The sequence below is a fragment of the Pseudomonas pseudonitroreducens genome (assembly GCF_021603645.1).
Lineage (GTDB): Bacteria > Pseudomonadota > Gammaproteobacteria > Pseudomonadales > Pseudomonadaceae > Pseudomonas > Pseudomonas pseudonitroreducens.
This window is the reverse complement of sequence record NZ_BQHJ01000011.1, coordinates 109541-164964: the sequence shown is the minus strand read 5'-3', so window position 1 is coordinate 164964 and position 55424 is coordinate 109541. Positions and strand designations below refer to the sequence as shown.

At 62.4% G+C, this 55424-nt stretch carries 54 protein-coding genes, 3 pseudogenes and 1 riboswitch (2 of these 58 running past the window's edge); of the genes and pseudogenes, 22 read left to right on the top strand and 35 right to left on the bottom strand.

From position 1 onward, the window contains the following. On the bottom strand, positions 1–1061 hold the 5' portion of the coding sequence (locus tag L6D89_RS24755) for a cobyrinic acid a,c-diamide synthase CobB (protein WP_236201499.1). 235 nt of this gene lie to the left of the window's left edge; 1061 of the gene's 1296 nt are visible here — the first part of the coding sequence; it begins with the start codon at positions 1059–1061; its stop codon lies beyond the left edge, outside the window. 225 nt (positions 1062–1286) lie between these two features. Next, on the bottom strand, positions 1287–1898 hold the full coding sequence (cobO, locus tag L6D89_RS24750; protein WP_236201498.1) for a cob(I)yrinic acid a,c-diamide adenosyltransferase: 612 nt from the start codon (positions 1896–1898) through the stop codon (positions 1287–1289). 275 nt (positions 1899–2173) lie between these two features. Continuing rightward, positions 2174–2400, bottom strand: a riboswitch (cobalamin riboswitch). Between the two features lie 129 nt (positions 2401–2529). On the opposite strand from cobO, the gene L6D89_RS24745 reads away from it, so the two are divergent. The 4 genes from L6D89_RS24745 to L6D89_RS24730 are packed head-to-tail and all read left to right on the top strand — an operon-like array spanning position 2530 to position 6025. Then, positions 2530–3675, top strand: a complete 1146-nt coding sequence (locus tag L6D89_RS24745; protein WP_236201497.1) for an ABC transporter permease — start codon at positions 2530–2532, stop codon at positions 3673–3675. Next, positions 3672–4457, top strand: a complete 786-nt coding sequence (locus tag L6D89_RS24740) for an ABC transporter ATP-binding protein (protein WP_236171656.1) — start codon at positions 3672–3674, stop codon at positions 4455–4457. The genes L6D89_RS24745 and L6D89_RS24740 overlap by 4 nt, the downstream gene beginning before the upstream one ends. Continuing rightward, the gene (locus L6D89_RS24735; RefSeq protein WP_236171657.1) at positions 4458–5396 is read left to right on the top strand and encodes an MlaD family protein; all 939 of its coding nucleotides are present in this window, start codon (positions 4458–4460) and stop codon (positions 5394–5396) included. After that, positions 5393–6025: an ABC-type transport auxiliary lipoprotein family protein gene (locus L6D89_RS24730; protein WP_236171658.1), complete on the top strand. Its 633-nt coding sequence runs from the start codon at positions 5393–5395 to the stop codon at positions 6023–6025. The genes L6D89_RS24735 and L6D89_RS24730 overlap by 4 nt, the downstream gene beginning before the upstream one ends. Here the strand turns inward: L6D89_RS24730 and L6D89_RS24725 are convergent. After that, positions 6018–7094 carry a Fic family protein gene (locus L6D89_RS24725; protein ID WP_236201496.1) on the bottom strand — a complete coding sequence of 359 codons (1077 nt, stop codon included), beginning with the start codon at positions 7092–7094 and terminating at the stop codon, positions 6018–6020. The two genes, L6D89_RS24730 and L6D89_RS24725, sit on opposite strands and share 8 nt — an antisense overlap. 189 nt (positions 7095–7283) lie before the next feature. Here L6D89_RS24725 and L6D89_RS32875 point away from each other — a divergent pair. After that, positions 7284–7400, top strand: a pseudogene (locus tag L6D89_RS32875) (hypothetical protein); the annotation flags it as partial. A gap of 86 nt (positions 7401–7486) precedes the next feature. Here L6D89_RS32875 and L6D89_RS24720 read toward each other — a convergent pair. The 3 genes from L6D89_RS24720 to L6D89_RS24710 form a co-directional block, all read right to left on the bottom strand. After that, positions 7487–7738 carry a hypothetical protein gene (locus L6D89_RS24720; protein WP_236171661.1) on the bottom strand — a complete coding sequence of 84 codons (252 nt, stop codon included), beginning with the start codon at positions 7736–7738 and terminating at the stop codon, positions 7487–7489. A gap of 198 nt (positions 7739–7936) precedes the next feature. Further along, entirely contained in the window at positions 7937–8143 is a 207-nt protein-coding gene (locus L6D89_RS24715; RefSeq protein ID WP_236171664.1) for a hypothetical protein, read from the bottom strand. A gap of 88 nt (positions 8144–8231) precedes the next feature. After that, a complete protein-coding gene (locus tag L6D89_RS24710) occupies positions 8232–8666 on the bottom strand; it encodes a hypothetical protein (RefSeq protein ID WP_236201495.1) in 435 nt (144 codons plus the stop codon). 253 nt (positions 8667–8919) lie between these two features. Between L6D89_RS24710 and L6D89_RS24705 the strand changes: the two genes are divergently transcribed. The 5 genes from L6D89_RS24705 to L6D89_RS24685 all read left to right on the top strand — a co-directional run bounded on the left by L6D89_RS24705 (position 8920) and on the right by L6D89_RS24685 (position 13100). Continuing rightward, complete coding sequence (locus L6D89_RS24705; RefSeq protein WP_236201494.1) at positions 8920–9921, top strand: D-cysteine desulfhydrase; 1002 nt, start codon at positions 8920–8922, stop codon at positions 9919–9921. Positions 9922–10039: 118 nt separating this feature from the next. Beyond that, positions 10040–10840, top strand: a complete 801-nt coding sequence (tcyJ, locus tag L6D89_RS24700) for a cystine ABC transporter substrate-binding protein (RefSeq protein ID WP_236201493.1) — start codon at positions 10040–10042, stop codon at positions 10838–10840. After that, positions 10840–11511 carry a cystine ABC transporter permease gene (gene tcyL / locus L6D89_RS24695; RefSeq protein ID WP_236171990.1) on the top strand — a complete coding sequence of 224 codons (672 nt, stop codon included), beginning with the start codon at positions 10840–10842 and terminating at the stop codon, positions 11509–11511. Before tcyJ ends, tcyL begins: the two co-directional genes overlap by 1 nt. Next, positions 11508–12275, top strand: a complete 768-nt coding sequence (gene tcyN, locus L6D89_RS24690; RefSeq protein WP_236201492.1) for an L-cystine ABC transporter ATP-binding protein TcyN — start codon at positions 11508–11510, stop codon at positions 12273–12275. Before tcyL ends, tcyN begins: the two co-directional genes overlap by 4 nt. A 126-nt stretch (positions 12276–12401) precedes the next feature. Beyond that, entirely contained in the window at positions 12402–13100 is a 699-nt protein-coding gene (locus L6D89_RS24685) for a pirin family protein (RefSeq protein ID WP_236201491.1), read from the top strand. A gap of 63 nt (positions 13101–13163) precedes the next feature. Here L6D89_RS24685 and L6D89_RS24680 read toward each other — a convergent pair whose 3' ends face one another. From L6D89_RS24680 to ttcA, 13 genes are all read right to left on the bottom strand, one after another. Continuing rightward, positions 13164–15080, bottom strand: a complete 1917-nt coding sequence (locus L6D89_RS24680) for a hypothetical protein (protein ID WP_236201490.1) — start codon at positions 15078–15080, stop codon at positions 13164–13166. A gap of 20 nt (positions 15081–15100) precedes the next feature. After that, positions 15101–16405, bottom strand: a complete 1305-nt coding sequence (locus tag L6D89_RS24675; protein ID WP_236201489.1) for an NAD(P)/FAD-dependent oxidoreductase — start codon at positions 16403–16405, stop codon at positions 15101–15103. Positions 16406–16426: 21 nt separating this feature from the next. Continuing rightward, positions 16427–17488 carry a lysylphosphatidylglycerol synthase transmembrane domain-containing protein gene (locus L6D89_RS24670; protein WP_236201488.1) on the bottom strand — a complete coding sequence of 354 codons (1062 nt, stop codon included), beginning with the start codon at positions 17486–17488 and terminating at the stop codon, positions 16427–16429. Then, positions 17433–18206 (bottom strand): glucose-1-phosphate cytidylyltransferase, encoded by a 774-nt coding sequence (gene rfbF / locus L6D89_RS24665; protein ID WP_236201487.1) that lies wholly within the window; start codon positions 18204–18206, stop codon positions 17433–17435. Before rfbF ends, L6D89_RS24670 begins: the two co-directional genes overlap by 56 nt. Before the next feature lie 8 nt (positions 18207–18214). Then, positions 18215–19174, bottom strand: coding sequence for a glycosyltransferase family 2 protein (locus L6D89_RS24660; RefSeq protein ID WP_236201486.1), 960 nt, complete (start codon positions 19172–19174; stop codon positions 18215–18217). An 11-nt stretch (positions 19175–19185) separates the two neighbouring features. Beyond that, positions 19186–20007, bottom strand: a complete 822-nt coding sequence (locus L6D89_RS24655) for an NAD-dependent epimerase/dehydratase family protein (protein WP_236201485.1) — start codon at positions 20005–20007, stop codon at positions 19186–19188. Then, positions 20004–21086 (bottom strand): CDP-glucose 4,6-dehydratase, encoded by a 1083-nt coding sequence (gene rfbG, locus L6D89_RS24650; RefSeq protein WP_236201484.1) that lies wholly within the window; start codon positions 21084–21086, stop codon positions 20004–20006. The genes L6D89_RS24655 and rfbG overlap by 4 nt, the downstream gene beginning before the upstream one ends. Before the next feature lie 155 nt (positions 21087–21241). After that, the gene (locus L6D89_RS24645) at positions 21242–21904 is read right to left on the bottom strand and encodes a class I SAM-dependent methyltransferase (RefSeq protein ID WP_236201483.1); all 663 of its coding nucleotides are present in this window, start codon (positions 21902–21904) and stop codon (positions 21242–21244) included. 15 nt (positions 21905–21919) lie between these two features. Continuing rightward, positions 21920–22450, bottom strand: a complete 531-nt coding sequence (locus tag L6D89_RS24640) for a C40 family peptidase (protein ID WP_236171683.1) — start codon at positions 22448–22450, stop codon at positions 21920–21922. A gap of 80 nt (positions 22451–22530) precedes the next feature. Next, positions 22531–23121 carry a C40 family peptidase gene (locus L6D89_RS24635; protein WP_373873559.1) on the bottom strand — a complete coding sequence of 197 codons (591 nt, stop codon included), beginning with the start codon at positions 23119–23121 and terminating at the stop codon, positions 22531–22533. Positions 23122–23226: 105 nt separating this feature from the next. Beyond that, entirely contained in the window at positions 23227–23991 is a 765-nt protein-coding gene (locus tag L6D89_RS24630; RefSeq protein ID WP_236201482.1) for an NAD-dependent deacylase, read from the bottom strand. A gap of 28 nt (positions 23992–24019) precedes the next feature. Beyond that, positions 24020–24691: a DNA-3-methyladenine glycosylase I gene (locus L6D89_RS24625; RefSeq protein ID WP_236171686.1), complete on the bottom strand. Its 672-nt coding sequence runs from the start codon at positions 24689–24691 to the stop codon at positions 24020–24022. 34 nt (positions 24692–24725) lie between these two features. Then, a complete protein-coding gene (gene ttcA, locus L6D89_RS24620; protein WP_017522174.1) occupies positions 24726–25553 on the bottom strand; it encodes a tRNA 2-thiocytidine(32) synthetase TtcA in 828 nt (275 codons plus the stop codon). Positions 25554–25654: 101 nt separating this feature from the next. Between ttcA and L6D89_RS24615 the strand changes: the two genes are divergently transcribed. From L6D89_RS24615 to L6D89_RS24605, 3 genes are all read left to right on the top strand, one after another. Beyond that, on the top strand, positions 25655–26251 hold the full coding sequence (locus L6D89_RS24615; RefSeq protein ID WP_236201481.1) for a DNA-J related domain-containing protein: 597 nt from the start codon (positions 25655–25657) through the stop codon (positions 26249–26251). A gap of 160 nt (positions 26252–26411) precedes the next feature. Beyond that, entirely contained in the window at positions 26412–27008 is a 597-nt protein-coding gene (locus L6D89_RS24610; protein ID WP_024764594.1) for a Yip1 family protein, read from the top strand. A 242-nt stretch (positions 27009–27250) separates the two neighbouring features. After that, positions 27251–27748 (top strand): SprT family zinc-dependent metalloprotease, encoded by a 498-nt coding sequence (locus L6D89_RS24605; RefSeq protein ID WP_236171690.1) that lies wholly within the window; start codon positions 27251–27253, stop codon positions 27746–27748. Between the two features lie 6 nt (positions 27749–27754). On the opposite strand, the gene L6D89_RS24600 is transcribed toward L6D89_RS24605, so the two are convergent. Together L6D89_RS24600 and L6D89_RS24595 are read right to left on the bottom strand one after the other, a co-directional pair. Continuing rightward, entirely contained in the window at positions 27755–28936 is a 1182-nt protein-coding gene (locus L6D89_RS24600; RefSeq protein WP_236171691.1) for a CaiB/BaiF CoA transferase family protein, read from the bottom strand. Between the two features lie 42 nt (positions 28937–28978). Then, positions 28979–30118, bottom strand: a complete 1140-nt coding sequence (locus L6D89_RS24595) for an acyl-CoA dehydrogenase family protein (protein ID WP_236201480.1) — start codon at positions 30116–30118, stop codon at positions 28979–28981. Between the two features lie 145 nt (positions 30119–30263). Here L6D89_RS24595 and L6D89_RS24590 point away from each other — a divergent pair, with 145 nt between their 5' ends. Then, positions 30264–30728, top strand: coding sequence for a GNAT family N-acetyltransferase (locus L6D89_RS24590; RefSeq protein ID WP_236171696.1), 465 nt, complete (start codon positions 30264–30266; stop codon positions 30726–30728). Between the two features lie 171 nt (positions 30729–30899). Here the strand turns inward: L6D89_RS24590 and L6D89_RS24585 are convergent, their stop codons facing one another. Beyond that, positions 30900–32216, bottom strand: coding sequence for an OprO/OprP family phosphate-selective porin (locus L6D89_RS24585; RefSeq protein WP_236201479.1), 1317 nt, complete (start codon positions 32214–32216; stop codon positions 30900–30902). Between the two features lie 301 nt (positions 32217–32517). Between L6D89_RS24585 and L6D89_RS24580 the strand changes: the two genes are divergently transcribed. Next, positions 32518–33438, top strand: a complete 921-nt coding sequence (locus L6D89_RS24580) for a DedA family protein/thiosulfate sulfurtransferase GlpE (protein WP_236201478.1) — start codon at positions 32518–32520, stop codon at positions 33436–33438. Positions 33439–33730: 292 nt separating this feature from the next. Here the strand turns inward: L6D89_RS24580 and L6D89_RS24575 are convergent, their stop codons facing one another. Genes L6D89_RS24575 through L6D89_RS24565 form a run of 3 tightly spaced genes read right to left on the bottom strand, consistent with a single transcriptional unit; the run spans position 33731 to position 35696 of the window. Then, complete coding sequence (locus tag L6D89_RS24575) at positions 33731–33970, bottom strand: anti-sigma factor family protein (RefSeq protein ID WP_236171707.1); 240 nt, start codon at positions 33968–33970, stop codon at positions 33731–33733. After that, positions 33964–34572, bottom strand: a complete 609-nt coding sequence (locus L6D89_RS24570; RefSeq protein WP_373874988.1) for an RNA polymerase sigma factor — start codon at positions 34570–34572, stop codon at positions 33964–33966. Before L6D89_RS24570 ends, L6D89_RS24575 begins: the two co-directional genes overlap by 7 nt. Positions 34573–34574: 2 nt before the next feature. Further along, positions 34575–35696, bottom strand: a complete 1122-nt coding sequence (locus L6D89_RS24565; RefSeq protein WP_236171711.1) for a beta-ketoacyl-ACP synthase III — start codon at positions 35694–35696, stop codon at positions 34575–34577. A 426-nt stretch (positions 35697–36122) separates the two neighbouring features. Between L6D89_RS24565 and L6D89_RS24560 the strand changes: the two genes are divergently transcribed. After that, the gene (locus L6D89_RS24560; protein WP_236201477.1) at positions 36123–36635 is read left to right on the top strand and encodes an ankyrin repeat domain-containing protein; all 513 of its coding nucleotides are present in this window, start codon (positions 36123–36125) and stop codon (positions 36633–36635) included. 1 nt (position 36636) lies between these two features. On the opposite strand, the gene L6D89_RS24555 is transcribed toward L6D89_RS24560, so the two are convergent. Next, the gene (locus L6D89_RS24555; protein WP_236171716.1) at positions 36637–37539 is read right to left on the bottom strand and encodes a LysR family transcriptional regulator; all 903 of its coding nucleotides are present in this window, start codon (positions 37537–37539) and stop codon (positions 36637–36639) included. A 115-nt stretch (positions 37540–37654) separates the two neighbouring features. Here L6D89_RS24555 and L6D89_RS24550 point away from each other — a divergent pair, with 115 nt between their 5' ends. Both L6D89_RS24550 and L6D89_RS24545 read left to right on the top strand, forming a co-directional pair. Next, the gene (locus L6D89_RS24550) at positions 37655–38839 is read left to right on the top strand and encodes an MFS transporter (RefSeq protein ID WP_236201476.1); all 1185 of its coding nucleotides are present in this window, start codon (positions 37655–37657) and stop codon (positions 38837–38839) included. Between the two features lie 88 nt (positions 38840–38927). Next, positions 38928–39971, top strand: a complete 1044-nt coding sequence (locus L6D89_RS24545; protein WP_236171718.1) for an acyltransferase family protein — start codon at positions 38928–38930, stop codon at positions 39969–39971. Here L6D89_RS24545 and L6D89_RS24540 read toward each other — a convergent pair. Next, a complete protein-coding gene (locus L6D89_RS24540) occupies positions 39953–41017 on the bottom strand; it encodes a GGDEF domain-containing protein (RefSeq protein WP_236171720.1) in 1065 nt (354 codons plus the stop codon). The genes L6D89_RS24545 and L6D89_RS24540 overlap by 19 nt on opposite strands. Before the next feature lie 175 nt (positions 41018–41192). Here L6D89_RS24540 and L6D89_RS24535 point away from each other — a divergent pair, with 175 nt between their 5' ends. After that, the gene (locus tag L6D89_RS24535; RefSeq protein ID WP_236171722.1) at positions 41193–41612 is read left to right on the top strand and encodes a 3-isopropylmalate dehydratase; all 420 of its coding nucleotides are present in this window, start codon (positions 41193–41195) and stop codon (positions 41610–41612) included. Positions 41613–41634: 22 nt separating this feature from the next. Here the strand turns inward: L6D89_RS24535 and L6D89_RS24530 are convergent, their stop codons facing one another. Next, positions 41635–42072, bottom strand: coding sequence for an HIT family protein (locus tag L6D89_RS24530; protein ID WP_236201475.1), 438 nt, complete (start codon positions 42070–42072; stop codon positions 41635–41637). A 132-nt stretch (positions 42073–42204) separates the two neighbouring features. Between L6D89_RS24530 and L6D89_RS24525 the strand changes: the two genes are divergently transcribed. Beyond that, positions 42205–42909: a glutathione binding-like protein gene (locus L6D89_RS24525; RefSeq protein ID WP_236171726.1), complete on the top strand. Its 705-nt coding sequence runs from the start codon at positions 42205–42207 to the stop codon at positions 42907–42909. Between the two features lie 104 nt (positions 42910–43013). On the opposite strand, the gene hrpA is transcribed toward L6D89_RS24525, so the two are convergent. The 6 genes and pseudogenes from hrpA to fadD1 all read right to left on the bottom strand — a co-directional run bounded on the left by hrpA (position 43014) and on the right by fadD1 (position 51748). Further along, positions 43014–47084, bottom strand: a complete 4071-nt coding sequence (gene hrpA / locus L6D89_RS24520; RefSeq protein WP_236201474.1) for an ATP-dependent RNA helicase HrpA — start codon at positions 47082–47084, stop codon at positions 43014–43016. Positions 47085–47251: 167 nt separating this feature from the next. Then, the gene (locus L6D89_RS24515) at positions 47252–47737 is read right to left on the bottom strand and encodes a hypothetical protein (protein ID WP_236171730.1); all 486 of its coding nucleotides are present in this window, start codon (positions 47735–47737) and stop codon (positions 47252–47254) included. Between the two features lie 11 nt (positions 47738–47748). Continuing rightward, entirely contained in the window at positions 47749–48000 is a 252-nt protein-coding gene (locus L6D89_RS24510) for a GlsB/YeaQ/YmgE family stress response membrane protein (RefSeq protein WP_236201473.1), read from the bottom strand. A 290-nt stretch (positions 48001–48290) separates the two neighbouring features. Then, positions 48291–48890 (bottom strand): annotated as a pseudogene (locus tag L6D89_RS32870) (methyl-accepting chemotaxis protein); the annotation flags it as partial. A 258-nt stretch (positions 48891–49148) separates the two neighbouring features. Then, positions 49149–49976: pseudogene (locus L6D89_RS32865) on the bottom strand (cache domain-containing protein); the annotation flags it as partial. Positions 49977–50062: 86 nt separating this feature from the next. Beyond that, a complete protein-coding gene (gene fadD1, locus L6D89_RS24500; protein ID WP_236201471.1) occupies positions 50063–51748 on the bottom strand; it encodes a long-chain-fatty-acid--CoA ligase FadD1 in 1686 nt (561 codons plus the stop codon). A gap of 536 nt (positions 51749–52284) precedes the next feature. Here fadD1 and L6D89_RS24495 point away from each other — a divergent pair. After that, the gene (locus L6D89_RS24495) at positions 52285–52521 is read left to right on the top strand and encodes an HP1242/YdcH family protein (RefSeq protein ID WP_236171737.1); all 237 of its coding nucleotides are present in this window, start codon (positions 52285–52287) and stop codon (positions 52519–52521) included. 79 nt (positions 52522–52600) lie between these two features. Here L6D89_RS24495 and fadD2 read toward each other — a convergent pair whose 3' ends face one another. Continuing rightward, positions 52601–54289: a long-chain-fatty-acid--CoA ligase FadD2 gene (fadD2, locus tag L6D89_RS24490; protein WP_236201470.1), complete on the bottom strand. Its 1689-nt coding sequence runs from the start codon at positions 54287–54289 to the stop codon at positions 52601–52603. A gap of 307 nt (positions 54290–54596) precedes the next feature. Here fadD2 and L6D89_RS24485 point away from each other — a divergent pair, with 307 nt between their 5' ends. Continuing rightward, a protein-coding gene (locus tag L6D89_RS24485) for an alpha/beta hydrolase (protein WP_236201469.1) crosses the window boundary here: on the top strand, positions 54597–55424 show its 5' portion. The gene runs 126 nt beyond the window's last position; the window shows 828 of its 954 coding nt (coding positions 1–828); it begins with the start codon at positions 54597–54599; its stop codon lies off the right edge, out of view.

The following is a 55424-nucleotide window of genomic DNA, read 5'->3' as shown; positions in this document are numbered from 1 at the left end:
TTCTGCAGGCGCGCCTCACCCGGCAGCAGGCCAAGCAGCTCGGCACGTTCGCCGGCGACGTCGGTCAGGGCATCGAGCAGATAGAGCATGCCGCCGCACTCGGCGAGAATCGGCTTGCCCATCTCGTGGTGGGCGTGAATCGCCTGGGCCATGCCGCGGTTCTCCGCCAGGGCGCGCAGGTGCAGCTCCGGGTAGCCGCCCGGCAGGTAGAGGCTGTCCACTTCCGGCAGCGATTCGTCGCGTAGCGGCGAGAAGAACACCAGCTCGGCGCCCAGCTCGCGCAGCAGGTCGAGGTTGGCTTGATAGAGGAAGGCGAAGGCATTGTCCCGCGCCACACCAATGCGCACGCCATCGAGGCGGCAAGACTCGCGGCGCGGTTCGGGCACGGCAAAGCTCACCGGCGCCGGCAACTCGGTGCTGGCACTGGCCGCCAGGGCATCGGCGGCGGCGTCCAGACGGGCATCGAGGTCGGCCAGCTCATCGGCCTGCACCAGGCCGAGGTGACGGCTGGGCAATTCCACTTCGGTATCGCGCGGCAGCGCGCCATACCAGCGAATCCATTCCGGCAGGCTGTCACGCACCAGGTCACGGTGGCGCTGGCTGCCGATACGGTTGGCGAGCACGCCGGAGAATGGCAGGTCGCGCTGGTAGGTGGCCATGCCGACGGCCATCGCGCCGAAGGTCTGGGCCATGGACTGGCCATTGATCACCGCCATCACCGGCACGTTGAAGCGCCGCGCCAGGTCGGCGGCGGATGGCGAACCGTCGAACAGGCCCATCACCCCTTCGATAAGAATCAGGTCGGCCTCGCCGGCGGCTTCCCAGAGCAGGCGACGGCTTTCCTCCTCGCCGACCATCCACAGGTCCAACTGATAGACCGGCGCGCCACTGGCGCGGGCGAGGATCATCGGGTCGAGGAAATCCGGCCCGCACTTGAACACCCGCACCTTGCGCCCGAGGCGCGTGTGCAGACGCGCCAGGGCGGCGGTCACGGTGGTCTTGCCCTGGCCGGAGGCGGGGGCGGCGATCAACAGGGCGGGGCATTGGCGCGCATCACGCATCAGGCGCGCTCCCCGGCACGGGCAGAGAGCCCCTCACCCCAACCCTCTCCCAAGGGGAGAGGGGGCGGTTGGGTGCCGCCTGGAGAGTTGGACTCTGCCGCGCAGCACCTGCACTGCCATCAGCCCAAGCAAAAGCAGCGGCCGGCGAGTGCCGAAGTCTCGCTACGCGCCGAACGGCCCCCTCTCCCCCTGAGAGAGGGCTGGGGTGAGGGCAGGCCACGAACATCAGAACTCCACCCCTTTCTGCGCCTTGATCCCAGCCTTGAAGGCATGTTTCACCAGGCCCATCTCGCTCACGGTATCGGCGGCCTCGACCATGGCCGGCTGCACACCGCGGCCGGTGGCGACCACATGCTGCATCGGCGGGCGCGTGGCAATGTCGGCAAGCACGGTGTCCAGCTCCAGGTAACCGTGCTTGAGGGCAATGTTCACCTCGTCCAGCACCACCAGGCCGATCTGCGGATCGGCCAGCAGCTGGCGCGCCACGTCCCAGGCGGCCTGCGCCTTGGCGATATCGCGCTGGCGGTCCTGGGTTTCCCAGGTGAAGCCCTCGCCCATCACGTGGAAGCTGACTTCCTCGGGGAAGCGGCGGAAGAACGCCTCCTCGCCGGTGGTCGCGGCGCCCTTGATGAACTGCACCACGCCGACCCGCATGCCATGGCCCAGCGCGCGGGCGACCATGCCGAAGGCCGAGCTGCTCTTGCCCTTGCCGTTGCCGCTGTTGACCAGGAAGACACCGCGCTCCCCCTGGGCCTGGGCGATCTTCTCGTCGACCACTGCTTTCTTGCGTTGCATGCGCGAGCGATGGCGCTCGTCCTTCTCGGGGGATTCAGTCATGGGGTTTGCCTCTGCAAAGGGAGCGCGCAGGCGCCAGCTCGCCGGCCGGGCGGCAGCGAACGGAAAATGGAGGGGACAGCAACGAACCGCCGGCGCATCAACAACGCCATGCGGCAAAGGCCGCTCGGCGCGAAAGCCGTCGGCTTGGGGAAAAGGGAGCTCACCTGAAGGATTCTCCGCCGCTCTCACCCGCGCGGCACTGACCAGTCGGGGCAGGCGGAGGACGGCAACGCGCGGCGCACAATGAATGCCGGCGTCGGCAGCGCCTCCCGCGATGCCATGCGATGCAGCAGGCCGGTCTCCGGGCTTGCGAGTGGAAACGCCTGGCGTTTCCCGAGGAACCGCGCCTTCCCATGCCAGTGGCACAGTGGCTCAGTGCGGTTCGAAGCTCGCTTACCGTTGCGGGGGCAGCGCCGGAATGGTCGATGCAAGGATCGAATTCACCGGCTTCCCTGTTTCACCCTCGGCTTGCACCAAGGGCACCTGAAGCAGGCGCGCAGCTTAGTGGCTGGCGGGCTGGGGCGTCAATTGAACAGACTGTCGCTGCCACTCGCGCCCAGCGCCGCTGAGCCCTACAAAGGGTCACACAAGTCAAGTAGTCAGGCAGCGTAACTTCGCTAGAATGCGATTCATGACGACGACTGCCCAGCCCGGCCAGCTCCAGCTCGATTCCGCCGCGAACCCGCCCTTGCTGCACATCAGCGGCGACTGGACGCTCGCGCACTTCGCCGCGCTGAAAGCCCAGGTGGCCGCCCAGCGCCAGAGCGAATCCCCTGCCCAACTGGACTTCGCCGGCCTCGGAGCACTGGATACCGCTGGCGCCGCGCTGCTCGCCGAGATCATCGGCGGCGCACGCATGAGCCAGCTCGGGCAGATCGCCCGCAACCTCCCGGCCGAGCGCCAGGCACTGCTGCGCACCGTCGGCAGCGCGATCACCCAATGCCGGCTGGACGAGAAAGGCCCGGCGCCGGGCAACGCGCTGGTCGATGTGCTGGAGCGCATCGGCATTGCCTCGGTCACCTTCAAGGACCACCTGGTCGGCGTGCTCGGCTTCATCGGCCTGACGCTGCAGACATTACTGCGCAACCTCCTGCGCCCACGGCGCTGGCGCCTGACCTCGCTGGCCGCGCACATGGAGGAAACCGGCCTGGATGCCGTGCCCATCGTCGCCCTGCTTACCTTCATGGTCGGCGCGGTGGTGGCCTTCCTCGGCGCCACGGTACTGCAGAAATTCGGTGCACAGATCTACACCGTCGACCTGGTGGGCTTCTCCTTCCTGCGTGAATTCGGCGTGCTGCTCACCGCGATCCTGCTCGCCGGCCGCACCGCCAGCGCCTTCACCGCGCAGATCGGCTCGATGAAGGCCAACCAGGAGATCGACGCCATCCAGGCCCTGGGCCTCGACCCGGTGGAACTGCTGGTGCTGCCACGGGTGCTGGCGCTGTTGCTGACGCTGCCGATGCTGACCTTCCTGGCGATGATTTCCGGCATCGTCGGCGGCGGCGTGGTCTGCGCGCTGAGCCTGGATATCTCGCCCCGCATGTTCCTCTACATGCTGCAGAACGACATCGCCGTGCAGCACTTCCTGGTCGGCATCGTCAAAGCCCCGGTATTCGCCTTCATCATCGCCGTGATCGGCTGCCTGGAAGGCTTCCGCGTCAGCGGCAGCGCGCAATCGGTGGGCGAGCACACGACCTCCAGCGTGGTCCAGTCGATCTTCGTGGTGATCCTGCTGGATGCGATGTTCGCGCTGTTCTTCATGGAGATGGGCTGGTGAGCGAACCGATCATCGTCGTCCGCGACCTGGCCAACCGCTTCGGCACCCACGCCGTCCACGAGCACCTCGACCTCGACGTGATGAAGGGCGAAATCCTCGGCGTGGTCGGCGGCTCGGGCACCGGCAAGTCGGTGCTGCTGCGCAGCATCATCGGCCTGCGCCAGCCCAGCGAAGGCAGCGTCCACGTGTTCGGGCAGAACTTGCCGGCACTGCCGGCGCTGGAACGCTCGAAGCTGGAACGGCGCTTTGGCGTGCTGTTCCAGAACGGCGCGCTGTTCTCCTCGCTGACCGTGAGCGAGAACATCTGTCTGCCGCTGATCGAGCATGCCGGCCTGTCGCGCAGCGACGCCGAGTTCATGGCCAAGGTGAAGATATCCCTGGCCGGCCTGCCGCCGGACGCCGGCGCCAAGTACCCGGCCGAACTCTCCGGCGGCATGGTCAAGCGCGCCGCCCTGGCCCGCGCCCTGGCCCTGGACCCGGATATCCTGTTCCTCGACGAACCCACCGCCGGCCTCGACCCGATAGGTGCCGCGGCCTTCGACCAACTCATCCTGACCCTGCGCGACGCCTTCGGCCTTACGGTTTTCCTGGTCACCCACGACCTGGACACCCTCTACACCATCTGCGACCGCGTCGCCGTGCTCTCGCAGAAGCGCGTGCTGGTGGTCGGGCCGCTGGACCAGGTCGCCCAGACCGACGACGCCTGGGTGCAGGACTACTTCCACGGCCCGCGTGGCCGTGCCGCGCTGCAGGCCACCGAACACCTGCGGGAGGAAAGCTGAATGGAAACCCGTGCCCATCACGTGCTGATCGGCCTGTTCACCCTCGTCGTGTCGATCGGCGCGCTGCTCTTCGCCCTGTGGCTGGCGCAGTCGAGCAACGACCAGAAGTACAAGGTCTACGACGTGATCTTCAACGAGGCGGTGACCGGCCTGTCCGAAGGCGGCACCGTGCAGTACAGCGGTATCCGCGTCGGCGACGTGGTCTCGCTGCGCCTGGACCCGAACGACCCACGCAAGGTCCGCGCGCGCATCCGTGTCTACGACAGCACGCCAATCCGCGAGGACACGCGCGCCAAGCTGGCGCTCACCGGCGTTACCGGCCAGGCGATCATCCAGCTCTCCAGCGCCGCCCAGGACAGCCCACCGCTGGCGAGCAAGGACGGCGAGGTGCCGGTGATCAAGACCATCCCCTCGCCCTTCGCCAAGCTGCTGGCCAACGGCGAGGACATCGCCACCAACATCAACAACCTGATCAACAACGTGAACCGCATGTTCTCCCAGGAGAACGTCGACCGTATCAGCCGCACCCTTGACCACATCGACCAGGCCACCGGTGTGGTCGCCGAACAGCGCGACGATATCCGCCGGACCTTCAAGGAGCTGGCCGCTGCCAGCGAACAGGCACGCCTCACCCTGGCCAATGCCAGCCAGTTGCTCGACCGCGCCAACCAGACCCTGGGCGGCAAGGGCCAGACCATTCTCGACGATACCCAGAAGACCCTTGCGTCCCTGCGCACCAGCAGCGAGCGGGTGGAGCAACTGCTGAACAGCAACTACGACTCGGTGAACGGTGGCCTCAATGGCCTGGGCGAAATCGGCCCGGCGATCCGCGAACTGCGCTCCACCCTGGAAGACCTGCGCGGCGTCACCCGCCGCCTGCAGGAAAACCCCACCGGCTACCTGCTCGGCCGCGAGCGCAACAAGGAGTTCCAGCCATGACCGCCCTTCCCCGCCTGCTCGGCGCCGCCGCCCTGGTCAGTCTGCTGGGCGCCTGCTCGATCCTCCCGCAAGCGGAAAGCCCGGACTTCTACCTGCTGCCGGCCACGCAACAGCCCGCACGCAGCAACACAGCGGTGAGCTGGTCGCTACGGGTCAGCGCCCCCACCGCCAGCCTGGCGCTGGACAGCAACCGCATCGCCGTAGTGCCGCAGGGCAACCAACTGAGCAGCTACCAGGGAGCGCGCTGGAGCAACCGTGCGCCGGGCCTGCTGCGGGACCGCCTGCTCGACGCCTTCACCGCCAACGGCAGCATCCGCGCCCTGAGCAGCGACGAAGCCAGCCTGCAGGCCGACCTCGACCTGACCGGCGAGCTGCGAGCCTTCCAGAGCGAGTACCAGAACGGCAAACCGGTGATCCACCTCCGCTACGACGCGCGCCTGGTGCGCACCCTCGGCCAGCGCATCGTCGCCTCGCGCAGCTTCGAGGTCAGCCAGCCGGTAGACGGCAAGCAGGTGCCCGAAGTGGTCAGCGCCTTCGGCAAGGCGGCCGATCAGCTATCCGCGCAGGTAGTGCAGTGGACGTTGCAGCAGGGGCAACAGCAGAAGCTCGCCAGCAACCCGCTCAATTGAGCGGTAGCCACGCCGGCTGAGATTGCTGCAGCCGTTCGCCCCGGGCGGTCAGGCGATAGCCCTGGGTCGGGCTGCGCGGGGAATCCGGCTGGGTCATTTCCAGGCAACCGGCCAGCAGCGCAGGGTTGAGATAACGGTTGCGGAAGCTGGTGCGATGCGCGAGCGACAAGCGCTCCATCAGGTCCCCAGCCCTGAGCACCTCTCCACGATGAAACACCGCCAGCAGCCGGCGGACCGAAGGGTCGACAGTCGCGGTTACTTGGTCACTCACATAGTCACTCACTTGGTCACTCACCTGACCACCTGCTACGCCGTCGACTTCATCCACAGCCACCAGCAAGGCCTGCAGCATGAACAGCACGAAAGGCGCGGAGTCCGTCTGCCGATCGGACTCTGCCAGCGCCGCATAGTAGGCCGCCTGTCGGCTATGAATAACCGTCTCCACCGGTAAATAGGCCAGCAGTGGATTCCAGCGACTGAGCAGAAGCGTCTGCCAGAGCCGCCCCATGCGACCGTTACCATCGCTGAAGGGATGAATGAACTCGAATTCGTAGTGGAAGGCACAGCTGGCGATCAGCGGGTGCCAATCCGTTCGACCTACCCATCTGAGCAACTGCTCGACAAGCAACGGTACGCGGTTGGCGGGAGGAGGCATGTGTAGCAGCGTCTGCTCCCGATAGATGCCTACGCCACCCTGACGAAAACGGCCCGCCTCATCAAGCAGGCCCTCCATCAGGCTGCCGTGGGCAGCCAGCAAATCCCGCACGGAGTCTACTCGCCAGCCTGGCAACTGCTCGTACACGCGAAAGGCGTTGCGCACTTCCTGGATTTCCCGCGGCAGCCCCAGTACTCGCTTGCCTTCCAGCACGGCCGTGACCTGCTCGACACTCAGCGTGTTGTTCTCGATGGCCAGCGATGCCTGAATTGTCCGAATGCGGTTTCCCCGCCGCAACTGCGGCGTCAGCGCGCTCGCCTGCCCTGCCGACAGACGCCCGACACGCTCGGCAAGCTCCGCCACCAGCGAAAGCATCGTCGGCGTCAAGGTCACTGGTGGCTGGTAAGCGGGCATACGAGTCCTTGAAACCAGACGTAGAAAAATGCTCGTGAGTCGAGGTGATCATCAGTCTAATCAATTCACCGACTGCGGTACGACATCACCGGCAACAATCCTGAGTACTGACGCTCACAGGAAAGGTGCCGGCATTTTCCGGCCCCTTCCGTATCAGGATGAAAAACTTGCTCGCCCAGGCAGGGAACACTCTGGAGCAACTTCGCCAAAGGCCGCACGGTGCAAAAGGACATGCTCGACCGCATGGCCTACGAAATCGGCTTCCTCACGCACCTGCAACGACAACTCGAACAACTGCCGCAATAGCGAAACGGCGGCTTGGGGATACCCCGAGCCGCCGTCTGCAGAGTGGCATCTCCCGCTGTAGGAGCGAGCTTGCTCGCGAACAAGCCTCAGCGGCAGTGATAGGGACTTTCGCCCTCCAGTTCCTGGTTGGTCTCCACGTCCCGGATGGTGATGATGGCCTTGGGATAGACCGAGCACAGTGAGTTGCGCACGGTATAGATGCCGCTGCCGCTGGCGAGGAACTTGCCATTGCTCAGGGCCTTGCCGGACTCGTCCTGGGCGCTGACTTCGTAGTTGCCGGTCATGGTGATGCAGCCGGCGAGCGCCAGCAGAGCGAAGAGGGGAACGAGGACTTTCATGGATTCTCCTTGGACGCGAGGCACGCCTTTGCCCATTGGTCGGGCGGCGCGGGTGTCTATCCGTGACGGGTTCGCGAGAGCGGGAATGGCCAGCCAGCATGGCAAGGCCGATGCGGATACGACCGATGCCGGTCGCCGCAGTTCAGCCAGCGCCCCCGCAAGAGCGCTGGCTGACGGTGTTTCGGACGAGAGGTGGTCTCAGCGCTTGCCCATGGAGCGACGCGAGCCGCGTGGGTGCGGCGGACGGTACTCGGCCTTGTCGTGCTGCTTGCGGTGCTGGTAGGCACTATTGGCCTGCTGTTGCGCGGCAAGGGCGGCCTTGGCCAGCTCGGCCAGGGAGAGTTTGGGTTGTTCCTGCGCGTTGTCGGCGCTGTCGTCGCGGGGCGGCTGCTGAGAGGACGTCATGGGTAGACCGGTTCTGAAAGGTTTGAAACGGCGCCCATGATAGCCGAAGTCGCGCGCTTACGGCTGCCCGCCCGCACGAGCGGCGCTGTCAGCTCGGCGGGAACTTGGTGTCCGGACGGGACACATACTCGGTCGCTTCCGCTTCCGTCATCACCCAGATCTGGCTGATGCGGCTGTCGAGCCCGACCTTGATCCCGACGAACTTGCCGGTGATCTGCGGCAGCAGTCCGTACACCATGAAGCGATTCTGCTGGTCGCGGATGCGTACCGAAACCGACAGCGGATAGCTCACGGTCTTGTTGTAGAGGCCAAGCGTGACGACCCGGCGCAACAGACTGGGCTTGGGACGCTTCAGGGTAATGACCGGATATACCGCGCTGTCGACGAAGCCCACCATCATCCCCGAGGGAATCACCCGGTCGGCCAGCGCCGGAGTGCTCAGCCCGAGCATCAGGGCCAGTGCGCCAAGCAGTTGAAGCGTTCGGCGTTGCAGCGAAGCGCGTGAAAGTACTGCTGATGTCATCGGATTTCCCGCCCTGGTTTTCCTGTTTTCGTTATCGCCCGGTTATGGATTCCGGATCTGAGCGTGGAGCGTAGCGGTTCGCCGCGCCGCTGTCCGCACATTGATTCACAGCCTCTGGAGTTTCCCACGGCGAGCAGGTGGATCGTCGCGCGACATTCCCTTGCAAGTCGGCGCCACGCGCCGTCCGGCCGCATTGCAGCGGGCCTTGGCGCGCTCTATCGTGACGCATCCGCCGGCAAACCGAGAATCCTCCATGAGCGCCCTGCGTGAAGCCCTCGCCCGCTTTCCCCGCCTCGACCTGGCCGGCGGCCCGACACCGCTGGACAAGCTGGAGCGTTTATCCGCCCACCTGGGGCGCGAGCTGTATGTGAAGCGCGATGACACCACGCCCTTCGCCCTGGGCGGCAACAAGGTGCGCAAGCTGGAATTCCTCGCCGCCGATGCCCTGAAGGCCGGTGCCGATACACTGGTCACTGCCGGTGCGATCCAGTCCAACCACGTACGCCAGACCGCCGCCGTTGCGGCGAAGCTCGGTCTGCATTGCGTAGCGCTGCTGGAAAACCCCATCGGCACGGACGACCGCAACTACCTGAGCAACGGCAACCGCCTGCTGCTGGACCTGTTCGGCACCGATGTCGAGCTCGTGCCCAACCTCGATACCGCCGACGAGCTGCTGGCCCGCACCGGCGAGCGCCTGCGCCGCGAAGGCCGCAAGCCCTACATCGTGCCTATCGGCGGCTCCAACGCACTGGGTGCTCTGGGCTATGTGCGCGCCGGGCTGGAACTGGCAGAGCAGCTGCGTACCAGCGGCCAGGAGCTCTCCGCCGTGGTGCTAGCCTCGGGTAGCGCAGGCACCCACGCGGGCCTGGCGATCGCACTGGCCGACGCCTTGCCGGAGCTGGATGTCATCGGCGTGACCGTCTCGCGCACCGATGCCGCGCAGCGGCCGAAAGTCGAAGGGCTGGTCGAGTGCACGCTGGAGCTGCTCGGCCACGACTCGATGACCCGGCCGACCATTCAACTGTGGGACGAGTATTTCGCCCCGCGCTATGGCGAGCCGAACGCTGGCACGCTGGCAGCGGTGCGTCTGCTGGCCAGCCACGAAGGCCTGCTGCTGGATCCGGTGTATACCGGCAAGGCCATGGCGGGACTGCTCGATGGCATCCGCCGTGACCGCTTCCTGAAACCCGGGCCGATCCTGTTCCTGCATACCGGCGGCGCGCCGGCACTGTTTGCCTATCATCCGGCGACCTGACAAAAGAACCAAAAGAACAAGGCATGTAATTTTTTATTATTTTATTGCATAACGATTCTGCCCATATAGTCGCCACGCGTTGACTAACCTGCTTAAAACACCAAAAACGGGGACCACCATGACCTTCTCCGCACTGCGACGTCATTTCCTCCTTGCCAGCCTGACCCTCACCCTCGGCGCCGGCCTCTTCGGCCAGGCCCAGGCCGCCGACGACCTGCTCGCCCAGATCAAGGAAAAAGGCCAGGTCCGCGTTGGCCTGGAAGGCACCTACCCACCCTTCAGCTTCCAGGACGAAAACGGCAAGCTGGCCGGTTTCGAGGTGGACTTCTCCGAACTGATCGCCAAGGAGCTGGGCGCTACCGCCAAGCTGCAGCCAACCAAGTGGGACGGCATTCTTGCCGCGCTGGAGTCCAAGCGCCTGGACCTGGTGATCAACCAAGTGACCATCTCCGAGGAGCGCAAGAAGAAGTACGACTTCTCCGAGCCGTACACGGTATCCGGCATCCAGGCGCTGGTGCGCAAGGGTGAGGAAAGCAAGTACGACACCCCGGAAAAGCTGGCGGGCGTGAAAGTCGGCGTGGGCCTGGGCACCAACTACGAACAATGGCTGCGCGAGCATGTGCCGCAAGCCGACGTGCGCACCTACGAAGACGACCCGACCAAATTCCAGGACCTGCGCAGCGGCCGCATCGACGTGATTCTGGTCGACCGCCTGGCCGCCTTCGACATGGTCAACAAGACCAAGGGCGCCATGGCCCTGACCGGTGCGCCCTTCGCTCGCCAGGAAGCCGGCATCGCCCTGCGCAAGGGCAACCCCGAATTGATCGCAGCGCTGAACAAGGCCATCGAGAAATTCCGTGCCGACGGCACGCTGAAGAAACTCTCGGAGAAATGGTTCCAGGCTGACGTCACCCAATGATCGAAGAAAGCCTGCAGCTTGCGCTGGATTCCGCGCCCTTCCTGTTGAAGGGCGCGATCTTCACGGTAGTCCTCAGCGTGGGCGGCATGTTCTTCGGACTACTGCTCGGATTCGTACTGGCGCTGATGCGCCTCTACGGATTCACTCCGGTGCGATGGCTGGCGCGTATCTACGTGTCGTTTTTCCGTGGCACGCCGCTGCTGGTCCAGCTCTTCATGATCTATTACGGCCTGCCCCAGGCTGGCATCGAACTTGACCCGCTGCCGGCGGCGCTGATCGGTTTCTCGCTGAACATGGCCGCCTACGTCTGCGAAATTCTCCGCGCCGCCATCGGCTCCATCGACAAGGGCCAGTGGGAAGCCGCCGCCAGCATCGGCATGACCCGCGCCGAAACCTTGCGCCGGGTGATCCTGCCGCAAGCCGCACGCACCGCCCTGCCGCCGCTGGGCAACAGCTTCATTTCGCTGGTCAAGGACACCGCCCTGGCCGCTACCATCCAGGTCCCGGAGCTGTTCCGCCAGGCCCAGTTGATCACCGCGCGCACCTTCGAGGTCTTCACCATGTACCTCGCCGCCGCACTGATCTACTGGATCCTCGCGAGCATCCTGTCGCACCTGCAGAACCGCCTGGAAGACCGGGTCAACCGCCACGACCGGGAGCAAGACGCATGATCGAAGTCCGCCAGCTGACCAAGCAGTTTCGCGGTCAGGAAGTGCTCAAGGGCATCGACCTGACCGTCCAGCCCGGCGAAGTGGTCGCGATCATCGGCCCCAGCGGTTCCGGCAAGACCACCCTGCTGCGTTGCCTCAACCTGCTGGAAGTACCCAACGGCGGAACCATCCAGGTCGGCGACATCCTCATCGACGCCTCGCGGCCGCTCAGCGGCCAGCAAGGCCTGATCCGCAAGTTGCGCCAGCACGTGGGCTTCGTCTTCCAGAACTTCAACCTGTTCCCCCACCGCACCGCGCTGGAGAACGTGGTGGAAGGCCCGATCATCGTGAAGAAGGAACCGCGCGCCCAGGCCATCGAGCGCGCTCGCCAGTTGCTGGCGAAGGTCGGTCTGGCCGGCAAGGAAGACGCCTACCCGAAGCGCCTTTCCGGGGGCCAACAACAGCGCGTCGCCATTGCCCGCGCCCTGGCCATGCAGCCGGACGTGATCCTCTTCGATGAACCCACCTCGGCGCTGGACCCGGAGCTGGTCGGCGAGGTCCTGGCGACCATCCGCGGCCTGGCCCAGGAAAAGCGCACCATGGTCATCGTCACCCATGAGATGAGCTTCGCCCGCGATGTCGCCAACCGGGCGATCTTCATCGACAAGGGCGTGATCGTCGAACAGGGCGATGCCAAGGCGCTGTTTGCCCACCCGAAGGAAGAACGCACCCGCCAGTTCCTCAGCAAGTTCCTCGATCAGGGCGACAAGCGCGTCGCAGAATAGAATCGAAATAATCGATCAATATCTGCCGATATTTGCGCTTTTTTATCGATCATCTGCGAGAGAAGATAGTCCCATGAACCGCGCGGACTGGCCCACCTGCCAGCCGCGCCCCACGAGGACTAAGTCATGATCGAACGCAGACCCTTCCAGCAACTCGGCGGCGCCAACCACGGCTGGCTCAACGCCAAGCACCACTTCTCCTTCGCCGAGTACTACGACGCCGAGCGCATGGACTGGGGCAACCTCCGCGTCTGGAACGATGACGAAATCGCTGCCGGCACCGGCTTCCCGCCCCATCCGCATCGCGAGATGGAAATCATCACCTACGTCCGCCAGGGCGCGATCACCCACCAGGACAGCCTGGGCAACAAGGGCCGCACCGAAGCGGGTGATGTACAGGTAATGAGCGCAGGGTCGGGCATCGTGCACTCCGAGTACAACCTGGAGAAGGACGTCACCAAGATCTTCCAGATCTGGATCATCCCCTCGGTACGCGGCGGCACGCCGTCCTGGGGCGCCAAACCCTTCCCGAAGGGCGACCGCGCCGGGCGCTTCGTGACCCTGGCCAGCGGCTATGAGAACGACACCGACGCCCTGCGCATCCGCGCCGAAGGCCGCCTGGTCGCCGCCACCCTGAAAGCCGGACAGACTGCCGAGTACGAACTGGGCAACGGCCGCCGCGCCTACCTGGTGCCAGCAACTGGCAAGGTCGAGGTCAACGGCGTCGAGCTGCTCGCCCGTGACGGTGCTGCCATTGCCGACGAGGCGGTGGTGAGAGTCACCGCGCTGGAAGACAGCGAAGTGATCCTGGTAGATGTCGCCTGATCCAAGCGGCAGTAACGAAAAAGGCACGCCGATTGGCGTGCCTTTTTCCAATCAGGCTACAGCCTAATCGAACTGAATAGTGTTGAAGAACAAACCTAGAACTCGAGAATCTTCGCTCACACCAAGCTTCTCTGGAGAAACGGCATCAGGCATCTCAAAGCCGATATGGAGCTTGCCAGAACTAGCTACGCTGGGGAGACGAACATCGATTTCTCGAGTTTGTCCGCCACTCAGTTCATAAAGACCCACTGCACTACCATTCACACTGATGCTGACTCGCTGCTTAAGATGCGTTCCATATACAAACGGCGACAAAGTCAGCTTCATCGAACGAGGAGAATCTCCCGAAAGATTGCACTCGAAAAGAGCGCTCTTTCCGTTTGTCCATCTTCCTGCTGCCTCTCTTACTCCGAAGCCAGAGGTTAGCACGTGCTCGCTCTGCACACCGGAAAGATCATGTTTCCCCATGCATTTTGCAGCCAAAGCCTCAGCCTTTTGTAGGCAAGAAGCACTCAGTACCGCTATCGTGCCTGTGGTCAGTGAGGGACAGCCGTAACCTGCATAACGCCCCGTAGAAGCTGATTCAATTATGTACTCGTATTTACTCAAGTCGGAGATTGGTCCTCGCAGGACGTCTTTCACCGCCTGAAGCAAAGGTGTACTCCCCATGGCAACCGAAAACATGTAGTCCAGAGTTGCAGGGACAGCGGCAATATCGACAACCGCATTTGACTTACCAACTGGAAGTTCAGGCAGAATATTTTCACGCAAATGAACCATCTGTCTTTCCAGGCGGACGAAATCGGAAACATCAAACCCCTTATAATTCGGCACTGCGGCAACAACAAATATGGCAAATAACACCACATGAACAACTGCGAGCGGAAAACCAATAATTTTAGGCTCAGCACGCTCCCAAAAACTCACGGGAAGGAAGCGATGAGCGAGCCAGGACAATGAAATCGCGACCAAAATAAAGGCTTGCGTTGCAAGACCAAATCCATATTTTTTGATGGCGTAATCCGAGCCATAGCCAAACTGAAGGGCCACATACTGAAGAATACAGAGAGTCGACACGACAACCCCAAGTGCCCCTAAGTATTTAATCGCCTGATGGGCAGGCCCTATGCGCTTTCCGATAATCCACACACAGCAAAATGCCGAACCCAGGAAGACTGCCAGACATAGCGTCATGATGCCTAGTGGATAGCTCAGCAACCGCAGGTCTAGGGCACCATTGTTTTCGGCGATCTTGCGCATAGCAGAAAAGCTAGGGTGAAAATACATACTAAGCACCGCCAGCACAGCAATACCTAGATAAGCCAGAAGTGCCTTACGCCGCGTCTCTCTTTCACTAATCAGGTCGAGCAGCATAACTCCGCATAGAACACCGAGCAACTCCAACGCCGGCAGCAGATGTACGAATGCAATGGCAATGCATCCGGACCAGATAATCCAATATGCACTACGACGCTTGCCACTCAACTCAGCACGAATAGCCAGCCCTATGGCTAAAAATGCCAGAGCCTGTGCAACTAACTGTGAATAGAAGTAGTTTCCGATTATTTCGGCTCCGTGCACCTCAAACCCATATACCTTGTAATTTATAAATAGCAAGAGCGCTAGGATGACGGGAGCCAGAAAAGCATGCCGCCCTGGAAGCAAGGTCAAAATAAAAAGGACGCTCCCCCAAAGCAGTAGCAATCCCAATATCGAAACGGCCTGCATGCCTGCGAGAGTTGAGTTCAGAAACTCCCCTAACACTGCTGCCATGATGTGGGCGCCCTTGGGGTAGAAACCCATCACCCCCATATCAGAGGTAGTAGGATCCAGATTCCACTGCTCGGACAGTCGAAAGGCCAGCAGATAGTGGTGAGCGACATCTATCGAAAGGCTCCAGAGAGAGTCCATGTATCGAAATAGAAAATACACTCCAAAAACTGCAATTAGCGCACAGCCTTTTCGGGACACCCTAAACATCATTTCAACTCCGATTCTGCTTAGGAGAGGCGAGCAGCGATGGCTTTGCCTTCACGGATCGCATAGTTTGTCCCGCGATCCTCCGGATAGATCTGCGCCATCGTGCTGATGACCGCATTTTCATATGGAGTTTCTAGGCCGGGAACATATTCTGAATAATTCCGCTCAGTGACAGGCTGTGCATATTCAGAACGCCAGACCTTATACTCTTCAATCCATTCTTTGCGCATTTCCGGGAACATCCGCTGCAGATGCTTCAAAGCAAATTCGCAGTATTCTTCATCAGAGTATTGCCATACTGGATCCTCAGTAGCCAAGTAACGAGAAAGATAGGCGATGTGAGATCCCTTGTAGTTTTCCGGAACATCAAAGTTGGTGTGCTCGATAACACCAACGAAGGGGAATCCCGGGTCGTTGACATTCAGCCAGTAGGTTTCAGAGAGGCTGCGATTCAAACGCAAGACCAAGCACATATTGCCCAGATATTTGACGCGGCGGAGCTTGCTGAGCCAATCTTGCTCAGCTGCCCCTGCAAAAATTTCAGCGATGATAGGAAATGCTGGGGTCAGGAGAAACTTGGCTCCTCGGACCACTCCTTGATCAGTGGTCAGCGCCTTGAGCTGAGTACCCTCGACTTCAACGCCGGTAACTTTGGTGTTGAACGAGACCTCTCCGCCCTTCTCGCGAATCGCGCTGACTAGAGCCTCTGCGAGCCGGCCAAATCCGCCCTTGAAGTAAGCAAGCTCCTCCCCCCCCTTATCATTTCGGGTACTGCCGCGCAGTACCAGTTTCTTCCACATCCAGACGGCATTGATGGCCTCCGAGTGAACGGAAAACTTCGAGTTGATGAGCGGCTCCCAGACAACTCGATAGACCGACTTGCCACACAGCCCTTCAAGCCATTCTCGAATAGTAAGATGCTCGATCGATTTCCAGTCCTTGATTCGACGAACCTGGAATACAAGCAGCCCAAGGCGAATTCGGTCAATGAACGAGAGGGCTTTGAAGCGGAGCAGGTCCATGGGCGTGGAGAGCTTCCACATCCGCCCGTTGAAGTACATGCCGGTACGCGTCGGCAGCAGGATGACGTCACCCTCCATGCCAAGCTCTTTCACCAACTCAGGAACATACTTATCGTTGTTGAACCAGTGGTGATAGAACTTCTCCAGCGTGACACCGTCTTTAAACTCGAAGACTCCTGCAAGCCCTCCCGGACTGCTATCCGCCTCAAGCACATGAACTTTCTTGCCGCTTTTCGCGAGTTCGTAAGCAGCGGTCAGCCCGGCAAAGCCTGCACCTACGATGACAACATCATATTGATTCATTGGAGTATCTCGGAAACCAAATTAGAGTGAAGCAGTGCGAGCCATGCGGAAAAGGTCAGGGCGCAAAGCAATCGCCACCGCTCCAGCCGCAGTGGTACTCACCCACAAAGCCAGGTGAACCAGAATCGCGTAGCTGCCTGCCAACGCAGTATCTCCTCCCACAAGAGATATGGCAGTGAACGCCGCCAAGTGAAATGGGCCGACGTAGCCTGGGGAGGAAGGCACCAGAGTCGAGAGCGTGGCCAGAGACATGACGAGCAAGGCGGTGAGCATGCCAGCTTGAAAGCCAAAGCCCAGCAATACGAAGTAGAAGAGGCCCGACTCTGCGATCCAAACGAAGACCGATACCAACAGCAACGAAGCCGTAACCTTTGGCCGTGACATCTGCTCGAAGCTTTCCAGCAACTCGGCGATCACCAGCAGCAGTTTGTGGAATTTCGCATTGCTTACTCGAGTCGAGTAGCTCTTGGCATAACGAGACAGTGTGCCACTTAGCAAAACGCCGGCAACAAAGGCTCCGCCACCCAATACCGCAAGCGTTACTGCCGAGTCCTTGATCGCTACTGGAATCTCCAATGAGCGAATGGCATAAAGGCCGGCCACCAGACAAACCAACAATGTCAGCAGATCAATCAGTCGCTCAACCACCAGACTAGTAGCCGCGACGGTTTTCCGAATCCCCATTGATACGGGAAAAACCAGCGCCCGCACCACATCCCCCATGCGAAATGGAAGGACATTATTCAGCGCGATAGCTCCCAAGAAAGGAGCAAGACAGCCCTTGAAACTGACGGCCGCACCGGTCGCTCGGAGAATCAATACCCAGCGCAAAACACGGAAGGCGTAACCGACCACCAAGCAGGCCACTCCGGAAAGCAAGTAAGGCCACTTGAAGTGCGTAAATGCCTGGATAAGCTCGTCGATATCAACTTTCGAGGCTATTACCGCGAGGCAGGCAACACTAATGCCTACCCCGAGGATAACTTTCAGCCATTTAGAACGCTTTTGATTAGGCAGCGGCGACATTTTAATCCCAATTTCGCCAAGGTGCGCCACCAGCAATCCATAGTGACTCAAGCTCACGCTTATCTCGCAGGGTGTCACATGGCTGCCAAAATCCACTGTGATGGAATGCCATCAATTCGTTGTCTTTTGCCAGATTAGCTAACGGAGCCCGCTCCCATGAGGTCGCATCATCCTCAATGTAGTCGATGACTTTTGGCTCAAGCACAAAGAAGCCGCCATTGATCCAGCCAATCTCGTCACTGGGTTTTTCTTCAAAACTCGTGACTTGCTGGTCCTTCTGGATATTCAGCACTCCGAATCGCCCCGGCGGCTGAACGGCGGCTACTGTCGCTAACTTGCCATGCGACCGGTGGAACTCAAGCTCTTTAGAAATATTAATATTGGAAAGACCGTCACCGTATGTCAGGCAGAATGTTTCATCCCCAAGATAAGGTGAAACTCTTTTCAGTCGCCCCCCCGTCATGGTCTCTGCGCCGGTATCCACTAGAGTAATTCGCCAGTTCTCTGCCTGGCTATTGAGAATAGTGTGCTCACCAGTCCCCAGATCGACAACCATATCTGACATATGACGATAGTAGTTAAAGAAAAACTCTTTAATTACGTAACCCTTATAACCCAGACAAACCACAAAGTCATTAATCCCATGAGCGGAGTAGATCTTCATGATATGCCAAAGCAGCGGTTTCCCACCGATTTCAACCATCGGTTTTGGCTTGGTGTCCGACTCCTCGGCTATGCGCGTCCCCAAACCACCTGCCAAAATTACCGCCTTCATAAAAACTCCTATAATTTTATCTGAGTAGGTTCAAAATTAAGAACCTGACCGACAATAGCAACAGGCTCTTCCCTGAGTACAAGGTAGATTCTAAGAAGATACTCGCCGATGATCCCTAACAAAAAGGAGTTCAGGCCAATACCAAAAAGCACAAGAATATGAATGCTCGCCATACCCTGCGGCAATTCTGGGTGGAATAACCGCAGAATAAAGTAGTAGAGCGCCCCCACGAGGCTTGCCCCGAGAATGATACCACCGATGAACGAAGCCGCCCGCAACGGTACTACGGAGTGATTGAAGACTGCCGTCAAGCCAAGACGAATCAATCGAGAGACATTGAATTTACTCTCCCCTGCCACTCGGGCGTCGCGACTATAGTCGATCCCCGTCTGTCGAAATCCGAGACCTGCAATCATGCCCCTCAGGTATGGGTTTGAGGTCTTCATCTTCAGCAGGGCGTTGATTACCTTGCGGTCAACCAAACGAAAATCACCTACATCTCGCGGAATCGGGTGCTCGCTGACTTTATCTATTACCCAGTAACCGAAGCGTCGGAACCAATTGAGTAATGAGCCTTCTTGTCGCTTTTTGCGTACGCCATATACGACTTCATAACCTTGCTGCCACAGATCGAAAAACTGCTCAAGCATCTCAGGTGGATCTTGGAGATCAGCATCAATTTGCATAACCGCATCGCCGCTGGTATGCATATAGTTGGCGATAATGGATCTTTGGAATCCAACATTCTTCGAAAACCGGATAGCCTTTACCCGCTTATCAAGGCGGGAAATTTCCGAAAGGATATTCCAAGTATTATCATCGGAGTGATTGTCGGAAAATACGAATTCAAGATCACACTTTTCCCGCATCTTTTCAGCCAGGGCCGTCAGGCGCGCATAAAGCGCCTGAAGATTCCCCTCTTCATTCAGAACAGGAATTGTAATGGAGATCAACGGCTTCTTATTCATTAGATCCAAACTCACAGTACGTTCCGCAGGCTTTCCATCATATATCCGGCAACCGCCGGAAGAGTTTCTCTGAATTCCATTTCGAGGAGCGGATTGGGGCGCTGGAAGAACTTCTCAAAGTTCTCACCAGGAGCAGACGAAAGCTCGCCCACGCTAAGAAGTTCTTCTTTGCCGAGGGAGTTGAATACATATTTTGCCAAGTCGACCAGGCGCACTGGATCGCCATGACTCAAAGCAATTGTACCCGTGACATTCATCCGTCCAAGATGAAGCAGCGCCGTTACATCATCCAGCACATGGTGATACTCGCGCAGCTGTGTCCCTGCGCTCATGGAAAACTTTTCATTTCGCACAATTGCCGCCCGCATCTGCCCCAAGAACATAAAAGGACTCGGGGTGCCCACTCCGAACAAGGTGTGGACCTGAACGTGGGCTACGGCCCCCCCTTGACGCGCTCGATCCTGCACGAAGTCACCGATGAGTCGCTTGCTTCGTACGTAGGCGTTATCGGCACCTTCGAACCGCTCCATGACCGTACCGATAGTCGTGACTCTGCAGCCGTAGCGCTCCGCAGCAAGAATAATGTTCTTCGGCAAACAATAGTTGACATGCAGATGGTGCTCGTCCGCTACACGCGGATCCAATATGCCCGAAGCGACATAGATATGCTTTACACCCTTGGAACGCTGAAGAAACTGATAGACCTGAGCTACGCCGTCAGGTGCGCCCCAATCGGCATAAACCTCACGGTTTGGTGCCACGATCCGGTCGTCAGGTATTGCAGCAGATAGCGCTGCTCCCAGCCGGCCGCGAGCCCCAATTACGCAAATCATTGCGCAAGTCCCGACCGCCACTCTTCAATTTGCCCGCGTGTAATGGCGAGGGAATTAGATGGGTTTGCATAGTAGTCGCGATACCATTCTGCAGTGCGGAGAATCGTTTGCTCCGTGCTCCACACGGGGACCCAGTTCAACTGATTACGAGCCAGGGAGCTATCCAGAGCCAAGGCACCTGCCTCGGGAAGGGGATGATCCATATATTCCAACTCAGGCCGCTTCCAATATTTGCTGAGCATTTCGAGCACATCCCGAACAGAATACTGCTTCAAGTCTTGAGGCCCCAGATTCCAAGCCTTGGCATATAGAGAAGGGTCTTCGGAAATCAAACCAGAGAGCAGCATCAAATACCCATGTACCAGCGCGAGAACGTGCTGCCAGGGACGAGTTGCATCGGGATAGCGCAGGCTGATAGGGGATTCATTTATCACCGCGCGCACAAAATCAGGGACTAGCCGATCCTCGGACCAATCACCACCGCCGATGATATTCCCGCCCCGTGCGACCGCGATTGCCGGCCCTTGCCCGCCCTGCCACGGATAGGAGGCAGCGAAACTCTGAATGACCATTTCTGCAGCGGCCTTCGAGGCACTGTAGGGGTCCTTGCCGCCGAGAGGATCATTCTCACGATAGGCCCAAGGCCATTCATTATTCTTGTACACCTTGTCAGTCGTTACGCAGACCACTCCCTTGACGCTCTTCACCGAGCGAGCGACATCCAGCACATTTGCCGTGCCTTGGGCATTAACGAGAAAGGTATACAAGGGCTCTCGATAGGAGCGGCGAACCAACGGCTGAGCGGCCAGATGAAGAATGAGATCCGGCTGAAAATCGGCGACAGCCTTATGCAGCGCGTCGTAGTCGGTGATATCACCCAGAACGCTGGTCACCGAACCCGCCGCATCGACTGCGCCAAATAGCGAAGGCGTCGTTTCAGGGGGAAGCGAAAATCCGCCTACTTCAGCACCGATCGCCCCCAACCATAAGCAGGCCCATCCCCCAGTGAAACCTGTATGTCCGGTGACCAGAATCTTCTTACCGACCAGGGCCTTTTCAAACGCCAGTACTGTATTCATTACTTACTATCCGCATCCTGCCGCCCGGATCTTGGAGCCAGATCCTTAAGGCCTTCATTTAAGGGCAGCTTTTTTATCACACCAAGCCAAATTTCGGTAGGCAATCGCGCATTCGACTCGGAGAATCCGTGCCTTCCACGTCATCACACATGATGTCAGCACTTCCGACAAAGACTCATGCCATCGCCAATAGGCACCAACGAATAGTCTACTCGCCGATCCACTTTCAGCGCTTTATTTAGCTGCTGGATCGATAGCGTATCTGCGCTCGCGGGATTCGCTTCCAGCACCCTCCCGCTCCACAACACGTTATCGAATACCACAAGCCCCCCCTGGCGCAACAGTGTCAGGGCATGCTCCAGATAAGCGGCGTAGTTGGCCTTGTCGGCATCGATGAATACCAGGTCGAAGCTGCCCTGCTGGTCGCCAGCCACCAGGCCTTCCAGCGTGGCCAGGGCTGGCCCGAGGCGCAGTTCGATACGCGAGTCGACACCGGCATCGCGCCAGTAGCTGCGAGCGATGTCGTTGTATTCGCCTGCCAGGTCGCAGCAGAGGATGTGGCCACCCTCAGGCAAAGCCTCTGCCATGCACAAGGCGCTGTAGCCGGTAAAGGTGCCGATTTCGAGGATACGTTTCGCGCCCATCAGCTTGACCAGCAGCGCAAGGAACTGCCCCTGCTCCGGAGCAACCTGCCAGCGGGACATGGGCAAACTGGCGGTTTCGGCGCGCAACCGTGCCTTGACCGGGGAATCACGCAGGGAAACGTCAATCAGGTACTGATAGAGCGCGTCGTCGAGATTCAGCGTACGGGTAGTCATGAGCCCTCCCGAGGATCAGGGGTGGAGGGCGAGGCTCTGCACGGCGAGGACGCGCTTGGCCTCCAGGAAGGCTTTCTGCCAATAGGCGCTGTCGAGGCTGTCCAGGCGCACGGTACCGCCCGTTCTGGGCGCGTGAACGAAGCGCCCTTCCCCTACATAGATACCCGCATGACTGACACCACGTCCACCGCTGGTAGCGAAGAACACCAGATCTCCGCTCTGCAGGGACTCCCGGCCGACAGTGGGCGCGCGCATGGAAATCATCTCGCGAGTGGAGCGCGGCAACATCAGGCCGGTGGCGTCGCGGTAGACGTAGCCGATCAGGCCGCTGCAATCGAACCCGCCATCAGGCGTATTGCCGCCCCAGCGATAGGGCGTACCGACCAGGCCAATGGCACGGATCAGGATATCGTCAGCAGCCTGGGAGTTGTAGACGGGAGCGGCGGGCGCGTTCACCACGGGTGGCGGCGACGGCGGGGTGCGACTGGCGCAGGCGGCCAGCGAGGCAAGAACAGCAAGAAAGATGATGCGCTGAAGAACGAGCATGTGATGGCATCCCGTCAAGGAGTGCCATCACTTTGTACCAACAGTGACTTGAGCGCAATACTTAAAGTAAAACTTTAAGTTTAACGCGTCGCCGTCTTCGACTCGTAGCCAGGTTCGAGCACGCGCTTGGCTTCCATATAGCTCAGGCGCCAGTAGCTCTCGTCCAGGCTGTCCACCCGTACACCACCGCCACGACGGCTGGCGGAGTGGATGAACTGGCCGTCACCGATATAGATGCCGGCGTGGCTGACCCGACCGCGACCACGGTTGTTGAAGAAGATCAGGTCGCCCGGCTGCAGGTCTTCTTTCGAGACCAGCGGGACGTCCAGATTGATCATCTCACGCGTGGAGCGCGGCAGGCTGATGCCCGCCTCTTCGCGGAACAGGTAGCCCACGAAGCCGCTGCAATCGAAACCGGTCCGCTCCGATTTTCCGCCAAAGCGGTACGGAGTGCCGATCAGCGAGAACGCGCGGTCCAGAATGTCGGATACATGGGCAGTCGAACTGCCGTTATCGTTTTTGGCCCCCTCGTCCTGCGACTCATTCACCAGCGCTATGTTGTGCTGATTTACCTGGAATGCTGCTCGAGTGGCAGGCACTGAAGCGACCTGGTTCGGCTGCGATTCCGGCGAATGGCTGGCGCAAGCTGCCAGCAGCAGAACGAAACTCATGGGCACGAGGGGTGCTAAGCGTTTAAGCATGGGCACGACCGTGTCTCATTAGCTCCATTTATTAGCGGGCTAATTTGCCCGCTCAATGGGGCTAATGCAAGTTTTTTATCGAGGAATGTGACTCAGCAGGCGCGGCATAATGTCTAAGGCTCGACCCACCATTCTTTCTCCGACCACCGAACTCAGGTCCGTCAGCCCCGGATTCACCTCGGCAGTGAAGCCCCCGGCATCCCGCGTGCGCAGCACCGGCTCGATGATATAGGGGAAGCTCGCAGTGGTCCCCACCAGCAGAACGGCATCGAATCCCTTGCGCAGTTGCGCGTAGAGCGTGTCGATCGCCTCCTCCGGCAGCATCTCCTCGAACAGCACCACCGGCGGTCGCAATACCCCGGCACAGCGCGAGCACTTCGGCGGCAACGGACCTTCCAGATGCCCGGCCAGCTCGGTGCTTTCAAGCCCGCACGACTGGCAATACAGCGGTGCCAGCTCGCCATGGATCTCGATCAGCCGCTCCGGCGGCGAACCGGCGCGCCGATGGAAGCCATCGATGTTCTGCGTCAGCACCCAGCACTCCGGCTTACGCCGTTGCAGCTCGGCAATGGCGTCGTGGCCGGCATTGGGTTGCGCATTCAGGCAGGCCTTGCCCAGTTCCGCCAGGTACTTCCAGCACAGTGCCGGATCCTTCTGCAGCATCGGGCCGGAGATCGCCACCTCGATGGGCAGACCTTCCTCCGTGCGGCCATTGTACAGGCCGCCCAGGCCGCGATAGGTCGGCATCCCGGAATCAGCGGAGAGACCGGCACCGGTGATCACCAGGATGCGTTCTGCACGAGACAGCGCCAAACCAGTGCGCTCGATCGCCGTATCCATGCGCCTTCCCCCGCGGCAAAGCCGCTTGTCAGTGGTTGACCGTGAACGCCAGCATCATGGAAATCTGGCACAGCGGACGACCGCTTTGTTCCTGCCATTGGTTGAAAGCAGCCTGCACCAAGGCCAGGTCTTTCTGGCTGGTGGGGGCCTTGTCGACGATTTCCTGAGCCTTGAGCGCGGCGACCACGTCATCACCGAGCACGAACGTATCCTTGCCAGCCATACGCAGGAAACGCGGCGCTGACATTCCGCCCAACTGGCTGCCGCGCTTGGCCAGCAACTTCCACAGGCCAACGATATCGCCGCACGGCCAGCCCGCCAGCAACTTGCCGAAACTGCCATATTCGCGAGCGATATCCAGAACGAACTGGGCATTGCGCGGCACGCTCTTGAGCTTACCCAGGTGACGGATCAGCCGAGCGTCCTGCATCAGGTTTTCCAGGCGTTCGCCGCCCATAAGCACCACCTTCTCCGGATCAAAGCCGAAAAAGACTTCCTCGAAAGCCGGCCACTTGGCGTCCACCAGACTGTGCTTGAGGCCCGCGCGGAAGATGCGCAGGCTGATCAGCGACAGGTAGCGATCATCGCCAACCTGCTCCAGCTCTGCCGGCGACTTCGCCTGGGGCAGGCGGGCTTCCAGGGCTTCGACGGAGCCGAAGCGATTCAGGCAGTACTCATGCAACCACTGGTAGTCGCGCATCGGACGTCCTTGCGAGATTGTTTCTTTACGCGGATCAGAGGTTCATCACATCGAGGAAGCGCGGGGTCGCAGTCTCGTCGATGCGCAGGCTGTTGAAGTCGAACAGGTTACGGTCCGCCAGTTGCGAGGGCACTACGTTCTGCAGCGCGCGGAACATGATCTCGGTGCGCCCCGGCGACTTGCGCTCCCAGTCCAGCAGCATTTCCTTGACCACCTGGCGCTGCAGGTTTTCCTGCGAGCCGCAGAGATTGCAAGGGATGATCGGAAACTCCTTGAGCACCGAGTAGGCCTCGATGTCCTTCTCGTTGCAGTACGCCAGCGGGCGGATCACCACATTGCGGCCGTCGTCGGAAAGCAGCTTGGGCGGCATGGCCTTGAGGGTCCCGCCGTAGAACATATTAAGGAAGAAGGTTTCGAGGATGTCGTCGCGATGGTGCCCCAGCGCCATCTTGGTCGCGCCGATCTCGTCGGCGTAGGTGTAGAGGGTGCCGCGGCGCAGGCGCGAGCACAGAGAGCAGGTGGTCTTGCCCTCCGGGATCTTCTCCTTCACCACCGAGTAGGTGTCCTTCTCGATGATGTGGTACTGCACGCCAATGGACTCCAGGTAGGCCGGCAGCACATGCTCGGGGAAGCCCGGCTGCTTCTGGTCCATGTTGACTGCAACGATCTCGAACTGAATCGGCGCCACCTTCTGCAGGTACAGCAGGATGTCCAGCAGGGTGTAGCTGTCCTTGCCGCCGGACAGGCAGACCATGACCTTGTCGCCGTCCTCGATCATGTTGAAGTCGGTGACCGCCTCGCCAACCTGGCGGCGCAGGCGTTTCTGCAGTTTGTTCTGGTTGACCGAAAGGGTGCTGGCCATGGTGCTCTGGAATCCGAAGGGCAAGACGAAAAGCCGGTCATTTTACGCGCAAAGCGACGCGTACCCCAGCCCCTCTATCGGGCTACTGCTAATCTGGCAGCATGACCGCCGATCTCGATCCTTCCCACGACCTGATGGGCCAGCTCCTGCAACTGCTGCAGGAAGCGCCTGAAGGAATTTCCGAATTCCAGCTGATCCAGCAGTTGAAGGCGCGGCACTCCACCCATGTGCCCAACCTGCCGCTGACCGACAAGCTGGTGCTGTTCCGTACCCACTTCCTGGTATTCAACGCCTTGTACCGTCTGCGCGACCGGCTTTGGGAGGAGAATAAGGCGCACCTGGAGATCGGTCCGCTGCAGATTCGCCTCTCTCCTTATATGAGTGGTGTGCAGGCGCTCGGTGAGCAGGACGCCCTGCGCGCCTACTATCTCGATGAAAAGCATCTGAAGGAAACCTCCGAGCGCGACGTGGAGAAGCTGCTGGAAAGCTTCTGGACGCGCATGCAGGGCAACGAGGAAAAGGCGGCAGCGCTGGCCCTTTTCGAGCTGGAGGAAGGGCCGGTGGACTACGCACTGATCAAGCTGCGCTACCGCCAACTGGTCAGTCAGCATCATCCCGACAGGGGTGGCAGCACCACCCGCCTGCAGTCGATCAACAAGGCGATGGAAATTCTGGAGCGCTATTACAGCCGCCCGTGAAACTTCCATTTGCTCTAAACCCACGGACGACGTGGCATCCAGCCATTCCTATACTGCGACTTAAGGTCGCATAGGTCGGCCGGGCACCGGATATCGCTGGCTACGCGAATCAGGCGCCTGGCTGGGGGGCGGCCTTCTATAAGAAGAGGAGAATGCTGACATGATCCATCATGTGTGGGGGCTCTTCACCCATCCCGATCAGGAATGGCAGGACATCCGTGGCGAGGAAGAATCCATCAGCCACATGTACCTCACCCACGTCCTGATCCTCGCTGCCATCCCGGTCATTTCCGCCTACATCGGCACTACGCAGGTCGGCTGGGTATTGGGCAATGCAGGACCAGTCAAGCTGACGGCCGCCAGCGCCATCCAGCTGACCATCATGACCTATATCGCCATGCTCGCCGGCGTCGCCGTCATGGGCGCCTTCATCCACTGGATGGCTCGTACGTACGACGCGTCGCCATCGCTGACCCAATGCATCGTCTTTGCTGCGTACACCGCGACTCCGCTGTTCATCGGCGGCCTGGCGGCGCTGTATCCGCATCTGTGGCTGGGCATGATCATCGGCACTGCCGCGATCTGCTACACGGTCTACCTGCTCTATGTCGGCATCCCGACCTTCATGAACATTCCCAAGGATGAAGGTTTTCTGTTCTCCAGCTCCGTGCTGGCGGTAGGACTGGTGGTGCTGGTGGCGATGATGGCTCTGTCGGTCATCCTCTGGGGCAGCGGCGTCGGCCCGGAATACACCTGATCTCCCCCTCTGCAAAAGAAACCGGGCCCTTGTGGCCCGGTTTCTTTTTGGTTCCTCGCGAGAGCGAGCCGTCGGTTTCACCTCCTGGCGAGGTTCGCGAGCAAGCTCGCTCCTACAGAAAGCGGCACTTGCCTGAAACTCGCCCCACTTGCCTGAACCTGCACCCCGGACGAGCGGCCGCGAGAAATCCTCCACCCGCGCCCCGACTGCGGCATAATCTTGCCCCGTCGGAGAACCACTGTATGCCTGAACAGCTCAACGCTCGCGTCGAAGCCTGCTATCAGCAGGCCGAAGCCTTCTTCCAGCGGCGCTTTCCCCGCCCGGAAGTGAGCTTCCGGCTACGCGGCCAGAAGGCCGGCGTCGCCCATCTGGATGAAAACCTGCTGCGTTTCAACCCGCAGTTGTACAGGGAAAACCACGAACACTTCCTGCAGCAGACCGTGGCCCATGAAGTGGCGCACCTGATCGCCCATCAGATGTTCGGTCCGCGCATTCGCCCGCACGGCGAGGAGTGGCAACTGATCATGCGCGGCATCTACGGCTTGCCGCCGGACCGCTGCCACACCTACGAAATCAAGCGCCGCCGCGCCACCCGCTACCTGTATCGCTGTCACTGCGGCGAAGGCAATGAATTCCCCTTCTCGTCCCAGCGCCACAACCTGGTCGCCCAGGGCCGCCGTTACTATTGCCGGCGCTGCCGTGCGACCCTGGTATTCACCGGCGAAACTCGCCGCGAATGAGGCAATTCAGGCGATGACCTTCGCCGCCCTCAACGCGCTGACCTGCTCGGCCGAGTAGCCCAGCTCTGCCATCACCTCTGCCGTGTGCGCGCCCAGTGCAGCGCCAACATGACGCGGCTCCGGCAGGCCGGCGGAGAAGTGAATCGGGCACGCCGCCTGCTGCTGCGTGCCACCCTTGCCGTTAGGCACTTGCGTGACCACGCCGCGCTCGCGCAACTGCGGGTGCTCCACCGCTTCGGCCATGGACAACATCGGCTCGACGCAGGCATCCAGCGCAGCGAAACGCTCCTGCCACTCATGAAAATCGTGTTTCTCGAACTCGATGGCGATCTCGCGCTTGAGCGCTTGCTGGTCCTCCGGCTTGGGTGACAGCCCGCGCGCTGCCAACTCTGGCCTGCCAATGGCGGCGCAGAACTGCTGCATGAACTGCGGCTCCAGGCTGCCCACCGAGAACCAGCGCCCATCGCGGGTACGGTAGTAGTCGTAGAAGCTGCCGCCATTGAGCGCGAGGCCTTCCATCTGCGGCTCCACACCGGCGGCGAGATACCCCGCGCCGGCCATGCCGTGCAGGCTGAAGGCGCAGTCGGTCATGCTCACATCGACCTGCTGCCCCTCCCCGGTCTGCTGGCGATGAATGACCGCCGCCAGCAGCCCCATCACGCCATGCAGCGAACCTCCGCCAATATCTGCCAGTTGCACGCCCAGGGGCAGCGGGCCGCTTTCGCGACGGCCGGTGTAGCTGGCAACGCCGGCCAGGGCCAGGTAGTTGATGTCATGCCCGGCGCGGTCGCGGAACGGCCCGGTCTGGCCGTAGCCGGTGATCGACACATAGATCAGCTTCGGGTTGATCGCCTTGAGCGCCTCATAGCCGACACCCAGCTTGTCCATCACGCCGGGGCGGAACTGCTCCAGCACGATGTCGTATTCCTGCACCAGTTGCTTCACCACTTCCACCGCCTCGGCCTGCTTGAGGTCCAGCGCGATGCAGCGCTTGTTGCGGTTGAGGTAGGCGTGGCTGGCCGAGGTACCATCCACGTGCGGCGGCAGCACGCGCACCAGGTCCATGCGCGTGGGCGACTCCACGCGCAGCACCTGGGCGCCCATGTCGGCCAGCAGCAACGAGGCGAACGGCCCCGGCAGCAGGGTGGAGAAGTCGAGGATCTTCAGGGAGGCGAGCGGGCCGTTCATGGGCACTCCTGTTTCGCTCAATCGATGCGTAGGCGCCGCGCCTCAGAGCTTCATGCCGCGGCTGATGATCTCTTTCATGATCTCCGAAGTACCGGCGAAGATGCGCTGGATGCGCGCGTTCGCGTACATCTTGCAGATCGGATACTCCCACATGTAACCCCAGCCGCCGTGCAGTTGCACGCCTTCATCGACCACCTTGCAGAGCAGCTCGGTGGTGAACAGCTTGGCCTCGGCGGCCACTTCGGGGGTGAGCTTCTTCTGGTTGTGGTCCAACACGCAGCGGTCGGTGAAGACCTGCGCCACGTCGATCTGCGTGCGCATCTCGGCGAGCTTGAAGCGGGTGTTCTGGAAGTGCGCCACGGGGCGATCGAAAGCCTTGCGCTCCTTCACGTAGTCGATGGTGGTGTTCAGCGCCGCCTCAGCGCCGGCCACCGCGCCGCAGGCATTGGTCAGGCGTTCCTGCGCCAGCATGTTCATCAGGTAGAAGAAGCCGCCCTTGGCATCACCGAGCAGGTTTTCCTTCGGCACTTTCACCTCGTTGAAGAACAGCTCGGCAGTGTCCTGGCTCTTCATGCCCAGCTTCTTCAGGTTGCGTCCGCGCTCGAAACCCTGCATGCCGCGCTCGACCACGAACAGGCCCATGGCGTGCTTGTTCGCCGGGTCGGTCTTGGCCGCGACTATCACCAGGTCCGCCAGCAGCCCGTTGGAAATGAATACCTTGGAGCCGTTGAGGACGTAGTGATCGCCCTTGTCCACCGCCGTGGTGCGCATGCCGGCGAGGTCGGAGCCGGCCGACGGCTCGGTCATTGCCACCGCCAGGATGCTTTCGCCACGGATGATGCCCGGCAGCCAGCGAGCCTTCTGCTCGGCGTTGCCGTATTCGGCGATGTACGGACCGCACAGCGCAGAGTGCAACGGGATCATGAAGCCCGGTTCGTTGATGGCGGCCAGTTCCTCACACATGATCTGTTCGTAGCGGAAATCCTTCAGAGCGGTGCCGCCGTACTCCTCCTCCGCCCAGGGCAGCAGGAAGCCCATCTCTCCAGCCTTGCGCCAGACGCTGCGGTCGACCACGCCGGCCTCTTCCCACTCTTCCTGGTGGGGCACCACTTCCTTGTCGAGGAAGGAACGGAATGCATCGCGGAACAGGTTGTGTTCGGTCTCGAAGTGATTGCGCAGCATGATCGACTCCCGGTGGGTTGAGTGCCCGCAGGGTAGGTGCTGGCCGCGCGCGGCCTCAATGACGCGAGCGCTCAGGGTCGATTGACGCAATCGCCCAGCAGGTGAGAGGGTGAAACCTTCCAAGGCTGCACCGGAGAGCGCCCGCATGCAGATTCGCCCTTTCCAGGCAGAGGATATCCCGCCGTACGAAAGCTGGTTCGACGATCCAGTGCTCTACGCGCAACTGGGCCCGATGGATCGTTACTGGCTGGAGCAGGTGCTGAACAATCCGGAAACGGCTCAGTACAGCATTCTGCGTGGCGGTCTGCTGGTGGCGGTGGTGGGGATTTGCCTGCCCAGCCCGGCGCATCCGTATTATTTCGTCACCGACTTGGCTGTACGCCCGCAGTTGCGTGGCTCAGGCATAGGCCGCGCAGTAATGGCGCTGGTCATGGGCCGGCCAGAACTGCAGAGCAGCCCCCTGTGGCGTGCCAGCGTCAGGCCGGACAACCTGGGGGCGCTGGCTTTCCTCATCAAGCTGGGCTGGACACGACTGGAAATGGGCAATCCGTTCGATGAATTGCTCGAGTTCGAATTCCGCCGTCGCCCAGCGGGGCCCGGCTTTCGCTGAGGCAAACCGTGTAGGACCGAGCTTGCTCGCGAACGAGGTTTCAGGCTGCTGCGGCATGCAGCAGGTTCGCGAGCAGGCTCGCTCCTACAGAAAAGCTTTCCGACTCCCATAAAAAAACCCCCGCCGAGGCGGGGGTTCACACAAAGGAGTCAAACGGTAGTGCTGTAGTTCTTAGAACACGTACTGCAGACGGGTCACAACACCGTTGCCATCGTCGTCGCCGTTGGCATTGCGGATGCCGTCGGTGCTGACGTGAACGTAGTCCAGCGAGACCTTCACGGCTTCGTTGGCGTACCAGTTCACACCGATGGTGTTGGTGCTGGCCTTGGTGTCGCCCACGTCGCGGGTGGCAGTCGCCACGACCACGTTCGGGTCATCAACCTTGATGTGGTCGTAACGGTAGAAGACCTCCCAGGCACCGATTTCCTTGTTGGCCGGCTTGATGGTGTCGAACTTGGCGCCATCGAGCTTGTACACGCGGGACTCACCGGTGATGGTGTAGGCCAGCTGGCCGTAGTAGCCATCAGCCTTGATGTCTTCGTAGGCGTCGGCATCAGCCTTCAGCTTGCGCTTCAGGTATTCGGCCTGAGCGGAGAACGGGCCGATGGCGTAGGCGAATTCAGCACCCCAGGTGGAGTCGTCCTTGTAGGAACCGGCCGGGCTCAGGGTGGCGCCGCCGAAGGTGGCACGGTTGCCGTTGTCGCCAGCGTCGTTACCGCCGTTGGTGGCGATACCACGCATGCCCAGACGCGGACGGATGCGGGAGTCGAAGGCGGTGTCATCCAGGTCACGGTAGGCGTAGTCCACACCGATGTGCAGGACGTTGCCGTCGGTGTTCATCGGAGCGAACACGCCACGGAAGTTGAACTGCTTGACGCTGTCGCCGTCAGTGTCGTCAGCATCCTTGGCGTAGATGCCGGCGTCCAGGTAAGCCATGTTGGCGACGACGCCGCCAACCTGGGCACCCATGCCGTCCTGGTGGGTGTTGATCCAGTCAGCCAGTTCGTAGGCGGTGGTACGCTCGGTAGCGGTCACCCACTTGGAGCTGGTGGCTTTTTCCAGACCGAAGTCCGGATCGAAGCGGCCGAACTTCAGGGTAACCGGGGCGAAGCCGGTGTAGCTGAAGGAAGCTTCGTCGAAGTAACCGTTGTCAGCGTTACCGGAGTTGTGGGACATGTCGTAGTTGATCTGGTATTTCCAGTCTTTGTAGACAGTGCCGCCCAGCTCCAGGTAGGCGCGGCGGAAGTAGGCGCCGTCACCGTTGTTGCCGTTCTTGGTGTAGAAACCATCGAAGCGGCTGTAATCCGCTTGCAGACGGCCACCGAGCTTGAAGCTGAATTCCTTGTCGGTGGTGCCGACTTCAAGACCGCCTTTGGTCTTGATAACGATATCGGCGCCATCGGTGGTGACTGTGCCTGCGAAAGCCTGGGCGGAAACGGCCAGTGCCAGGGCAGTGGCGGCGTAACCGGCGAAGTGCTTACGGATCATCGAAGATTCCCCTTAATGGTATTTGCGTTGAACACGCCGAGTGCCTGGCTGCTGCGCGCCCCCCAAGGACTCGCACAGGCCGTTCTGGCGGCCCCCGTTTGTGTTGCTGGGAATCTTGGCGAGGGGTTATTTCAGATCGGTTGCTCGTAGATAAAACTTTTATTACAAAGGAACTTTTGATTTCTTTATGGCATAAAGGTCCTAAGCCGCGCGCCAGTAGGCTTGCAGGCACTTTCTGAAGCCCGCTTTACCGGTATGCTTTCGCTTTCTCCTGAAAGACCTTCCCCGCTCAGGCTTTCCCATGCACGAACTGCAACCCCTGATCCAGCAGCACGGCCTTACCCTGCTGTTCTTCAATGTGCTGCTCGAACAGCTCGGCCTGCCGATTCCCGCCTACCCGGCGCTGATCGTCGCCGGCGCTCTTGCTCTGCAAGGCAGCGGCGTGCCGCTGGGGCAGGCGCTTGCCGTAGCGGTATTGGCTTGCCTGATCGCAGACCTGATCTGGTTCTGTGCCGGCCGACGCTACGGTGGTTTCATGCTGCGCAGCGTGTGCAAAGTCTCGCTGTCGCCGGACAGCTGCATTCGCCAGAGCCAGAGCCTTTACCTGCGCATCGGCCCGCGCGCGCTGCTGATCTCGCGCTTCCTCCCCGGCGCCAGCGCGCTGACCACCACCATGGCCGGCATGACCCGCACGCCGCTGCCACGCTTCCTCGCCTACGACTGTGCCGGTGCAGCGCTCTGGGCCGGCTCGGCGCTGATGCTCGGGAGCATCTTCAGCGATGCCGTGGACCGTGTGCTGGGCTGGCTCACCGAGTACGCCAGCGTCGGCGTGTCGGCATTACTGGGCGCCTTCACGCTGTTCATCGCCTGGAAGCTCTGGCAGCGCTTCAGCCTGCTCAAACGCACCGCGCGTATCCCGCGCATCAGCGTCGGCGAGTTGCGGGCACGCCTGGACGCTGGCGAGCCGCCGCTGATTCTCGACGTGCGCGCGCAGTTCGATGACGAGGCGATTCCCGGCTCCATCGCCTTCAGCCTGGACGGGGCGCTGGACGAGCTGCGCGGCAGCCTGGAGGACAAGGACGTGGTGATCTATTGCGCCTGCCCCCACGAACTTTCCGCGGCCATGCTGGCGGAGCGACTGCAGGCGTTCGGACACCCGCGTACGTGGGCACTGTCGGGCGGATTGGATGCATGGCGGGCGCAGATTCCAGCGCAGGTCTGAAACCTGGCGTAGGAGCGGACTCCGTCCGCGATAGGCCCGCATTACGCCAGAGACCATCGCGGACAGAGTCCGCTCCTACGTGAAAGTTCTGCGCTCGGGTCGGCCCTCACCCTAGCCCTCTCCCAAGGGGAGAGGGGACCGTTCGGTGCAGGATGAATCTTGGGTGCCAGCCGGCACGGACTGCTCCCTCTCCCCCGGGAGAGGGCTGGGGTGAGGGGAAAGCATCGGCACGGGCTTCCCGAGAAAGACAGCTGCTCCTGCGCCAATCGCCAGCGTAGGAGTGAGCTAACGATCAGCGGCGCGCACTGTCCCGGCGCAGTTCGGCGAGATGGTCAGCCAGGCGCTCCGCGTCCGGGCGAGGCGGCTCTGGCAGCAGGCGCAGGGTCGCCTGGGTCAGGCGCATCTGCCGCAGATAGCGTCGACAGTTGCGGCACAACAGCAGATGCCGGCGCAACGCGAGCTTCTCGCGCCAGCCCAGTTGTTCGTCCAGCAGGTCGCTGGAGCGCGCTACCAGTTCCTTGCAGGTCAGCATTCCCCGGTCTCCTCGAAGTGCTCCACGGTGGCGAACACCTTCAGCCGTGCACGGTGCAGCAGCACCCTGGCATTGGAGAGCGAAACGTCCAGCAGATTACAGATCTCCTCCAACTCCAATCCCTGGCGCTCGCGCAACAGCAGCACGCTGCGCTGCAGTTCGGAGAGGCTGAGCAGGGTCTTCTCCAGGCATTCTCGGAGTTCGTCCTCCGCCAGCAGCGCCTCGGGCGAGTCCTCGTGCCAGGCCAGCGGCGCAGTGCTCCAGTGGCCGTCGGCGGCAAAACGGGAATCGTCGATGCTGCCATGAGGTGCTGGCAGATCGTCGAGCGACACATCACGACGGACCTTGCGCAGGCGGGATTTGGCGGTATTGGCGGTGATGGTCAGCAGCCAGGTCTTGAGGCTGGAGCGGCCCTGGAAACCATCGAGATTACGCACGGCGGCGAGCCAGGCGTCCTGCACCACTTCGTCGGCATGGACGCTGCCGACGATGGCGATGGCCACGGCACGCATCGCACCCTGGTAGGTGGCTACCAGGGTGCGGAAGGCCTGCTGGTCACCGGCCAGCAGGCGCGAAAACAGCTCGCTGTCGTCGCTCTGCACGATCAGCGCTTGCGCAGGATCACGCTGCCGATGGAATAGCCGGCGCCGAAGGAACTCAGCACGCCGATGGAACCGGCGGGCAGGTCGTCCTGGTATTTGTGGAACGCAATCACCGAACCGGCCGAGCTGGTGTTGGCATAGGTGTCGAGGATCACCGGCGCCTCGTGTGGCTCGGCGTCGCGGCCGATCAGCTTGCGGGTGATCAGCAGGTTCATGTTCAGGTTGGCCTGGTGCAGCCAGAAGCGCTTCACGTCGCTGACCGGGATGTCGTTCTGCGCCAGGTGCTCGCCGATCAGCTCGGCCACCATCGGGCAGACGTCCTTGAACACCTTGCGGCCTTCCTGCACGAACAGCTTGTCGCGAGTACCGATGCCCTCTTCCGCAGCTCGGTTGAGGAAGCCGAAGTTGTTGCGGATGTTGTTGGAGAACTGCGTCAGCAGCTTGGTGCTGACGACGTCGAACTGATGCTTGCTGGTGGCCTGGTCAGCGCGCTCGATGACCACGGCGGTGGCCGCATCGCCGAAGATGAAGTGGCTGTCGCGGTCGCGGAAGTTCAGGTGGCCGGTGCAGATTTCCGGGTTGACCATGAGGATCGCGCGGGCCTGGCCCAGCTGCACGCTGTTCACCGCGGCCTGGATGCCGAAGGTGGCCGAGGAGCAGGCGACGTTCATGTCATAGCCGAAGCCCTGGATGCCAAGGGCAGCCTGCACTTCGATGGCAACCGCCGGGTAGGCGCGCTGCAGGTTGGAGCAGGCGACGATTACCCCGTCGATGTCCTCGGGCTTGCGGCCGGCGCGCTCCAGGGCCTGTTTGGCAGCGGCGGCAGCCATTTCGCAGAGGATGCCCCAGTCTTCGTTGGAACGCTCGGGAATGCGCGGAGCCATGCGCTGCGGGTCGAGGATGCCTTCCTTGTTCACCACGAAGCGGCTCTTGATCCCGGAAGCCTTCTCGATGAATGCCGAACTGGATTCGGAGAGAGCTTCCACTTCGCCCTTGGCGATAGCGTCAGCGTGCTGGTCGTTGTAGCTGCGGACGTAGCTGTTGAAGGATTCCACCAGTTCATCGTTGGAGATGCTGAACGGCGGGGTATACAGGCCGGTTCCGCTGATCACGACTTTATGCACGGTCAATCCTCTTCAATTCTCAAAGCCGCCGGGCCGGGCGACTGGGTTAGGCATCAAGGTGCCCGCACGCTGGCCGGCACTGAAATTTCTCGGCCTTTCGCGCCCTGCGCGAAGGCTCTGGGATGGCAATCCCTGCAACCGGGCAGTGTGCCATCCCCTGCGACGAGCGGCACCTCTGGCCGCCCGGCGGTTCGCGGTGTCACCACAGGTGCAACCACTGACCGCCGATTATGCTGCAATTTTCGCCGAAAAGCCGCCGTGCGAGGGCGGCAATTACGCAAGATTACGGACGTAAATCACGCCGCGCCTGTCCTGAAGCAACGGATTGAAATTTTTCACCGGCACCATAGGTTCAGTGTTGGCGCGCCCAGGCGCGCGATTCCTTATCCTTCAGTGCATTCCCGACTTTGCCAAGGAGACTTCAGGATGAGTGCCGCAAACCGCCCGGAAATGGACGAACAGACCCTGGAATTTGCCAATCAGGTCATTGATCTTGCCCGCCAGGGTGACACCCAGCGCCTGACGGAACTGCTCGGCCAGGGCCTGCCGGCCAATCTGCGCAATCACAAGGGCGACAGTCTGCTGATGCTGGCCAGCTACTACGGGCACCACGACACCGTGGCCGTGCTGCTCGAGCATGGCGCCGACCCGGACCTGCGCAACAACGCCGGGCAGACGCCGCTGGCCGGTGCCGCCTTCAAGGGCGACCTGGAGATGGTCCGCCTGCTGCTCAGCCACGGCGCCCAGGTGGAAGGCGCCTCCCCCGATGGAAAGACCGCACTGATGATGGCGGCAATGTTCAACCGCCCGGAGATCGTCCGCTGCCTGCTGGAACATGGCGCCGACCGCGAGGCCCGCGACGCCAGCGGCCTGACCGCTCTGGCCGCGGCGAAGATGATGGGCGCGGCCGACACCCTGGCACTGCTCGAAGCCGCCTGAGTCAGTCGATGCGCACCTGCTCGGCGAGGAAGTCGAGCACCGCACGCACTCGCGCCGGCAGGTGCCCCGGCTTGCCCAGATAGAGCGCGTGCATCGGTTTGCGGTCGCCGGGATTGAACTCTTCCAGCACCGCCACCAGCCGTCCGGCGGCGATATCCTCGCGCACCTGGAACTCCGCCAGCCTTGCCAGCCCCAACCCGGCCAGCGCCAGGTGGCGCACGCTGTCGCCGTCACTGGCCAGCAGGTTGCCGCTGGGCTCGGGAGCATCCGCCGGCTTGCCGAGGAATGGCCAGTCCGGCTCGACCCGCCGGTAGCTGAAGCCGACGCAGTTGTATTCGCCCAGCTCGCGCGGGTGCTGCGGCGTACCGTGCCGCGCCAGATACTCGGGGGCGGCAACGATCTTGTGCCCGGACTCACCCAGTGAGCGCGCCACCAGCCGCGAATCGCGCAGCGGCCCGCTGCGGATGGCGACGTCCGCGCGTACCTCCAGCAGGTCCACCACCTCATCGGTCAGTTGCAGGTCGAGGCTGACACCGGGAAAGCGCTCGAAGAACAGCGGCAGCGCCGGGATAAGGAACTGCCTGCCGACCGGCAGGTTGCAGCTGATCCGCACCCTCCCCTGCGGCTCCGCGCTGGCCGAAGCTTCGCGCTCGGCCTCGTCCAGGTCGGCGAGGATACGCAGGCTCCGTTCATAGAAGGCCGCACCCTCGGCCGTGAGCTGCTGACGCCGGGTGGAGCGGTTGAACAGCCGCGCGCCGAGACGATCCTCCAGGCGCGCCACCAGCTTGCTCACAGCGGACGGCGTCATTGCGCATTGCTGCGCGGCAGCAGTGAAGCCGCCAGTTTCCACCACGCGGATGAACACTTCCATTTCGCCGAAGCGGTTGACGTCGGGCCGGGCCATATTGAATTCAATTCACAGGTGATTTGCTAAAAGGCAGTCTATATCAACAATCTGCACGGGGATAAGGTGGCGCCCATTCTTCACTCCTTATGCAAATCAGCCTGGGAGAGCCATCGTGCCCATTGCCTTGTATGCCTTGACCGCCGGTGCCTTTGGCATCGGCGTTACCGAATTCGTGATCATGGGATTGCTGCTGGAGGTCGGTCATGACTTCGGCGTGTCGATCTCCGCCGCCGGCCTGCTGATCTCCGGCTACGCACTGGGCGTAGTGCTCGGCGCGCCGCTGCTCACCGCCCTTACCGCGCGCTGGCCTCAGCGCCGCACGCTGCTGGGGCTGATGGTGATCTTCACCCTCGGCAACCTGGCCTGTGCTCTGGCGCCTGACTACGCCACGCTGATGGCCGCGCGGGTGCTGACCTCCTTCGCCCATGGCACCTTCTTCGGCGTCGGCTCGGTGGTCGCCACCAGCCTGGTGCCCGCCGAGCGCCGGGCCTCGGCCATCGCCCTGATGTTCACCGGCCTGACCGTTGCCACCATCCTCGGCGTGCCGCTGGGTACCTGGCTCGGCCAGCTGTACGGCTGGCGTGCAGCCTTCTGGGTGGTGACCGGCATCGGTGTGCTGGCCCTGGCGATCCTGGCGATCTATCTGCCGCGTAACAGCGCTCCGCCGGCGGCCGGTAATCTGCGCGACGACTTCCGCGTGCTGAAACGCCCTGCCGTACTACTCGGCCTGCTGACCACCGTGCTCGGCTTCGGCGGTGTGTTCACCGTGTTCAGTTACGTGTCGCCGCTGCTGACTCGCCTTGCCGGTTTCTCCGAGAGCGCGGTGTCACCGGTTCTGCTGGTGTTCGGCGGCGGCCTGGTGCTGGGCAACCTGCTCGGCGGCAAGCTGGCCGACCGCAGGCTGGTCCCGGCCCTGCTCGGCAGCCTGGTCGCACTGGCAGGGGTCATGGGGCTGATGAGCTTCGCGCTGCAGAACCAGGTCGCCGTGGTCATCTTCATCGCGTTGCTCGGCGCTGCCGGTTTCGCCACCGTGCCGCCACTGCAGATGTGGGTGCTGGAGAAGGCCCACGGCGCCGGCCAGAGCGTCGCGGCCAGCTTCAATATCGCCGCGTTCAACCTGGGCAACGCCCTGGGCGCCTGGCTCGGCGGCATGACCATCGACCACGGCCCCGGCCTCGCTGCGCTGCCCTGGGTGGGCGCGCTGCTGCCGCTCGCGGCCATCGCCACAGCGCTGATCTGCCTGCGCCTGGAGCGTGGGCCGGCACTGTCGGCGGCGACCGTCCAGCAGGCCCGGTGAACGATCGGCGAAACCGCACTGTCGAGGAAAGGGGCGCGCATTGTCGCGCCCCTTTGTTTTTATCCACAGACGGAGGGCACGCCGCCCCATGCTGGTTTCGCTTCAGGCTTTACGGGCACTGGCCGCCTGGCTGGTGGTCTTCCATCACTTCATGCAGGTGTTCTTCGACTTCCGCGCCGACAGCCTCGGCGGCAGATTGCTCTCTACCCGTGGCCAGGTCGGCGTCGACATCTTCTTCGTCCTCAGTGGCTTCGTGATCCACCTTTCCAGCGCTGGCCGACCGTTGTCGCCGCTGACCTTCCTGGTGCAGCGCCTGGCCCGCGTCGCCCCGGCTTACTGGCTGTATACGGCGATCACCGCATTGATCATCTACGCCTTCGCCGACGTGATGCCGGTCTACGGCGTCGGTGGCAAGTCGCTGCTGCTCTCGCTGCTGTTCATCCCCAGCGAAAACCCCGGCGGCTTCGGCAAGTACCCTGTGCTGCCGGTAGGCTGGACGCTGAACTTCGAGATGCTCTTCTACGCCCTGTTCGCTCTCTCCTTCCTGGTCGCCGAACGCTGGCGTGCCTGGCTGGTGACCGCGCTGGTGCTGGTGGTGGCGCAGGTCCTGGCGCGCGAGCCCTGGATCAGCAACTTCTACCGCAACCCGATCATCTTCGAATTCCTTCTCGGCCTTGGCCTTGCCGCGTTGTATCGGCGCGGTTGGCTGAACCTGCCCAGGCCGCTGGCCCTGCTGTTGGCCGCCCTGGCGGTGACGACCATCGCGCTGTTCCCTGCCGACCACCCCTGGCGCCTGTTGACCTGGGGCCTTCCCGCCGCGGTGCTGCTGGCCGCCTGCGTGGCCCTGGAGCCGCTGTTCGAGCGCAGCCGGGTGCTGCACGCGCTCGGCGACTGGTCCTATTCGGTGTACCTGCTGCACGTGATCGTGCTCTGGCTGGCAGCCTACTGGCTGCATGAACGGCTGGGCCTGACGCCGTACCAGACACTGGGCATCAGCGTGCCGGCGATCCTGCTGCTGTCCTGGCTGAGCTACGAATGGGTGGAACGGAAGATGGCGCGGCAGTTGCGCAGCGCCTATGCGCGAATTGCCGAGCCGCTGGCGGCGAAGCGCGCTCAGGCCGGGTCGCTGTAGACCAGGCGATTGCGCCCCTCGGCCTTGCCGCGATACAGGCGGCGGTCGGTGCAACGGTAGAGTTCGTCGGCATCCAGGCCGTCGCCCGGCCACTCGGCGAGGCCGAAGGTAGCGGAAATCTGAATACGCTCCCCGTGATAGATCAGCGGCGCTTCGTCGATATCGCGGCGCAGGGATTCCACCAGCGGCTTGGCGTCGAAGCGGTCGGTGAAGGGCAGCAGCAGGCCGAACTCCTCGCCGCCCAGCCGGCCGATCAGGTCGGTGGCGCGCAGGCGGTGGCGCAGGCGATTGCACAGGTGCTGCAGGGCCTTGTCGCCGGCATCGTGGCCCCACTGGTCATTGATGTTCTTGAAGTGGTCGACATCCAGCACCACCAGCACCAGGCGCGTCTCGTACCGCGCCGACTCCTGGATGCAGCGCCGCAACGTACGCTGAAAACTCTCACGACTGGCCACGCCAGTCAGCGCATCGGTCAGCGCCAGATGCCGCAGCTGTTTGTAGGCGGCGGCGCGGCGCTCCTCGTAGACATGCATGAAGGCAATCACCAGCACCCCGCAAAAGATGCCGTTGCCGATGTCGATCAGCCCCGCGGCATCCAGGCTCAGGGGGTTGGCATGCAGGTACATCAGCGTGGCGACCAGCATGAACGGCACGGCGAGCAGGAAGCCGCGCCACTTGCCCAGCAGCAGGTAGGCCATCACCGGCATCAGGTAGACCCAGACGAAAGCCGACGCCGAAGCATTGGGCATGACGATGATGTAGAGGATGAAGCAGAACGTCGGCAGCAGATAGGCAATGATCCAGGGGACCAGGCGCGTCACCCGCTTGAGCCGCTGTGCGGCCCACAGCAACAGGCCACAGGTGATCAGCTCGGCGCCGGCCAGCCAGTAATTACCGGCGAAGCACTGCAGAATCGAGAACACCCCCAGGGTCGCCCCGGTGCAACCGAAGATCAGCCGCATCAACAGGCGATGATCAGCCTCTTCCAGGCCGGTCGGTCCGGCGCTGGGCTCGAACAGGTGGTCGGGATCGCTGTTGCGGTGCATCGGCCCTGCTCCTTGGCTCGACCGCCCGGCGGATCGGCCTCAATGGCGGCACTCGGGCACTCCAGCCCAAATCACATGTGCTGAAGACTACTCCAATTTCCCACAGCGCGTAGGCAAGCCGACGGAAACCGCCCGGATGGGCTAGCCTAGGCTGCAGTGTCCATGGAGGAAGTCTATGCGTTCGATCCTTGCCGTCCTGTCCCTGCTCGCGCTTTCCGGCTGTGCGTCGTACCAGAGCGATGATGTCCAACCTGTCCCCGCCGACCGCCTGCTGGCCTATCAGCAACCGGGCAAGGACAGCGTCAAGGTCGACGTCACCCGGGATGTCGGCTACATCGGCGGCGGCTGCTACGTCGCCCTCACCATCGACCATGAAATCGCTGCGCGCATCGGCAAGGGCGAGGCAGCCAGCTTCCACGTGCCGGCCGGCAAGCACGTGGTCGGCATCATCGGCGACAAGGACGGCGACGGCCTGTGCAGCAAGGCCATGTTGCGCCGCGAACTGCTGGTGCCGCTGGAGCCGGGCGGCAGCAACGCCTTCCGTATCGTCAGCGACAACCGCACCGGTTTCGATATCAAGCCGGCGGTCGAGTAAGCCCCGACCGCCCGGGAGCGCCTCAGCCGTTCAGACGGGCAACGAGGCGCGCCTGCAACTTCTCCAGCTCCCCCGCATCGGCCTTGTTCGCCGCGTGAATCCCCAGGCCCTCGCCGGCATAGCGCGGGACGATGTGCACGTGGATGTGGAACACCGTCTGCCCGGCCGGCGCACCGTTGAACTGGGCGACCTGCACACCATCGGGATTGAGCTCATCGACGATAACGCCAGCCAGGCGCTGCACGACGCGCATCACCTTGGCCAGCGCATCGGGGTCGACTTCGAGGATGTTGCGCGCCGGAGAATTCTTCGGAATCACCAGGGCATGGCCGTAGGACTGCGGGAACAGGTCGAGGAAGGCGAGCACGTCGTCGTCCTCGTACAGCTTGTAGCAGGGAGCGTCGCCGCGAATGATCTGGGCGAAGATGTTCTGCGGATCGTAGGTGCCGTGCAGGCTCATGGTGGGTTCCTTCTCCGGTGACTATGGGGCCGCACCTTACCTTTTTGTCGCGCGCGGGTCATGACCGACCGCTTCCGGAGGTCTATCCTGAGGCCTTCCGTTGCTTTCCCCAGTGACCTGACCGGAGTATGCATGTCAGACCTTTCCGCGTTCCCCATCACCCGCAAATGGCCCGCCGAACACCCTGACCGCCTGCAGCTGTATTCGCTGCCCACGCCCAACGGCGTGAAGGTGTCGATCATGCTGGAAGAGCTCGGCCTGCCCTACGAGCCGCACCTGGTCAGCTTCGAGCGCAACGACCAGATGAGCCCGGAATTCCTCTCGCTGAACCCGAATAACAAGATTCCGGCGATCCTCGACCCCAACGGGCCGGACGGCCAGCCGCTGGCGCTGTTCGAGTCCGGCGCGATCCTGGTCTACCTCGCCGACAAGACCGACTCGCTGCTCGCCCCTGGCGCCAGCGGCCGCTATGAGACGCTGCAGTGGCTGATGTTCCAGATGGGCGGGATCGGCCCGATGTTCGGCCAGATCGGCTTCTTCAACAAATTTGCCGGCAAGGACTACGAGGACAAACGCCCGCTGCAACGCTACGTCGACGAAGCCAAGCGCCTGCTGGCCGTGCTCGACCAGCGCCTGGAAGGCCGCGACTGGATCATGGGCGAACGCTACACCATCGCCGACATCGCCACCTTCCCGTGGATTCGCAACCTGATCGGCTTCTACGAGGCGGGCGAACTGGTGGGCTTCGACAACTTCCACAACGTCAAGCGCGTGCTGGAACGCTTCCTCGCGCGGCCGGCAGTGCAGCGCGGGCTGAACATCCCGAAACGGGATTGACGGCTCACTCCCCGTAGGAGCGAGCTTGCTCGCGAAGCCGCCCAGCTTCAGAACTGCCGGGAAACGCTTCGCGAGCAAGCTCGCTCCTACAAAAAGTCTCAGCGTCAGGCCTCGACCTGGCTCCACTGCTTGGACAGGCGCTTGTCCGACACTGGCAGCTTGGTCCCCAGTTGCTGGGCGAACAGCGACACGCGGTACTCCTCCAGCATCCAGCGATAGAGCACCAGTTCGGGGTCACGCTTGCCTTCCTGGGCGTGCTTGGCCAGGCGCGCCGAGTACTGTGCCCAGTAGCCGGCCATTTCGCCGCTCCACACGCGGTCGCGCTGGACCTGGCCGGCCACCTTGTCCAGGCGCTGTTCCACGGCCTTGAGGTAACGCGGGATTTCCTTCAGCCACTCCGCTGGCGTGTCGCGCACGAAACCGGGGTAGACCAGATTGGCCAACTGCCCCTTCACGTCGTTCAACGGCACCGTCATGGCGAGGTCGACCTTGCCCTTGAAGCGCTTCTGCAGGCCGTGCCACAGCTTGAGGATTTCCAGGGTCAGGCGGGCGATGCGTTCGGCGTGCTCGGTCCAGGCACCGCGTTTTTTCTCGGCCAGGGACGCGAGCCCGGCGCCATCGCGCGGCAGGCTGCTTTCACCGTCGAGAATGGCGCTGTCCAGGCTGGCCAGCAGAATGTCCTCGACCAACGCCTCGACGCGCCCCATCTCGCGATACAGCAGCCCCATGTCGGTCTGCCCCGGCAACTTGCTGCGCAGGAACCTGGCCGGCTCGGCCAGCTGTTGCAATAGCAGTCGTTGCAGGGCGCGGCGGTGCTGGTAGTCGGCCTCGGCCTGGGTCGGGAAGCGGTTTTCCTTGACCACGCCGGCCTCTTCCACCAGCGCCGGATAGACAGTCATCGACAGCCCGGCAACCTTTTGCTGGACCTTTTCCGCCACTCCGGCGAAGCCCTTGGCCTCTACCGGCTTCTGCGGTTTGTCCGCCTGCGGGATCGCCAGCGCAGCCTGGCTGGCCTCGGCGAAGCGCGCGGTAAGCTCCGCCAGATCGCGACCTTCGCCGAGGAACTTGCCGCGCGCGTCGACCACTTCGATGTTCATCCGCAGGTGGCTTTCCACCAGGGTCTCGGCTTCCGCCCAGGCCTCTTCCGGCACACGGCTGCCGGTCATGCGCTGCAACTCGCGGCCGAGGGATTCGGGCAGTGCGCCCTCGGCGAAGACCATCTTGCCCAGCGCCGCGCGGACGAAGTCCGGCACCGGCACGAAGTTCTTGCGGATGGCCTTGGGCAGGCTGCGCACCAGCTCGATGCACTTGGCTTCCAGCAGGCCCGGCACCAGCCACTCCAGGCGCTCGGCAGGCAGTTGCGGCAACAGGGGCGCCGGTACGCGCAGGGTCACGCCGTCACGCACGTGGCCCGGCTCGAAATGGTAGGTGAGCGGTAACTGCAACTCACCCAGTTGCAGGCGATCCGGGTAAAGACCGGCAGTGACTTCGCTGGCATCGCGGGCGAGGACATCTTCCTCGCGCATGATCAGCAGGTCCGGTTTTGCCTTGTGCTCGCGCTCGTACCACTTCTCGAAGCTGGCGGACTGATAGATATCCGCCGGCAGGCGTTCGTCGTAGTAGGCGAACAGGGTTTCCTCGTCAGCAAGGATGTCGCGCCGGCGCGCCTTGGCTTCCAGCTCGTCGAGCTTCTCCAGCAACTGGCGGTTGGCCGACAGGCACTTGGCGCGGCTGTTGATCTCGCCGCGCACCAGCGCCTCGCGGATGAACATCTCGCGGGACACCGGCGCATCGATCGGACCGTAGTGCACGGCGCGGCGGCCGATGATGATCAGGCCGTACAGGGTGACCTGCTCGTAGGCCACCACCTGGCCGCGGCGCTTCTCCCAGTGCGGTTCCAGGTAGTTCTTCTTCACCAGGTGCCCGGCCAGCGGTTCCAGCCAGTCCGGCTCGATCTTCGCGACCATGCGGGCGAACAGCTTGGTGGTCTCCACCAGCTCGGCCGCCATGATCCACTGCGGCTTCTTCCGGCCGATCACGCTGGAAGGGTGGATCCAGAAGCGCCGCTGGCGCGCGCCGAGGTAGTCACCCTCCTCCGCCTTCTGGCCGATCTGGCTGAGCAGGCCGGAGAGGATCGCCTTGTGCACGGCGGCGTAGTCGATGTCGCGTTGCTTCGCGTCAGGCTCGCCGCTTTTGTTGGAGCGAGCTTGCTCGCGAACCGGTTTCGCGCCTTTATCGACAGCGGGCTGAGGGCCTTTATTGCTCTGGGGTTTCGCAGTGTTGGGCTGTTCGCGAGCAAGCTCGCTCCTACGAGAAGCCTCTGGCTTCGCGAAGGGCAACTGCAATTCCTTGCAGATCAACGTCAGTTGGCGGTGCGCATCGCGCCACTCGCGCAGCCGCAGGTAATTCAGGAAATTCTTCCGGCACCAGTTGCGCAGCGGGTTGGAGCCCAGCGCCTGGCGCTGCTCCTCGAAGCCGCGCCAGAGATTGATCAGCGCGGCGAAGTCCGAGTCCGGGTCCTTCCACTGCGCATGGGCCTGGTCGGCGGCCTGCTGGCGATCCATCGGCCGCTCGCGCGGGTCCTGCACCGACAGCGCGCTGGCGACGGTGAGGACTTCCGGCAGGCTGCCCAGTTGCGCGGCTTCCAGCAGCATGCGGCCCAGGCGTGGGTCGATGGGCAGACGAGCGAGCTGGCGGCCCAGCGGCGTCAACTGGCCCTCGCGGTTCACTGCCGAGAGCTCCTGCAGCAGAGTGAAGCCGTCGTTGATCGCCTTGCCATCCGGCGGTTCGATGAAGGGGAAGGCCTCGATGTCGCCCAGGCGCAGATGGAGCATCTGCAGGATCACTGCCGCCAGGTTGGTGCGCAGGATTTCCGGATCGGTGAAGGCCGGGCGGCCGTTGAAGTCTTCCTCGCTGTACAGGCGCACGCAGATGCCTGGTTCGACCCGCCCGCAGCGGCCCTTGCGCTGGTTGGCGCTGGCCTGCGAGACGGCCTCGATGGGCAGGCGCTGGACCTTGGCGCGGTAGCTGTAGCGGCTGATACGCGCGGTGCCGCTGTCGATCACGTAGCGGATGCCCGGCACGGTCAGCGAGGTCTCGGCGACGTTGGTGGCGAGCACGATCTTGCGCCCCGGCATGGGCGCGAAAATCTTCTGCTGCTCGGCCGGCGTCAGGCGCGCGTACAGCGGCAACACTTCGGTATGGCGCAGGTTGGCCTTGCGCAGCATATCGGCGGCGTCGCGAATTTCGCGCTCGCCGGGGAGGAACACCAGCACGTCGCCAGGGCGCTTGCCGATCTCCCGTTCGTGGGCGGCGATCTCGTCCAGCGCGCGGAGGATGCCCTGGTCCACGGAGAGATCGTCGAACAGCGCCTCGCCGTCCTCGTCCACCTCCGCCGCCAGCGGGCGGTACCAGGTTTCCACCGGATAGGTGCGGCCGGAGACTTCGACGATGGGCGCATCGCTGAAGTGCTTGGAGAAGCGCTCCAGGTCGATGGTCGCCGAGGTGATGATCAGCTTCAGGTCAGGCCGGCGCGGCAGCAGCGTCTTCAGGAAGCCGAGCAGGAAGTCGATGTTCAGGCTGCGTTCGTGGGCTTCGTCGACGATGATCGTGTCGTAGCGTTCCAGGTAGCGGTCGTGCTGGGTCTCGGCCAGCAGGATGCCGTCGGTCATCAGCTTGATCAGCGTGCTCTCGTCACTCTGGTCCTCGAAGCGCACCTGATAGCCGACCAGCGACCCGAGCGGCGTGCCGATTTCCTCGGCGACGCGGGTCGCCACACTGCGCGCGGCCAGCCGGCGCGGCTGGGTGTGGCCGATCAGGCCGTGGGTGCCGCGGCCCAGTTCCAGGCAGATCTTCGGCAGCTGGGTGGTCTTGCCCGAGCCGGTCTCGCCGGCAATCACCACGACCTGGCTCTTTTCCAATGCAGCCTTGATCTCATCGCGCTTGGCAGCGATCGGCAGGCTGTCGTCGTAGCGAATCTTCGGGATGCTCGCGCGGCGCGCCTCGACCTTCGCGCATGAGGCCTGGAAGCGCTCGGCCCACTGGGCAAGCTTGGCTTCATCGGGGTGCTTGCGCAGTTCATGGAGCTGCCGGCGCAGGCGATGGCGGTCGCGGATCATCGCGTGATCCATGCGCTGCAGGAGTTGTTCGGGGGTCGGCGTGGTATCTAGGGTCATCGGCTTCGCTGGCGTATACGCGGGGAGCGGCGCTACGCGAGCGAGGCCGGTCCCGAAAAATGGGCTGTCGTGGCGACAATCCGTGGATTGTCGCAGAGGACCGGCAAGGGCCGCCACGCCGATTGCTTGGCGCCCCGGATTGGCGGGGTGTTGCGCCCCGCTTCGACTCAGGCCTGCTGGTGCTCGCGCAGCTTGGCCAGGGCGATAGCCAGGGCGGCGCCGCCCAGTGTCTTGATCAGCGTGGGATGCTGGGCATAGAAGTGGCCGATACTCTCGACCACGCCGGGGTTGGCCTTCTCTGCCTGGGCGGCCATGGTTTCCACGTCCGCAGTGCTCAGTTGGCTGGCCTGTTCCGGCGTCAGTTGCGTGGTGCCTGGCTGCAGCACCTTGCCCAACCCGCCACTCATCATCTGCGTGAGCAATGCCGGGCCGGCGACGGCCAGCAACTGGTTCAGCATGCCCGCGCGCTGCACATCGCTGGACTGGCCGAATAACTGCCCCACCGTATTGGCGAAGGGCGGCGTCTGCTCAGAGTGGAACATCGCGGTGATGCTTTGGCCCAGCGCGCCGGCCGGAGCCTTTTCAAGATGCTCCTCCAGGTTGTTACCCACGGCACCAACCACTTGCTGCAACAGCGAATCCATCAAACTCATGGTGACTTCCCTCAGTTCTTTTTAGCGAACAACACGTGGTAGAGGGCGAGCAGGATGATCGCGCCGACAACGGCGCCAATGAAGCCTGCGGACTCGCCAGATTCGTAGAAGTGCAAGGCCTGGCCGGCGTAGGTCGCCAGCAGCGCGCCGGCAATCCCCAGGGCTGCGGTGATGAAGAAGCCCAGGGAGTTGCTCCCGGGCGTCAACCACCGCGCAACAAGGCCCGCAACAAAGCCGATACAGATTGTCCAGATGAGGTGCATGGCGCTAGAACTCCGTGACAGTGGGAACGCCGACCGAGGCTACGAGCGGCGGTGTCATGGAGATCTCGGTGATTTCCGAAAGTAGCGCGGGGAATGGCGACTATCCCCCAGCGCGGAGGCGCCGGTGGAGGTTCCCTGACGGACGCAGGCTTGCGATCGACCAGGCAGCCGGTTGTTCGGGCTGCCACTGATTGCGCTACCGGCTTGGCACAAGCAACGGAGCGCCAGCGCCCATCCATGGGGGGCTGGCGATTGGAAACCACTGCGTCGCTGCGAGCGCGCAGCTCCGCTCAGATGCGGAACTGCCCCACGAGCTGGCGCAGGCGCTCGCCCACACCATTCAGCTCGGTCGCGGTACGCGCGCCCTTGGCTGCATCGTCCGCCACGCTCTCCACGCCGCCAGCGATCTGGTGCACGCTGCGGTTGATCTCCTCGGCCACGGCGGTCTGCTCCTCGGCGGCGCTGGCAATCTGCGCGTTCATCGAGTTGATGGTGCCGATCAGCTGGGCGATGGCGTCCAGCGACTGGCCGGCCTGGTTGGCCTGGCCACGGGTGCGCTCGGCCATGTCGCTGGCGCGTTGCATGGCGCTCACCGAGCCTTCGGTGGTGCCGCGCAGGCGATCGATCATCTGCTGGATTTCCCCAGTGCTCTGCTGGGTGCGGCTGGCCAGGGCGCGGACTTCATCGGCGACCACGGCAAAACCACGCCCGGCCTCGCCGGCACGAGCCGCTTCGATGGCGGCGTTGAGCGCCAGCAGATTGGTCTGCTCAGCGATGGAGCGGATCACTTCAAGCACACCGACGATGCCCTGCACGTCCTGGCGCAGGGTGTCGAGGGAATCGCTGCTGCTGCGCACCTCGCCGGCCAGGTCGTTGATCTGCGAGACACACAGGTCCACTTCGCGCTTGGCGGCCTGGCCCTCGCGGTCAGTCTGCTGCGCCGCATCGGCGGCCTGTTGCGCGCTGCGCGCGACTTCCTGGGCAGCCGCGGTCATCTCGTTGATGGCGGTGGCAACCTGATCGGTCTCGTGGCGCTGGCCGTCCATCGCGCGCTCGGAGCGCTGCGCCTGCTGGGCCACGTCACCCACCAGACCCGACAGCTGGTTCGTGGTGCCGGCGACCTGCTGCACCAGTACATGGATCTTCTCGACGAAACGGTTGAACGAGCCGGCCAGCTCGCCCAGTTCGTCATGGCGGCCCAGGTTCAGGCGATGGGTCAGATTGCCGTCGCCGGCGGCCATGTCGTCGAGGTTGTCGCGCACCTGGACGATGGGCTGGACGATGGTGCGACTGAACAGCCCGGCGAGCAGGCCGATCACCACCAGCAGAGCCAGCGCGGCGCCGCCCATGAGCAGCAGCAGGTTGTCGATCTTGGCGTCGAAGGCAGCTCCGGCCTGCTTCACTTCACGCTCGACGTCGTCAAGATTGAGCGAGGTACCGAACACCAGGTTCCACTTGGGCAGGTAATGCGCGTAGCCGATCTTCGGCACGATGGCATTGCCGCCCGGCAGGGTGAAGCTGTAGCGCACGTAGTGCTGGCCGCTCTGCCCCGCCGCCACCAGTTCGCGGATGGCGTAGACGCCATTGGGATCGCGGTAAGCGCTGAAGTCTTCGCCCAGGCGCTCGTCGCTGGTGCCCTGGAAGACGCGGATGGAGCGGGTGTCGTACCCCCAGAAGTAGCCGCCCTTGCCGTATTCGAGCCGTTTGAGGATCGCAATGCCCTGCGCGCGCGCCTGCGCATCGCCGTCAGCGGCAGCCTGGTAGGCCGGGCCGACAGCCGCCAGGGCGACGTCGACGAAGTTCTTCAGCTGCGCTTCGCGGTCCTGGGTGAGGTTCTCGCGAATCTGCGCTTCCTGCTGCGTAGAGAGCTGGCTCAGGGCGACCGTGGCGATGGCGCACAGCAGGACGGTCAGGATCAGGATCGGAGCGATGGCCAGGAGCAGGACCTTGGCGCGCAGACGAAGGACAGTGTTCAAGGCGGATACCTCAGGCAGGGAGGGGGGCGCCGCATCCTTGCGCGCATCAAAAAACCCGCCTTGCGGCGGGTTTCTTGTATATCGGCTCAGGCCCTGATCTTCTTGAGCTCTTCGTCGCGCAATTCACGGCGCAGGATCTTGCCGACGTTGGTGGTCGGCAGGCTGTCGCGGAACTCCACGGACTTGGGACGCTTGTAGCCAGTGAGGTTGTCGTGCATGTGCTGCATGACTTGCTCCTTGGTCAGGGTAACGCCCGGCTTGGACACCACGAAGACCTTGATCGCCTCGCCGGACTTCTCGTCCGGAATGCCGATGGCGGCGCATTGCAGTACGCCCGGCAGGGTGGCGAGCACGTCTTCCAGCTCGTTGGGGTACACGTTGAAGCCCGACACCAGGATCATGTCCTTCTTGCGGTCGACGATACGCATGTAGCCGTCTTCCTGGATGATCGCGATGTCGCCGGTACGCAGCCAGCCGTCCTTGTCGAGGATCTCGTCGGTGGCTTCCTGGCGCTGCCAGTAGCCCTTCATCACCTGCGGGCCCTTGACGCACAGTTCGCCACGCTCGCCCAGCGGCAGGTCCTCGCCATCATCGCTGATGACCTTGCACAGGGTCGACGGAACCGGGATGCCGATAGTGCCGATCTGGATGTTCTGGAACGGGTTTACCGATACCACCGGGCTGGTTTCGGTCATGCCGTAGCCTTCGCAGATGGCGCAGCCAGTGACGTCCTTCCAGCGTTCGGCACTCGCCTGCTGCAGGGCCATGCCGCCGGAGAGGGTCAGCTTCAGGGCGGAGAAGTCCAGCTTGCGGAAGCCTTCGTTGTTGCACAGGCCGACGAACAGGGTGTTCAGGCCGACGAAGCCGGTGAACTTCCACTGCGAGAGTTCCTTGACCATGCTGGCCAGGTCGCGCGGGTTGGTCACCAGGATGTTGTGGTTGCCGGTGAGCATCATCGCCATGCAATGGAAGGTGAAGGCGTAGATGTGGTACAGCGGCAGCGGGGTGATGAGGATTTCACAACCTTCATTGAGGTTGGCGCCCATCAGTGCCTTGCACTGCAGCATGTTGGCGACCAGGTTGCGGTGGGTCAGCATCGCACCCTTGGCCACGCCGGTGGTGCCGCCGGTGTACTGCAGCACGGCAACGTCGTCGTTGTGCGGCGAAACTTCCTTCACCGCCTTGCCGCGGCCCTTGGCCAGGACGTCGGTGAGCTTCTGCGCATTGGGGATGTTGTAGGCCGGGACCATCTTCTTGATGTTCTTGACCACGAAATTGACGATGAAGCGCTTGAGCGGCGGCAGCATGTCACCCACTTCGGTGACGATGACGTTGCGGATGCCGGTCTTGGGCAGCACTTCCTCGGCCAGGTGCGCCATGTTCGCCAGGCACACCAGCGCCTTGGCGCCGGAGTCGTTGAACTGGTGCTCCATTTCCCGCGCGGTGTACAGCGGGTTGGTGTTGACCACGACCAGGCCGGCGCGCATGGCGCCGAAGACCACGACCGGGTACTGGAGCACGTTGGGCAGTTGCACGGCGATGCGGTCGCCGGGCTTGAGATCGGTATGTTGCTGCAGGTAGGCGGCGAAGTCCCCGGAGAGCTTGTACATCTCGCCGTAGGTCAGGGTCTTGCCCAGGTTGCTGAAGGCAGGCTTGTCTGCAAAACGTTGGCAGGATTCTTTAAGTACCGCGAGGATGTTCGGGTACTGGTCAGCGTTGATCTCGGCAGCGATCCCCACTGGGTATTTGTCCTTCCAGAAATTGTCGGTCATGGAAGCCCACTCCTAAGCAACAGCTCATCTTTACCGCATTCGCGGTTCTTTGTTGTGTTTGTGTCGCTCTCCCCATGGCTCGGGGAGCGAAAAGCGGGCCGAGATTATCAGCTTTGGGAAACACCGACCAGCACCAAACACAGCCTCGCCCGTAAGAAAAATGACCGGAGACAGGCTTTCCGGTCACTAGCCATCCACTCGTCGGAAAAGCCCGTCCCAGAAGGCTCGCAGCCTTGTTGGATTGTCCGACAAAGTGGATTTCAGGGAAATGAAACCGGAAAAAAGAACGGGGACAGGTCATCAGGCCAGCCCTGTCACGAGGGGCAAATCGTCAGAGTTCGATCCGGCGGTTTCGTGTCGTTCCCGAGTCGGGTTCCTGTCCTTCGAGGCAGAGCAAAGACCTTCGTCGTCGTTGCAGGCCGGTGAGGTTTTCACCTGCCCGGTACCGGGGAAATCACCGTCCGGAAATGATCTGCCTCAACACCTCTAGGGTCCGGATCGCGCAGAGTACTTTTGCACTCTCCTGGAGAACCCTCATGTTTCCTGAATACCGTGAAAAGATTACTCGCCTGAAAGCCGAGGACCCGCATTTTGCCAAGCTCTTCCACAGCCACAACGATCTCGACCAGGAGATCAAGAACATGGAAGCCGGCATCACCCCCGCATCGCACGACACCATCGAGACACTGAAGAAGCAGAAGCTGCAACTCAAGGACGATCTCTACGAGATCCTGCGCAAGAAGGAAGGTTGCTGTGGCGGCTGCGGTGGTTGAATAGCCCTGGCCGACAACTCGCAATCAATAAAAAAGGGGGCTGATCCTGGATCAGCCCCCTTTTTCATTCCCGCTTGCCTCAGGCGGTTTCGCGCAGCTCCCGGCGCAGAATCTTGCCCACCGGGGTCATCGGCAGGGCGTCCTTGAGCACGATGTGCTTGGGCACCTTGTAGCCGGTGAAGTTTTCCTTGCAGTAGGCCTTGAGCTCTTCAACGGTCACGCCGCCTTCGCGGGCCACCACGAAGAGTTTCACCGCTTCGCCGGATTTCTCGTCCGGCACGCCGACAGCCGCGCAGTTGGCGACTTTCGGGTGCGCCATGACCACGTCCTCGATCTCGTTGGGGTAGACATTGAAGCCGGAAACGATGATCAGGTCTTTCTTGCGGTCGACGATGCGGGTGAAGCCATCCGGATCGATCACCGCGATATCGCCGGTGCGCAGCCAGCCTTCGGCGTCCAGCACCTCGGCAGTGGCCTCTTCGCGCTGCCAGTAACCCTTCATCACCTGCGGGCCCTTCACGCACAGTTCGCCACGCTCGCCCAGGCCGACGTCGTTACCGTCGTCGTCGATCACCTTCAGCGCGGTGCCCGGCACCGGGATGCCGACGGTACCCAAACGGGCCTGGTCGCCGTAGGGGTTGGTGCTGACCACTGGGGAAGTCTCGGTGAGGCCGTAGCCTTCGACCACGGTGCAACCGGTCATGGCCTTCCAGCGCTCGGCGGTGGCGGTGACCAGCGCAGTGCCGCCGGAGTTGGTGACCTTCAGGTTGGAGAAGTCCAGCTCCTTGAATTCGGGGCGGTCCATCAGGGCGACGAACAGGGTATTCAGGCCCAGCAGCGCGGAGAAGCGCCACTTCTTCAGCTCCTTGATGAAGCCGGGGATATCGCGCGGGTTGCTGATCAGCACGTTGTGGTTGCCGTTGACCATCATGCACATGCAGTTCGCGGTGAAGGCATAGATGTGGTACAGCGGCAGCGGCGCGATCATCACCTCGTTGCCGACCTGCATCAGCGGCTTGCCGTCCGGCCCGTGCTGCTGCAGGCAGGCATGCACCTGCTGCATGTTCGCCACCAGGTTGCCGTGGGTGAGCATGGCGCCCTTGGCCACGCCGGTGGTACCGCCGGTGTACTGCAGGACTGCGATATCTTCCAGACCGACCCTGACCGGCTGCAGGCCATGCCCGCGCCCCTGGCGCAAGGCCGACTTGAAGGAGACGGCTTGGGGCAGGTTGTACTCCGGCACCATCTTCTTCACGTGCTTGACCACGGTGTTGACCAGCAGGCCCTTGAGCGCGGGCTGCAGGTCACCCATCTGCGCTTCGATCAGGTACTCGATGCCGGTATCGGGCAGCACTTCCTGCACCAGCTTGCCGAACAGGTTCACGTAGACCAGCGCGCGGGCACCGGAATCCTTGAACTGGTGGCGCATTTCGCGGGCGGTGTAGAGCGGGTTGGTGTTGACCACGATCAGCCCGGCGCGCAGGGCGCCGAACACGGCGATGGGGTATTGCAGGATGTTCGGCATCTGCACGGCGATACGGTCGCCGGGCTTGAGGTCAGTGTGCTTCTGCAGGTACGCGCCGAAGGCGGCGGACAGGCGGTCCAGCTCGGCGTAGGTCAGGGTTACGCCCATATTGCTGAAGGCCGGACGGTCGGCGAATTTCTTGCAGGAGCGCTCGAAGACTTCCACCACCGATTTGTAGGCGGTCAGGTCAATGTCGCTGGGCACGCCGGCCGGGCGTTTGTCGTTCCAGAAATCAGGTTGCATTTATTCTTGTCCTCATACCTGAGCGAAACCGAACCGTCATTGCGGTCATTCGACGGAAGCTAACAGTTCCTTTGGTCATCGCAAAGACTCCAGGCGGCGTCATAGACTGCGTGAATCTTGCTCCACCATCCCGGCATAGCCCGGGATAGAGCCCACGGCCGCCTGCAGCAAGCCTTGCAGGGCGACGACCGGGCGCCAACAGCAATCCATACAGAAGATGTCCCGGCGTGGCAGAATCGCCCCGTCCGGCCCCTTCCATGGCCCCCATTCCAATAAGAATCGACGAACAAGAAGCAGGATGGATCCCATGCCCTACGCCGCCTACTGGCTTGCCGCCAGCGACGAGACACCGCTCTACACCCGCCACTGGGCGCCGGAAGGCCGGTCCCGCGGAGCCCTGATGCTGTCCCACGGCATGGCCGAGCACGCCGGCCGCTACGAGCGCCTGGGGCTGGCACTGAACGCCGCCGGCTACCACCTCTACGCCATCGACCAGCGCGGCCACGGCCGCACCGCCGAGAACGGCGAGCTGGGCCATTACGCCGACCGCGGCGGCTGGGGCAAGGTGATCGGCGACCTGCACACGCTCAACCAGCATGTGCGCGAGGAACACCCGGACCTGCCGATCATCCTGCTCGGCCACAGCATGGGCAGCTACATCGGCACTGCCTACCTGATGCAGCACAGCGCCAGCGTGCAGGCCGCCGTGCTCTCCGGCTCCAACTACCAGCCGGTGGCACTTTACAAAAGCGCTCGTGCCATCGCCCGCTTCGAACACTGGCGCCAGGGCCCGCTGGGGCACAGCGCGCTGATCGACTTCCTGTCCTTCGGCTCGTTCAACAAGGCCTTCAAACCCAATCGCACCGCCTTCGACTGGCTTAGCCGCGATCCCGTCGAAGTCGACAAGTACGTCGCCGACCCGCTGTGCGGCTTCCGTTGCAGCAACCAGCTGTGGCTGGACCTGCTCGGTGGCCTGGCCGATATCACGCCGACCGAACACCTCGCGAACATTCGCAGCGACCTGCCGGTGCTGGTGATCGGCGGCGAGCGCGACCCGGTGAGCCAGGGCAAGCGCATGCGCGATCTCGCCCAGGCGATGACCCGCGCCGGGGTTCGTGACGTCCAACTGAAGATT

Excerpts from the sequence above, each read along its gene's own strand:
- L6D89_RS24655 (WP_236201485.1), bottom strand. The coding sequence starts at position 20,007 with ATGATTTGCGTAATTGGGGCTCGCGGCCGGCTGGGAGCAGCGCTATCT.
- tcyJ (WP_236201493.1), top strand. The coding sequence starts at position 10,040 with ATGACCTTCTCCGCACTGCGACGTCATTTCCTCCTTGCCAGCCTGACC.
- L6D89_RS24630 (WP_236201482.1), bottom strand. The coding sequence starts at position 23,991 with ATGGATACGGCGATCGAGCGCACTGGTTTGGCGCTGTCTCGTGCAGAA.
- L6D89_RS24535 (WP_236171722.1), top strand. The coding sequence starts at position 41,193 with ATGCGTTCGATCCTTGCCGTCCTGTCCCTGCTCGCGCTTTCCGGCTGT.
- L6D89_RS24745 (WP_236201497.1), top strand. The coding sequence starts at position 2,530 with ATGACGACGACTGCCCAGCCCGGCCAGCTCCAGCTCGATTCCGCCGCG.
- fadD2 (WP_236201470.1), bottom strand. The coding sequence starts at position 54,289 with ATGCAACCTGATTTCTGGAACGACAAACGCCCGGCCGGCGTGCCCAGC.
- L6D89_RS24605 (WP_236171690.1), top strand. The coding sequence starts at position 27,251 with ATGCCTGAACAGCTCAACGCTCGCGTCGAAGCCTGCTATCAGCAGGCC.
- L6D89_RS24680 (WP_236201490.1), bottom strand. The coding sequence starts at position 15,080 with ATGTTTAGGGTGTCCCGAAAAGGCTGTGCGCTAATTGCAGTTTTTGGA.
- L6D89_RS24495 (WP_236171737.1), top strand. The coding sequence starts at position 52,285 with ATGTTTCCTGAATACCGTGAAAAGATTACTCGCCTGAAAGCCGAGGAC.
- L6D89_RS24560 (WP_236201477.1), top strand. The coding sequence starts at position 36,123 with ATGAGTGCCGCAAACCGCCCGGAAATGGACGAACAGACCCTGGAATTT.
- L6D89_RS24575 (WP_236171707.1), bottom strand. The coding sequence starts at position 33,970 with ATGCTGACCTGCAAGGAACTGGTAGCGCGCTCCAGCGACCTGCTGGAC.
- L6D89_RS24530 (WP_236201475.1), bottom strand. The coding sequence starts at position 42,072 with ATGAGCCTGCACGGCACCTACGATCCGCAGAACATCTTCGCCCAGATC.
- L6D89_RS24515 (WP_236171730.1), bottom strand. The coding sequence starts at position 47,737 with ATGAGTTTGATGGATTCGCTGTTGCAGCAAGTGGTTGGTGCCGTGGGT.
- L6D89_RS24540 (WP_236171720.1), bottom strand. The coding sequence starts at position 41,017 with ATGCACCGCAACAGCGATCCCGACCACCTGTTCGAGCCCAGCGCCGGA.
- L6D89_RS24595 (WP_236201480.1), bottom strand. The coding sequence starts at position 30,118 with ATGCTGCGCAATCACTTCGAGACCGAACACAACCTGTTCCGCGATGCA.
- L6D89_RS24600 (WP_236171691.1), bottom strand. The coding sequence starts at position 28,936 with ATGAACGGCCCGCTCGCCTCCCTGAAGATCCTCGACTTCTCCACCCTG.
- rfbG (WP_236201484.1), bottom strand. The coding sequence starts at position 21,086 with ATGAATACAGTACTGGCGTTTGAAAAGGCCCTGGTCGGTAAGAAGATT.
- L6D89_RS24610 (WP_024764594.1), top strand. The coding sequence starts at position 26,412 with ATGATCCATCATGTGTGGGGGCTCTTCACCCATCCCGATCAGGAATGG.
- L6D89_RS24705 (WP_236201494.1), top strand. The coding sequence starts at position 8,920 with ATGAGCGCCCTGCGTGAAGCCCTCGCCCGCTTTCCCCGCCTCGACCTG.
- L6D89_RS24640 (WP_236171683.1), bottom strand. The coding sequence starts at position 22,450 with ATGCTCGTTCTTCAGCGCATCATCTTTCTTGCTGTTCTTGCCTCGCTG.
- L6D89_RS24730 (WP_236171658.1), top strand. The coding sequence starts at position 5,393 with ATGACCGCCCTTCCCCGCCTGCTCGGCGCCGCCGCCCTGGTCAGTCTG.
- L6D89_RS24615 (WP_236201481.1), top strand. The coding sequence starts at position 25,655 with ATGACCGCCGATCTCGATCCTTCCCACGACCTGATGGGCCAGCTCCTG.
- L6D89_RS24735 (WP_236171657.1), top strand. The coding sequence starts at position 4,458 with ATGGAAACCCGTGCCCATCACGTGCTGATCGGCCTGTTCACCCTCGTC.
- L6D89_RS24720 (WP_236171661.1), bottom strand. The coding sequence starts at position 7,738 with ATGAAAGTCCTCGTTCCCCTCTTCGCTCTGCTGGCGCTCGCCGGCTGC.
- hrpA (WP_236201474.1), bottom strand. The coding sequence starts at position 47,084 with ATGACCCTAGATACCACGCCGACCCCCGAACAACTCCTGCAGCGCATG.
- L6D89_RS24590 (WP_236171696.1), top strand. The coding sequence starts at position 30,264 with ATGCAGATTCGCCCTTTCCAGGCAGAGGATATCCCGCCGTACGAAAGC.
- L6D89_RS24555 (WP_236171716.1), bottom strand. The coding sequence starts at position 37,539 with ATGGCCCGGCCCGACGTCAACCGCTTCGGCGAAATGGAAGTGTTCATC.
- fadD1 (WP_236201471.1), bottom strand. The coding sequence starts at position 51,748 with ATGACCGACAATTTCTGGAAGGACAAATACCCAGTGGGGATCGCTGCC.
- L6D89_RS24645 (WP_236201483.1), bottom strand. The coding sequence starts at position 21,904 with ATGACTACCCGTACGCTGAATCTCGACGACGCGCTCTATCAGTACCTG.
- L6D89_RS24685 (WP_236201491.1), top strand. The coding sequence starts at position 12,402 with ATGATCGAACGCAGACCCTTCCAGCAACTCGGCGGCGCCAACCACGGC.
- L6D89_RS24545 (WP_236171718.1), top strand. The coding sequence starts at position 38,928 with ATGCTGGTTTCGCTTCAGGCTTTACGGGCACTGGCCGCCTGGCTGGTG.
- L6D89_RS24580 (WP_236201478.1), top strand. The coding sequence starts at position 32,518 with ATGCACGAACTGCAACCCCTGATCCAGCAGCACGGCCTTACCCTGCTG.
- rfbF (WP_236201487.1), bottom strand. The coding sequence starts at position 18,206 with ATGAAGGCGGTAATTTTGGCAGGTGGTTTGGGGACGCGCATAGCCGAG.
- L6D89_RS24525 (WP_236171726.1), top strand. The coding sequence starts at position 42,205 with ATGTCAGACCTTTCCGCGTTCCCCATCACCCGCAAATGGCCCGCCGAA.
- L6D89_RS24625 (WP_236171686.1), bottom strand. The coding sequence starts at position 24,691 with ATGCGCGACTACCAGTGGTTGCATGAGTACTGCCTGAATCGCTTCGGC.
- L6D89_RS24675 (WP_236201489.1), bottom strand. The coding sequence starts at position 16,405 with ATGAATCAATATGATGTTGTCATCGTAGGTGCAGGCTTTGCCGGGCTG.
- ttcA (WP_017522174.1), bottom strand. The coding sequence starts at position 25,553 with ATGGCCAGCACCCTTTCGGTCAACCAGAACAAACTGCAGAAACGCCTG.
- L6D89_RS24585 (WP_236201479.1), bottom strand. The coding sequence starts at position 32,216 with ATGATCCGTAAGCACTTCGCCGGTTACGCCGCCACTGCCCTGGCACTG.
- L6D89_RS24715 (WP_236171664.1), bottom strand. The coding sequence starts at position 8,143 with ATGACGTCCTCTCAGCAGCCGCCCCGCGACGACAGCGCCGACAACGCG.
- L6D89_RS24660 (WP_236201486.1), bottom strand. The coding sequence starts at position 19,174 with ATGAATAAGAAGCCGTTGATCTCCATTACAATTCCTGTTCTGAATGAA.
- L6D89_RS24510 (WP_236201473.1), bottom strand. The coding sequence starts at position 48,000 with ATGCACCTCATCTGGACAATCTGTATCGGCTTTGTTGCGGGCCTTGTT.
- L6D89_RS24635 (WP_373873559.1), bottom strand. The coding sequence starts at position 23,121 with ATGAGTTTCGTTCTGCTGCTGGCAGCTTGCGCCAGCCATTCGCCGGAA.
- tcyN (WP_236201492.1), top strand. The coding sequence starts at position 11,508 with ATGATCGAAGTCCGCCAGCTGACCAAGCAGTTTCGCGGTCAGGAAGTG.
- L6D89_RS24725 (WP_236201496.1), bottom strand. The coding sequence starts at position 7,094 with ATGCCCGCTTACCAGCCACCAGTGACCTTGACGCCGACGATGCTTTCG.
- L6D89_RS24710 (WP_236201495.1), bottom strand. The coding sequence starts at position 8,666 with ATGACATCAGCAGTACTTTCACGCGCTTCGCTGCAACGCCGAACGCTT.
- cobO (WP_236201498.1), bottom strand. The coding sequence starts at position 1,898 with ATGACTGAATCCCCCGAGAAGGACGAGCGCCATCGCTCGCGCATGCAA.